Below are 56,010 nucleotides of genomic sequence, written 5' to 3'. Positions count from 1 at the left end.
AGAGCGGCTTGGGCTCGCCGTCGACGAGGTCGAAGCTGCCATCGGCGATCTCGTCGCCGACCAGCGAGAGCAGCGGCGTCGGGAAATGCCGGGCAAGCTCGGCCGGCGAGATCCGGCCGCCGCCGAGCTCGTCGCCGCCCTCGATCGCATAGGGATAGGGAATCTCCTGGCCGCTGATCCCGGTCTCGATCGTCGCGCCGTAATCGGTGACGAGCGGCTCGAGCTGGTCGAGCAGATAGGCGCGGAACTCGGCCGGCTGGGTCACCGTGGTCGAATAGATGCCGGGCGCCGCGAATTTCGCAAAGCTGCGACGGGTCGCCGCCGGCAGCTTGGCGGGCTCGTAGGTGACGCGCAGCATCGGGTAGCGGTAGCGGGCCCGCTCCTCCGCGGTCGGCGGCTGCGCGGTGTCGAAGAAGCGCTGGAGATCGGCCCGCAGCGCATCCTTCGCCTCGGCATAGAGCGCCTCCAGCCGGTCGACGGCATCCTGCGGGGTGGCGGCGATCTCGAAGCTCATGGTCGCTTCTAGCTGGCCCCGCACGGTCCTGACAACACGCGGCGTTGCGGCCTCCGATGCTCGCGCCGCTGAGGCGGCTCATGAGCGGCCGGTGAAGGGGGGCTTGACGGCAAGCGCAGCGCGCAGTAATAAACCAATCAGTTAATTAACCAACTGGTTCAGTTCATGCAGCCCGATCGCCTCAGCATCACGCTGTCAGCCCTCGCCGATCCGACAAGGCGCGCCATCCTGGCGCGGCTGGCGCTTGGCGAGAGCTCGGTGACCGAGCTGGCCGAGCCTTTCGCGATGAGCCTGCCGGCCGTCTCGAAACATCTGAAGGTGCTGGAGCGGGCCGGGCTGATCTCGCGTGGCCGCGAAGCGCAGTGGCGGCCCTGCCGGCTCGATCCGGGGCCGCTGCGCGAGGTGGCCGATTGGCTCGAGCACTATCGCGTCTTCTGGGACCAGAGCCTGGACAAGCTGGAGGACGTCCTCCGCGAGATCAGGGCCGCGGGCGACAAGCCGGCCTGACGCCGCGATCCGACACGAATTCATCACGACAGGAAATGCACCATGCTCAAGACCGTCCTTCTCTCGCTCGTCGCCGTGATCGTCATCGGCATCGCCATCGTGCTCGTCCTGGCCGCGATGAAGCCCGACATCTTCACCATCCAGCGCTCGCTTGCCGTCAACGCCCCGCCGGAGCGCATCTTCCCGCTCGTCAACGATTTGCGCCGCCATGGCGAATGGTCGCCCTGGGAGAAGAAGGACCCGGCAATGGCGCGCAGCTACAGCGGCGCGGAGAGCGGCGTCGGCGCCGCCTATGAATGGAAGAGCGACAAGGAGGTCGGTCACGGGCGGATGAAGATCACCGAGACCACGCCCCCGACCAAGGTCGTCCTCGATCTCGATTTCACCAAGCCGTTCGAGGCTCACAACGTCGTCACATTCACGCTGGAGCCTCGTGGCGCGGCCACCAATGTGACCTGGGCGATGACCGGGACGACGCCCTTCGTCGCCAAGATCTTCCACGTCTTCATGAACATGGACCGCATGGTCGGCGGCGAGTTCGAGACCGGCCTCGCCAATCTGAAGGCGGCCGCAGAGCGCTAGGCCCGCCCCGTTCGGCCAAATTCGAGCAACCCGGCTTCAAGCACCCCAAGCAACCAAGGAGGATATGCCCATGTTGGATGCCAAACCGCAGGACGAACACCGCTGGCTTCAGCAGCTCATCGGCGACTGGACCTACGAATCGAGCTGCTCGCCCGACAAGCCCGAGGAGGTCTCCACCGGCACCGAGAGCTTCCGCCCGATCGGCGACTTCTGGGTCGTCGGCGAGAGCACGGGCGAGATGCCCGGCGGCGACGAAGCGCTGATGCGGATCACGCTCGGCTTCGACCCCGCCAAGGGCCGCTTCGTCGGAACCTGGGTCGGCTCGATGATGCCGATGCTCTGGACCTATGAGGGGTCGCTCGACGCGGACCGCAAGATCCTGACGCTCGAATCCGAGGGGCCGAGCTTCTCCGGCGACGGCACGACCTCGAAATACCGCGACATCCTCGAGATCAAGAGCCCGACCGAGCGCCTGTTCTATTCGAAGGTGCTCGGCGCGGACGGGAACTGGAACCAGTTCATGATGGCCCGCTACACCAGGCGCTGAGCGCCGCTTTCCATCGGCTGGCGCGGTAGCGCGCCGGCCGTTTCCCAACCGGAGGAACGACCATGAAGCTCTCGACCTATCTCTTCTTCAACGGTAATTGCGAAGAGGCTTTCAAGCACTACGAGAAGGTTCTCGGCGGCAAGATCGTCGCCATGATGCCCCATGAGGGCACTCCGGCCGAGGCGCAGACCGCGCCGGAATGGCAGAAGAAGATCCTGCACGCTTGCCTCGAGATCGACGGCCAGATGCTGATGGCTTCCGACGCGCCGCCCGAGCACAGCGGCGGCCCGATGCAGTCGGTCGCCGTCAGCGTCAACGTCCCGACACCCGAGGAGGCCGAGCGCATCTTCAAGGACCTGTCGGACGGCGCGACGATCACCATGCCGATCGCGGAGACCTTCTTCTCGCCGCGCTTCGGCATGCTGACCGACCGTTTCGGCACGCATTGGATGGTCGGCGCCGAGATGCCGGCCGAGATGGCCGATTGCGGCGTCAAGACGTCGGAAATGGCGTGAGCGACCACCGATTCTCCGGAACCGGCCTCGCCGACATGGCCGCCGCGATGCGCGGCCATGTCGAGGCTGGGGCGGTGGCCGGCATCGTCACCCTGGTCGCCCGGGGTGACGATGTGCATGTCGACACGTCCGGCCTGGCCGATCTCGACAGCCGCGCGCCGATGCGCCGCGACACGATCATTCGCATCGCCTCGATGACCAAGCCGATCCTGGCCGTCGTCGCCCTCGCCATGGTCGAGGAAGGCCTGATCGGGCTCGACGATGCGGTCGATCGCTGGCTGCCCGAGCTGGCGGAGCCCGAAGTCCTGCGCAGCCTCGACGCTTCGCTCGACGACACCGTTCCCGCCCACCGCCCGATCAGCCTGCGCGATCTGCTGACGCTCCGGCTCGGCATCGGCGTGGTGATGGAGCCGCCGGGCCGCTACCCGATCCAGCAGGCGATGGACGATGCCGGTGTCGCCCCTGGCCCGGTCAACCCGGTCGTGACGCCCGACGAATGGATGAGACAGCTCGGCTCGCTGCCGCTGATCCACCAGCCCGGCGCGGTCTGGATGTATCATACCGGCTTCGACGTGCTCGCCGTGCTGCTCGCCCGGATCGCCGGCAAATCGCTGGACGAGGTCATGCAGGAGCGCCTGCTGGGGCCGCTCGGCATGGTCGATACCGGCTTTCACGTCCCGCCCGAGAAGATCGGGCGCCTTGCCTGCGCCTATACGCGCGATCCGCAGAGCGGCCGGTTGACGCTGGTCGACCCTGCCGCAGGCGGCGCCTTTGCCAGCAAGCAGGCCTTTCCCTGCGAGCTGGTCTCGACCGCCGATGATGTCCTCGCCTTCGCGCGCATGCTCTTGGCGCGAGGCCGGCACGGCGCACGGACGATCCTCTCGCCGGAGATGGTCGGAGAGATGACGCGCGACCAGATCACGCCGGAGCAGAAGGCTGTCTCGCCCTTCTTTCCCGGATTCTGGGAGACGACCGGCTGGGGCTTCGGCCTCGGCATCGTCACGAAACCCGACGAGCTTTCGGCCGTTCCCGGCCGCTATGGCTGGGAGGGCGGCTTCGGCACCGGGCTCAATATCGACCCGCAGAAGGACCTGGTGACGATCTTCCTGAGCCAGCGCCTGATGCAGAGCCCGGACGATGCTGCGATCAACCGGGAGTTCCAGAAGCTGGCCTATCGGGCGCTCGCCGACTGAGGCGACGAGCCGTTAAACGACCCGAGCCCTCATCCTTCGAGACGCCGCTGCGCGGCTCCTCAGGATGAGGGCTCGGAGTTCAAGAGCGCCCTTAGCTGAACACCGCATAGGCCAGCAGCGCCGCGATCGCCCACAGCGCCCAGTTGCCCCAGCGGTTGCGCCTCGCCTCGGCGCGGCCGATCGCCTGGACGCTGCGCTCGTCGAGCGCAAAGCCCTGGCGCGAGGCGTCCTCGAGCTGGCCGAGCACGCGCTCGGCCCGTGCGGCCGTCTCGGGCAGGCTCGCCAGGCTGAAGGCGAGCGTGCGCGCGCCGCGCCCCGCCTCCTCGATCCGCCCGAGCGGCCCGAGATTGCGCGTGATCCATTCGCGCACCACGGGCTCGGCCGTCGTCCACATGTCGAGATGCGGGTCGAGCGAGCGCGCCACGCCCTCGACCACCACCATGGTCTTCTGCAGCATGACGAGCTCGGTGCGCGTCGCCATGTCGAACAGCCCGGTGATCTCGAAGAGCAGGGTCAGGACCTTCGCCATCGAGATCTCGTCGGCGCGCTTGTCGTGGATCGGCTCGCCGACGGCCCGGATCGCCTGGGCGAAATCCTCGACCGCATGGTGGCCGGGCACATAGCCGGCCTCGAAATGCACCTCGGCCACGCGCCGGTAGTCGCGCGTGATGAAGCCGAGCAGGATCTCGGCGAGGAAGCGCCGCTCCTTGTGGCCGAGCCGGCCCATGATGCCGCCATCGACCGCGACGAGCCGTCCTTGCGCATCGACGAACAGGTTTCCGGGATGCATGTCGGCATGGAAGAAGCCGTCGCGGATCGCGTGCTTCAGGAAGGACTGGATGACATTGCGCCCGAGCCCGGCGAGATCGTGGCCGGCAGCGCGCAGCGCCTCGGTGTCGGAGAGGCGGATGCCGTCGATCCATTCGTCGACCAGCACCTCGCGCGCCGTCAGCTGCCAGTCCGGCGCCGGCACGCGGAAATCGGCGTCGTCCCTGGTGTTCTCGGCGAATTCGGAAAGGGCAGCAGCCTCCAGCCGCAGGTCCATCTCCATGGTCACCGAGCGCGCCAGCGTCTCGACCACGCCGGAGAAGCGCAGCCGGCGCGCCTCCGGCGAGCGGCTCTCGGCGAGTTCCGCACCGAAGCGCATCGAGGCGAGGTCGCGGTTGAAACGGTCGCGGATGCCCGGCCGCAGGATCTTGACCGCGACCTCGGAGCCGTCCTTCAGCCGCGCCCGATGGACCTGGGCGATCGAGGCGGCCGCGACCGGCTCGCCGAATTCGGCAAAAATCTCCTCGACCGTCTCGCCATGGGCGGCCTCGATCGCGGCGCGTGCCTGTTCCATCGGGAACGGCGCCATCCGGTCCTGCAGCGCCGAAAGGTCCTCGGCGATCTTCATGCCGACCACGTCGGGGCGGGTCGCCAGGAACTGGCCGAACTTGACATAGGACGGGCCGAGCCGGGTCATCGCCGCCGCGAGCCGCGTCGCCGACGAGCCGGCGCCGCGCCGCTCGATCAGTCGGCCGAGGCGGATCAGCGCGCGCGCCGCCGGCGGCAGCACCGACGGGTCGACCAGCGCCAGCGCGCCCTCGCGGGCCAGCACGAAACCGACCCGCGCCATGCGGGCGAAATGGGCAAAGGCGGAGATCATGCGGGGATGGCGCTCGTCATGGCCGGGCTTGACCCGGCCATCTCGGGCCGGACAGGACTCCCTTCAGGAGATGCTCGGGTCGAGCCCGAGCATGACGGCGCCTGCTCCATCACAGCTTCCAGCCGGAATGCAGAGCCACGACCCCTCCGGTCATCGGCGTGAAGCGGGCGCGGCGGAAGCCGGCCGCCTCGATCATGTCGGCGAAGACCTGCGGCTTGGGGAACTTGCGGATCGATTCGACCAGATAGCGATAGGGCTCGCCATCGCCGGTGACGAGTTTCCCCATCGGCGGGATCAGGTTGAAGGAATAGGCCTCGTAGATCCTGTCGAGCAGCGGCACGTCGACATGGCTGAATTCGAGGCAGAGGAAGCGCCCGCCGCGCTTCAGCACGCGATGGGCCTCGCCGAGTGCCTTGTCGATGCGCGGCACGTTGCGGATGCCGAAGGCGATCGTATAGGCGTCGAAATGGTTGTCGGGCAGGCCGAGTTCCTCGGCATTGCCCTGGACGAAGCGGATGCGCGCGTCGCCGGGATAGCGCTTCTCGGCGCGCTCGCGGCCCACGCTCAGCATCTCGCCATTGATGTCGAGCACCGTGACATCGGTGCGTGGCCCGCCGGCGTCGATGACCGCGAAGGCGACGTCGCCCGTGCCGCCGGCGACGTCGAGATGATGGAAGGGCCGGTCGCGCGGCGGCTTCAGCGTCGAGATCAGCGCATCCTTCCAGAGCCGGTGCAGCCCGGCCGACATCAGGTCGTTCATCAGGTCGTAGCGGCCGGCGACCTTGTGGAAGACATCGTCGACCTTGGCCTGCTTCTCGCCGAGTTTCACGGTCTCGAAGCCGAAATGGGTGGTGTCGGAGGCTGCTGTCACGAGGCGGACGACCCTTGTGTTCTGATCAGGCGATGAATAGCGAAACGAGCGGGCCTTGTCGCGGCCCGTCTCGACGCATGCTGAAGGGTTAGGATGCCGGAGCTTCCCGAGGTTGAAACCGTCCGCCGCGGACTTGAGCCCGCCATGCTCGGGCAGGTGCTGGCCAGCGTCGAGCAGCGCCGGCCCGACCTGCGCTTTCCGCTGCCGGAGCGCTTCGCCGAGCGCCTGACCGGGCGCAAGGTCGAGAGCCTGTCGCGCCGCGCCAAATACCTGATCGCCGATCTCGACGACGGCCAGGCGCTGGTCATGCATCTCGGTATGAGCGGGCGCTTCATCGTCGAGGCGCCCGGCACGCCGCCGACCGAGCCCGGCTCCTATTACAACGAGATCGGCCGGCATCTGCAGCACGACCATGTCGTCTTCCATCTCGGCTCAGGTGCGCGCGTCACCTATAACGACGTGCGCCGCTTCGGCTTCATGGACCTTCTGCCGCGCGCCGGGCTGGAGGCCTCGAAGCATTTCGCCGGGATGGGCATCGAGCCGCTCGGGAACGCGCTTTCCGGCGAGACGCTCGCAGAACTCTTCGCCGGCAAGCTCGCGCCGCTGAAGGCGGCGCTGCTCGACCAGCGGCTCGTGGCGGGCCTGGGCAACATCTATGTCTGCGAGGCTTTGTTCCGCGCCGGGCTTCACCCCGAGGCCGCCGCGGGCTCGATCGCGACCTCGACCGGCCGGCCGCGCGAGGCGGCGCATGCGCTTGCCCGCATCATTCGCGAGGTGCTGGAGGAGGCGGTCGCCGCCGGCGGCTCGACCTTGCGCGATTTTGCCCATGCCGACGGCTCGCTCGGTTATTTCCAGCACCGCTTCCGCGTCTATGACCGCGAGGGCGACCCCTGCGTCACCCCGGGCTGCGGGCATCTGGTCAAGCGGCTGGTGCAGTCGGGGCGCTCGACCTTCTATTGCGAGAGCTGCCAGAAGCGGCGCTAGCCTTCGGTGAAGGCCGCCAGATTCTCCAGCGTCGAGCGCAGCCCGGCATCGTGGTCCTCCTGCCGGATGCCGGACGGCACATTCTCGCACAGGATGGTGACCTCGGTTCCGGTCGCGACGGGCTTCAGGCTCCAGGTCATGGTCATCACGCCGGCGAAGGCCGGATCGTCCGAGACGAAGCCGACCTCCCAGACGATACGCTCGCCCGGCTCAAGCGCGACGAAGCGGCCCGCGACGATGTCGCTGTCGGCGCTGGCCTTACCAGGCGCGCCAGCCGGATCATCATAGGTCAGCACCATGCGGTAGCTGCCGCCGGGATGTGGCTCGAACCGCTCGATTTTCGCGCGCATCCCCTGCGGCGGCAGCCATCGGCCGAGCGTCGCGGGGTCCACGAAGGCGTTATAGATCGCGCCGGGCGACGCCTTGACGAGGCGTGAGGCCGTGTCGGTTCGGGTTTTGCCGGCCATGCCTGTCTCCCGTTCGGCGGTCATGCTTATCAACGCGCTAAGCGGCCCTAGGGGGCCAAGGGCGCGGCTAGAGCATTTCCGACGAACACAGGTTTGCCGGAAATGCTCTTTGCTCTTTGGTTCCACGCAATTCCGGACGTAAAACCGCTGCGCACTTTTGCTGGAATTGCTCTAGCTTCGCACCACGCTCCTAAACGCCGCCGAAAGCGCGGCGAGCGCGTCGCGCGGGCGCCCGTCCCTGACCCTTGTATGAAGCAGGATCGGCAGGCGCGGCAGATCGGGCAGGCCGAGCCTTTGCCCGACATCGACCGCGCCGAAGGGCAGCATGCGCCGCGCCAGCGCTGCTACCCCGAGCCCGGCCGTGACCGCAGCCACGACCGCCGTGACGCCGCCTCCCACGAAGATTTCCGTCCAGGGCACGCCGGCCTCGTCGAGAAGCTGCCCAGCCATCACGCGTACCCCGCAGGGTTCGGCCATGGTGGCGACCGGCAGTGGCTCGCCCGGGCGATGTTGCCAGACCGGCGCGGCGAACCAGCCGAACCTCTCGTCAGCGAGACATTCGCCATCGCTGCGCCCGGCATGCAGGCGCACGATCACCGTGTCGAGCTCGCGCCGGTCGAAGCTCTGGAGCAATTCGCCGGAGGTGCCGATCCGGATCTCGATCACCAGCTGCGGGTCCTGCGCGTTCATGCGTGCTATCAGTGCCGGAAGCTCAGGCCCCGCGACGTGATCGCTGATGCCAATGGTCAGGCGCTCCCGGGTTGGGACGAAGGCGGACAACGCGCGCTCGTGCACCGCCAGAAGCTCACGGGCATGATCGAGAAAGGCCGCGCCACGCGCCGAAAGCTCGACATGCCGCGGCGTGCGCTCGATGAGCCGGCATCCCAGCCGCTGCTCGAGGCGCTTCAGCTTCAGGCTGACCGCAGCCTGCGTCGTCCGCATCGCCTCTGCGGCGCGCGTAAAGCTGCCGAGATCGACGATGCGAACGAACGCCTGGACGGAATCGAGGTCGAGCGGAGCAAGTGCCATTTTCGTTCATTATGATAGAAATCGATATTGATAGGATACCGCAATAATCAGGCGCCTTCTATCGTCATGGCGCTCAAGCGCTCCTGCGACGGCGTCCTGATGGCCGCCGCCGATCGCGCGCTTCACCATCATGGATTCGAGGCCCGCCATGCCGCTCCTTCACATCTCGTTGCGCGCCGGAAAGCCGGAAGCCTATCGACAAGCGATCTTCGACAGCCTCTATCGTGCGTTGCGCGAGGTGCTCGACGTCCCCGAGGACGATCAGTTCATGACCATCGGCGAGCATGATGCCGCGAACTTCCGCCGGGGCTCCGCCTTCGGCGTCAGCCGCAGCGACGATCTCGTCTACATCCGGATCATCCTGTTCGCTTCACAGACCGCCGAGCAGAAGAAGGCGCTGTTCCGGCGTATCGCGGAACTGCTTGGGGAAAGCCCCGGCATCCGCCCCGAAGACGTCTTCGTGGTCGCGCTCGACGCGGCGAAGGAGAACTGGTCCGTCGGCCACGGCCTGGCGCAGTTCGCCTGAGACGAGCCGCCTGCGCCGGCGCTCGTATCGCGCCGTGCGCTCGCACGCATGGACCGCGGCCAGCGTCGCGGCTATTCGTGGCCGAGATACAGCGCATCCGGGAGGCCGCCATGGCTTATGAGACCATTCTCGTCGAGGTGAAGGGCAAGGTCGGCGTCGTCACGCTGAATCGGCCCCACGCGCTGAATGCGCTGAACGGCCAGCTCATCGACGAGGTCAACGCGGCGATCGACGGTTTCGAGAAGGATGCCGGCATCGGCTGCATCGTCATCACCGGCTCGGAAAAGGCCTTCGCCGCCGGCGCCGACATCAAGGAGATGCAGTCCCGCACGTTCCCTGAGACCTATCTCGACGACAAGTTCGAGACCTGGGACCGCATCGGCCAGCGCCGCAAGCCGATCATCGCCGCAGTCGCGGGCTTCGCGCTTGGCGGCGGCTGCGAGCTTGCCATGATGTGCGATTTCATCATCGCCGCCGACAACGCGAAATTCGGCCAGCCCGAGATCAATCTCGGCGTCATCCCCGGTGCCGGCGGCACGCAGCGCCTGACCAAGGCGATCGGCAAGGCCAAGGCGATGGACCTCTGCCTCACCGGCCGGATGATGGACGCGACCGAGGCCGAGCGCTCCGGCCTCGTCGCTCGCGTCGTCCCGCTCGCCGATCTCATGACGGAGGTGCTGAAGGCGGCGGACGCGATCGCCGCCAAGTCGCTGCCCTCGGTGTTGACCGCCAAGGAGGCGGTCAACCGGGCCTTCGAGGTGACTCTGGCCGAGGGCCTGCGTTTCGAGCGCCGCGTCTTCTCGGCGCTCTTCGCCACGCAGGACCAGAAGGAAGGCATGGCCGCCTTCGCCGAGAAGCGGAAGCCGGATTTCAAGAACCGCTGAGGCCGGGCCGGGATGCGCGCGCTGTGCCGGAGCATGACCAGGATGGGCCGCGGCCTCCTCGCGGCGCTTGCTCTCGTTTGCCTGGCGACCTCCGGGGCAGCCCTGGCGGATGGGAGGAAGACCGACGATCCTCTGGCGATCTTCCGGCCCGAGAACCAGGCCATGTTGCGCGAGATTCCTGATTCCGATCTTCTCGAGATCGCCTTCCCGGCCGAATTCCACCGGCTGATCGTCGACGCGCGCGACGGCTATCTGGCCTGGCTGAAGACCATGCCGCCCGAAATCGTCCGCCTGCGGCTGTTGCTCGGACTGGCCGAGTCGATTCATGACGGCAATGCCGAAGGGCTGCACGTCTTCTTCTCGAATCCGTCGGGGGCGGTCGCGCCGGAGGTCCTTGCCGCCCTGCGCGAGGCGGGCCTTGCCGAGCGTGCGGACATTTTCGCCGCCGCCATGGCGGTTTTCGGCCCGGGCTATCCGACCTCGGACAAGGTCAGATCGGAGGCTTTCGCCCACAGCTTCCTGCGCGTCGCGGAAGGCATCGTGCCCAACCTGTCGCGGCCGCCCACCGCCATCGACCTCAAGCTGCGTGAGCTGGGCGCCCACTTTCCCGGCAAGAGCGCGTTCCGGCAGGAGATCATCGCTCATGTCCGGCAGGAGAGCGTGCTTTCCGCCGCGCTCGCGCAGGCGCGCCGGGACCTTTCCGACGACGAGCGCCTGTCCTATCTCCAACGCCGGCTGCTGCCGGGCCTGTCGGGCTTCGGCGCGGCAGCGACGATCGAGGCCGGGATCGAGCGGATGCCGCTCGCCTATCGTCGCATCTTCGTCCTCACATTGCTCGAGGGCGAGCTCTTCAACGGCGGCATCCATCAATTCTTCTTCAATTCGAGCGGCGCCTTCGCGCTGCCGGCGCGGCAGGCGCTGCGCGATCTTGGGCTGCCGACGGCGGCGGGCGCGCTCGACGAGGCGCTGGCCATGTTCGCCACGCCCTATCCGGTCTCGACGGAGGAGCGCCGGCAGCGGCATTTCCGACAGGGCTGGAGCGCCTGGGACGACCGGCTCGCGGCGCTGACCGGCAAGCTCGACGGCCAGCCGATCAGGCAGGCCATGCTCGACTCCGCCAGGCGCGATAACATCCTGCCGCGCTGAGCTGGCGGCATTGGCGCATGGCAGCTCGCCCATCCCGGCCGTGGCGTTTCGCGCTCTCCGCTGGCAGCATGCACGCGCTTGAACAGAGGGTTGCCGATGACCGCCACGATCCGAGCCGCTGAAGGCCTCGTCCTGCCGACCTACGCCGATGTCGAGGCCGCTTCCGGCCGCCTCCAGGGCGTCGCGCATCGCACGCCGGCCCTGACCTCGCGCACGGCCAATGCCCGCACCGACGCCTCGCTGGTCTTCAAGGCCGAGAACCTGCAGCGCATGGGCGCCTTCAAGTTCCGCGGCGCCTTCAATGCGATTTCCGCCCTGAGCCCGGACCAGAAGCGCGCCGGCGTCGTCACCTTCTCCTCCGGCAACCATGCCCAGGCGATCGCACTCTCGGGCAAGCTGATCGGCGTGCCGACCGTGATCCTGATGCCGCAGGACGCGCCGGCCGCGAAGGTCGCGGCGACCCGCGGCTATGGCGCCGAGGTCGTGCTCTTCGATCGCTACAGCCAGGATCGCGACGCGCTCGGCCGCGAGCTCGCCGAGACGCGCGGCCTGACCCTGATCCCGCCCTATGACCATCCGGACGTGATCGCCGGCCAGGGCACCGCGACCAAGGAGCTGATCGAGGAGGCCGGGCCGCTCGACATGCTGCTGGTCCCGCTCGGTGGCGGCGGGCTGATCTCGGGCGCGGCGCTGGCGGCCAGGGCGCTCAATCCGGGCTGCCGCGTCATCGGCGTCGAGCCGGAGGCCGGCAATGACGGCCAGCAATCCCTGCGCAAGGGCGAGATCGTCAGGATCGACGTGCCCAAGACCATCGCCGACGGCGCGCAGACGGCGTTCCTCGGCCATTATACCTTCCCGCTGATCCAGAATCTGGTCGAGGATATCGTCACGGTGCCGGATTCGGCCCTGGTCGAGGCGATGGCCTTCTTCGCCGAGCGGATGAAGCTCGTGGTCGAGCCGACGGGCTGCCTCGCGGCGGCGGCCGCCTTCACCGGGGCTGTTCCGGTCGCGGGCCAGCGCGTCGGCGTCATCATCAGCGGCGGCAATGTCGATCTCGCCGCCTTCGCGCGGTTCATCGGGACGCCGTGACCGTCGCCTGACAGGCGGCCCGTCGAACCTCCCGCCTATCCTCCATTTGAAGGACGACCCCGGCACGGGAGCCGGGCGAAGCTCGCCGCAGCCGGCCCTGCCGGTCGGATGCGGGAGATGTGGCATGGTCCAAACGAATATCGCCTATGTTCGCATAGAGCGCCTGAAGGTCACCAGGACCCAGGAAGGCATCAATACCGGCCTGCCCAAGGAGATGGGCACGCATGAGTGGCACATGAAGATGACCGTGAACGGTCAGACCCAATGGTGGACCAGGCACGGCATCGAGACGGGCGGCGAATACAAGGTCGGCCTCGACTATCTCTATGTGCCCCTGATCGACGGCAAGCTCCATATCTCGATCAGCGGCTGGGAGCAGGACACCTTTGGCGATACCGAGCTGAGCAGCCGCAGCCTGACGCTGACCCCGGCCGAGGATTGCCCCTATGGCGTCAACCGGGCCTGGGTGACGAGCTATTCCTCGGGCTATTACGGACAGTTCATCGCCGAGGAGGGCATGGCCTCGGAAGGCGGCTTCGATTTCCGCATCACCATCCAGCCGATCGGCAAGCGGCTCGAGGACAACCGGCAATACGCCGTGCTGATCCGCGATCGCGAGGTCTATCAGGGCTATTGGGTCTCCGGCTGGGACGCCTTCACCAAGAACATCGACGACTGGCGCAAGGAAGGGTTGAGGCTCAGCCGCATCGCCTCCTGCGAGGCGGCGCCGGGTCAGCCATCCTTCTCGTCGCGGATCGAGCGCACCTATATCGGCGTGTTCGAGGCCGGCGACACCGGCATGCCGTTCTGGGAACTCGATCGCTACGCCTTCGCCGCGAAGATCCTGGAGCTCAGGCGCGACGGCATCCGGCCCACCGACATCTACGCCTTCCAGGGCAACGGCACCGTGATCGTCGGCGGCACATTCGACCGCGGCGGCGATACCGACCTCGTGGTCGAGCCGCGCGCCGCCTTCGAGAAGGAATGGCAATCGCGTTCGGAGGCCGGGCAGGGCCTGATCTCGCTCGACAGCTTCAGCGACGGGCGCCAGCGCTGGTTCGCCGGGCTGTTCGAGCACGGCATCGGCAACTCGGCCCTGTGGGTGGCGGATGACGAGCGCGGCTTCCGCGCGAAGGATGCCGAATGGAAGGCTGACGGCTGGCGGCTGATCGATATCTGCACCTATAACGAGGGCGGCAGCCAGAGGTTCAGCGGCGTCTGGCGGCGCGGCGCGCGTCGGACCTGGCTCGAGCTGGAACCCGACTGGGGCCATCTCGTCGGCCGGATCGACTTCAACTGGGGCCTGAACCGGGAGATCGTCGCGATCGACTCCTGGTCATCCGCTGCGAGCGATTGATCGCTCGCCCGGCGTTTCAGCGTTGACGCAGGGCCGTGGAGCGATTATAGGCCTGCGTCTCGCGACGGCTGGCGCAAGCATGGCTGTCGCTCACGCATTTCCATCATGGTAGCGGCCGATCCCGCCGGGCAAGAATGCCAGGCGCACGGTCGCGATGAAGACGAGGACGTTTCGATGGCCAATACGACGTCGGCCAAGAAGGCCACGCGCAAGATCGCGCGGCGCACCGAGGTCAACAAGGCGCGCCGTAGCCGGATGCGCACCTTCCTGCGCAAGGTCGAGGAGGCTATCGCCACCGGCGACAAGGGCGCCGCTGCCGAAGCTCTCAAGGCCGCTCAGCCTGAGATCATGCGCGCCGCTCAGAAGGGCGTCGTTCACAAGAACACGGCTTCCCGCAAGGTTTCGCGGTTGGCGCATCGGATCGGCGCTCTCGCCTCCTGATTGCAGTTCCGCATAGCGGTTTTTGACGGAATTAAGCCCGGCCGAAAGGCCGGGTTTTTTGTTGTGCCGGCGTAGCGCTTGTTGCGGCGCGGACACCGCTGCCGCAGTGCCGAAAAAATCCAATCCGCAAGCCGATTTCGCAATCTTTCCACGGCTTTACCGGGTTGACTTCGGTGGCGGTTTCAGGGCCGGAAATCCGCCGCTCCCGATCTTTTGACCGCGCAAATAAATCCCATATTTTTCATCATCTTAGCAGGCAAAGGATTCTGCCGTCGAGAATCGCCGGAGCGCATGCGGGCCCTGTCGACACTTTCGAAAAAAAAGATTCGCAGGCTTCGCGGAGGGGCGCCGGTAAAGAAAACGTTAAGTTCCCCAACCTATTGCGGGGCGGTTGCCGATAGGTCAGGTCGGCGCTGCCGGGCGGGGACTCTCGGAAGCCGGCTGAAGGGGATATTGCCCCCGTTCGAGAGCCACCTGTAAGGTCTTTTCATCGCCGGCCGGACAGCGATGTCCACCGGGGATTTTCCAGAGATTAGCGACGATTTGGCTCGCGCCCAAGGGGGGTGGAGGATGCGGCTCTTTGTCTTGTTGTGTTGAGATGAAGTGCGGCTCCGTCCTTCGGTGAGCCTTTCAAGCCTAACCAAGCAGACCGGGTAGGTCGCCCGCCGCCGCAAGGCGTCGCGCGGGAAGCCTTCCCTATTGACCGGACAGTAGCTCCGGCGAGGTGGCCCGTGAGGGCTGCCAATGCCGGCGCATCATGACATTTGAGATGGGGCGAAACATGTTTGAGCGACAGGGGCTGGACGAGATCACCGAGGCGGCGGCTGTGCCGATGCCTCTGATCCCGGCCAACACGAAGGAGACTTCAGACAAGAGCGCCATGCTTTCTTTGACCGAGGCCTGGGACCGGGTGCGCCGGCGTCTGCGCGCCGAGCTCGGCGAGGATGTGTTCTCGAGCTGGTTCGCGCGCGTCGAGATCGGCGGCCTCGTTGACGGGGTGGCCTATCTGACGGTGCCGACCCGCTTCCTGAAGAGCTGGCTCGAGGCTCATTACGCCGAGCGGCTGCGGGCGCATTGCATCGCCGAGCTGCCCGCGACCAGCGGCATCCTCCTCTCGGTGCGCCAGGTCGCGCGTGATCCGGCCCCTGCCACGATCCGCGAAACCGCTGCTCCCGGCACGCGGCCGGCCCAGCCGGAACCCGTCGCCGCTGCCCGCCCGGCCGAGACCGGCGCCTTGCCCTGCGAGCGCGACCTCGTCGACGCCTGCGGCACGATGCTCGACCGTCGCCTGAACTTCCAGAGCTTCATCGTCGGCAAGTCGAACCAGCTCGCCTTCGCCGCCGCCGAGCGGATCGCGGCCGCGCCGGCCGGAGCGACGCCCTATAACCCGCTTTATCTCCATGCCGGCGTCGGGCTCGGCAAAACCCATCTCCTGCAGGCGATCGCGCAGGATGCGCGCAACCATGGCAAGCGCGTCGCCTATTTCACCGCCGACCGCTTCATGTACGGCTTCGTCGCCGCCCTGAAGTCGCAGACCGCGCTCGCCTTCAAGGAAAAGCTGCGCGGCATCGACCTCCTGATCGTCGACGACGTGCAGTTCATCCAGGGCCGTTCGATCCAGCAGGAATTCGGCCACACGATCAACGCGCTGATCGATGCCGGCAAGCAGATCGTGGTCGCCGCCGACCGGCTGGCCAATGATCTCGAGGCGCTCGACGAGCGCATCCGCTCGCGGCTTGGCGGCGGCCTCGTGGTCGAGGTCGGCGAGCTCGACGAGGCGCTGCGCGCCAAGATCCTGGGGAGCCGCCTCGACACCCTGCAGGCCGCGCATCCGAATTTCCACGTCAATCCCGACGTGGTCGCCTATGTCGCTTGCGTCGTCGCCACCAATGGCCGCGATCTCGACGGCGCCGCCAACCGGCTCCTGGCGCACGCCACCCTCTCCGGCCATGCCGTGACCCTGGAGACCGCCGAGGCCGCGATCCGCGACCTGGTCCGGACGCGCGAACCGCGCCGCGTCAAGATCGAGGATATCCAGAAGCTGGTCGCGACCCGCTACAATGTCAGCCGGGCCGACATCCTCTCGGAGCGGCGCACGGCGGCGGTGGTCAAGCCGCGCCAGATCGCGATGTATCTCTCCAAGGCGCTGACGCCGCGCTCGCTGCCCGAGATCGGCCGCCGTTTCGGCGGGCGCGACCACACGACGGTGCTGCACGCCGTGCGCAAGATCGAGAAGGCGATCGCCGAGGACCGCCTGCTGCATGACGAGGTCGACCTCCTGAAGCGCATGCTGCAGGAGTGAGCCGATCGCGGGCCGCGCGCGGCCCGCTTGTGGGGTGGCGCGATCACGCTCTTGCGCCACCGTCGCGGCTCCGGCAATGTCGCGGGCCATTCCGCCGCCCGCGCATCCGCCGCCGGGCGCAAGCACGCCAGAAGACGAAGATGAAGGTCACGGTCGAACGTTCCACGCTGCTGAAGTCGCTGGGTCATGTCCACCGCGTGGTGGAACGCCGCAACACGATCCCGATCCTGTCGAATCTCCTGCTGAGCGCTGACGACGCCGGCCTGAAGCTGAAGGCGACCGACCTCGACATCGAGGTGGTCGAGACGCTCGCCGCCGACGTCGCCGAGCCCGGCGCCACCACGGTGCCGGCGCATACGCTCTACGATATCGTCCGCAAATTGCCCGACGGCGCCCAGGTCTCGCTCGAGACCACCGGCGAGACCGGGCTCACCCTGCGCTCCGGCCGCTCGCGCTTCATGCTGCAGACCCTGCCCGAGAGCGATTTCCCCGACATCACCGCTGGCGAGATGGCGCATCGCTTCACGCTGCCGGCCGGCGAGTTCAAGCGCCTGATCGACAAGACCCAGTTCGCGATCTCCACCGAGGAGACGCGCTATTATCTCAACGGCATCTATCTCCACACCATCGATGTCGAGGGCAACACGCTGCTGCGTGCCGTCGCGACCGACGGCCACCGGCTCGCCCGCGTCGATACGGCGGCTCCCGCCGGCGCCGCCGGCATGCCGGGCGTCATCGTGCCGCGCAAGGCGGTCTCCGAGATCCAGAAGCTCCTGGAGGATGGCGAGAGCGAGGTCTCGGTCGAGCTCTCGGCCACCAAGATCCGCGTCGCCACCGCCGATGTCGTGCTGACCTCGAAGCTGATCGACGGCACCTTCCCCGATTATCAGCGCGTCATCCCGAGCGGCAACGACAAGCGCCTGACCGTCGACAGGGGCGATTTCGCCGCTTCCGTCGACCGCGTCTCGACGATCTCGTCCGAGCGCGGCCGGGCGGTGAAGCTGTCCATGGCCGATGGCCGCATGACGCTCTCGGTGACCAATCCCGATTCCGGCTCCGCGACCGAGGAGATCGAGGTCGACTACGATTCGAGCCCGCTCGATATCGGTTTCAACGCGCGCTACCTGATGGACATCGCCGCCCAGCTCGACGGCGACACCGCCCTGCTCAAGCTCGCCGACCCGGGTTCGCCGACCGTGATCCAGGATCGCGAGGGCGCCTCGGCGCTCTATGTGCTGATGCCGATGCGGGTCTGAGCCGGCACGTCTTGACCGCCGTCGCGCGCCTGATCCTTCAGGATTTCCGTTCTTACGAGGCCCTCGATCTGGCGATCGAGGGCCAAATCGTTGCGCTTGTCGGCGAGAACGGCGCCGGCAAGACCAATCTGCTCGAGGCCTTGTCGCTTTTCGCTCCGGGGCGCGGCCTGCGCCGCGCCGATCTTTCCGAGATGGCGCGCCAGGACGGGCCGGGCTCCTTCGCCGTCTCGGTCGCGCTGGCTGAGGACGGGCCGCGCCTCGGCGTCGGGCTCGGGCCCGAGAGCGATGGCAGGCGGGCGCGGCTCGCGCGCATCGATGGCGCCTCGGTCGGCTCGGCGCTGGCCTTCAGCGACCATGTCCGGGTCGTCTGGCTGACGCCTGATCTCGACGGGCTGTTCCGCGGCGCGGCGGGCGACCGGCGCCGCTTCCTCGACCGGCTGGTGCTGGCCGTCGATCCCGGCCACGCCACCCGCTCGAACGCGCTCGAACGCGCCCTGCGCTCGCGCAACCGCATCCTTGAGGAGAGCCCGCGCGAGACCTCCTGGCTCGACGCGGTCGAGCGCGAGGTCGCCGAGCTCGGCGTCGCGGTCGCCGCGGCGCGGGCCGAGACGGTCGGGCGGCTCGCGACGATCATTGCGGCGGGTGGCGATGAGGCCTCACCCTTTCCGCGCGCCATGATCGGCCTCGATGGCGAGATCGACCGGCTCGTCCAGGCCTTGCCGGCGCTCGACGCCGAGGATCGCTATCGCGAGCTGCTGCGCCAGGGTCGCCAGCGCGACCGCGCGGCGGGGCGGACCCTGACGGGCCCGCAGACCTCCGATCTCCTGGTTCGCCATGCCGCCAAGGGCATTCCCGCCGAGCAGGGCTCGACCGGCGAGCAGAAGGCCTTGCTGATCGGGCTCGTCCTCGCCCATGCCAGGCTGGTCCGCAGCATGAGTGGATTGCCACCGCTCGTCCTGCTCGACGAGGTCGCCGCCCATCTCGATCCGCGCCGGCGTGCGGCGCTCTATGCCGATCTCGCGGCGCTCGGCTCGCAAGTCTGGATGACGGGGGCGGATCCCGCGCTCTTCGCCGACCTGCCGGCGGGCGCTCAGAGCTTCACGGTGTCGCCCGGATGCGTCGCGCCTGCCGATCGTCCCTGAGCCCGGCCGTGCCTTGAAGGACGGTTAACCATTCCTGCCGATGATGGCGCGATGCAGCCCTCGCAGCCCTCGTTCACGGCCGCCGAAGCAGCGATCGCGGGCCGCCTGCTCGCGGTCCTGGAGCCGCATTTCGACGCCTCCGTCCAGCAGCTCTACAGCAAGACCTTCGGCCGCGAGGCGCTCAATCGCGACCGTCAGATCCATGGCGACGAGACGATCAAGTACCGCCTGCTGTTTCGGCTGCAATTCGACGAGATCTATCTCGCGGCCAAGAAGCGCATCGTCGGGCGGGCCAATGCCCATGAGATCACGCTTGCCGACTACCCGCTGTTCTTCGTCGAGGATTTCTCGAATTTCCTCGCCGTCCTGACGTCGCGCTGGAAGCGGCGCTGGGGCCCGCTCGATGAGGCGCTGCGCCTGTTCTGCAAGCTGATGCTGACCGACGTGTCCTATTCGCTCGCCTGTTTCGACGAGGCGATCGAGGTCGAGATGGGCGAGCGGCTCGGCACCCTCGAGGGGGCCTTTCGCGGCGGCATCGCCGAGCGCATCTCGGCGATCGAGGCCAGCATGGCCGACGTCTCCGGCTTCTCGAGCGATCTCTCCGCCAAGGCCGGCGAAACGCTCGCCGCCGTCGCCGGCACCCAGCGCCGGCCCGAGCAGATTTCCGCCTCCGTCGCCGAGATCGTCGCGGCGACGCGCGCCTTCGGCGCCTCGACCGAGCGGATCATGCAGGAGACCGCGACATCGGCCCGGGCAACGGACGAAGCCAGCGCCGAATGCCGCGGCATCACCGAGAACGTCGCCATGCTGCAGCAGGCCAACGAGCGCATCGGCAGCGTCGTCGACCTGATCCGCAACCTCGCCTCCCAGACCAACCTGCTCGCCCTCAACGCCACGATCGAGGCGGCGCGCGCCGGAGAGGCCGGCCGCGGCTTCGCCGTGGTGGCGGCGGAGGTCAAGTCGCTCGCCACGGCGACGAACAGCGCCACCGGGACGATCCGCCATGGCGTCGAGGAGGTCGTCGCCGCCGGCCAGGCGATCGAGGCCGCGATTCGCGAGCTCAGCCAGACCATGCAGGCGATGCAGGAGAGCGCCCGCGTCGTCGCCGGCTCCGTCGCCGAGCAGGCGGCCAGGATCCATTCCATTGCCGAGCAGGCCGAGACCTCCTCGGTCGGGGTCGATGCGATCGCCCATAACGCCGCCCTGGTCGAAGGGCTCGCGGGCGAGGCCGCTTCGCTCGCCCGCCACGTCGACGAGCGCGTCAGGGCGACCTCCTCGCTGTCGCAGGAGCTCGAGCGCTCGATCGGCGAATTCCTCGGCCAGGTTGCGCATGCCCGCGCCGACAAGCACCGCGCGATCATTCGCGAGACGGCCTGATCGATCCGATCACGCGACGCGATGGGACGGCCGGGCGCCGTCATGCTATGGAGACCGCTCGTTTCGACGAGGCGGTCTTGCCATGGAACTCACCGGTCTTCTGGTTTTCGCGGGCGTCTATTTCCTCGCCGTCGCCTCGCCCGGCCCGGCCGTCGCGGCGCTGGTCGCACGCTCGCTCGCGACCGGCTTTCGCCGCTCGCTGCCCTTCGCTGCGGGCATCGTCGCCGGCGACCTGATCTGGTTTTCCTGCACGTCGCTCGGGCTCGCCGTGCTGATGCAGAGCTTCCACGGGCTCTTCGTCGCGATCAAATATGCCGGCTGCGCCTATCTGCTCTATCTTGCCTGGAAGCTCTGGACGGCGCCGGCCGAGGCGCCGCGCCAGCCGCCGCAGGCGCGCGGCGAAGGGTTCCGGCTGTTCATGGGCGGCATCGCGCTGACGCTCGGCAACCCCAAGGTGATGGTGTTCTTCCTGTCGATCCTGCCGCTCGTCGTCGATCTCGACCGCATGACGCCGCTCGCCTTCGCCGAGATCGCCGTGCTGCTGACGCTGATCATCGGCGCGACCATGCTGACCTATGCCTATGCGGCCGATCGGGCCCGGCTCCTGGTCGCGAGCCCGAAGGCGATGCGGCGGGTCAATCGCCTGACCGGCGGCGTCATGGCCGGTGCGGCCGCGGCGATCGCGGCGCGCGGCTGACGTCTTAGCTCTGGCCATCGCGGCCAGCCTCGGGCAAACCCGTGGCCATGCCGCATGCAAGCGAATCACAGGCGCGCGCGACGCTGAAATCCGTCTTCGGCTATGACGATTTCCGCCCGGGACAATGGGAGGTGATCGAAGCCGCGCTCACCGGCAGCGACGTCTTCGCCGTGATGCCGACCGGCTCGGGCAAGTCGATGTGCTATCAGCTCCCGGCGCTCGTCGCCGGCGGCCTGACTTTGGTCGTCTCGCCCTTGATCGCGCTGATGCGCGACCAGGTCGGCCAGCTCACCCGCGCCGGGGTCGCCGCCGCCTCGCTCAATTCGATGAACAGCGAGGCCGAGGCCGCGGAGGCCTGGGACCGGCTCAATGCCGGGACCTTGAGCCTGCTCTTCGTCTCGCCCGAGCGGTTGGCCGGGGACGGGCTCGTTGCCCGCCTTCGCCGGCTCGGCGTGGCGCGGCTCGCCATCGATGAGGCGCATTGCGTCTCGCAATGGGGCCATGATTTCAGGCCGGAATATCGCCTGCTCGCCAAGGCCCGCGAGGCGCTGGGCGGCGTCCCGGTCACCGCGTTGACGGCGACCGCCGACCGGCAGACGCGCGACGACATCGCCCAGCAGCTCTTCCCGCAGCCGCCGCATATGGTGGTCCATTCCTTCGACCGACCGAACCTGAAGCTCGCCTTCGCGCCGAAGGACCAGCCGCGCCGGCAGATCGCGGATTTCCTGAAACGCCATCGCGGTGGCAGCGGCATCGTCTACTGCTCCTCGCGCGGGCGCACCGAGCGCCTTGCCGAGGGGCTGCGCGGGCTGGGCTACAAGGCCTTTCCCTATCATGCCGGCATGGAGCAGGCCGAGCGCAACCGTAACCAGGACCTCTTCCTGCAGGAGGACGGCGTCGTGGTCTGCGCCACCATCGCCTTCGGCATGGGCATCAACAAGCCCGATGTCCGCTTCGTCGTCCATGCCGACATGCCCGGCTCGATCGAAGGCTATTACCAGGAGATCGGCCGCGCCGGCCGCGACGGGTTGCCCGCCGACACGCTCACCCTCTACGGCGTCGAGGACATGGCGCTGCGCCGCCGCCAGATCGACGAGAAGCAGATCGACGATGCGCGCCGGCGCATCGAGCACAAGCGGCTCAACGCCATGATCGACCTGTGCGAATCGGCACTCTGCCGGCGCTCGGCGCTGCTCGCCTATTTCGGCGAGGAGACACCGCCCTGCCGGCATGGTGAGGCGCCGTTCCGTTGCGACCTCTGCGGCGGCGAGGCGGCGCTGTCGGACGCCACGCTCGACGCGCGCAAGCTGCTTTCCGCCGTCGCGCGCTCGGGCCAGCGCTTCGGCGCCGGCCATCTCGCCGATATCCTCACCGGCACGACGAGCGAGACCATCCGCCGCCAGAACCATGATGGCCTGAAGACCTTCGGGGTCGGCAAGGACCGGCCGAAAAGCGCCTGGACCGCGCTGACGCGCAAGCTCTTCGCTGCCGGCGCGCTGGCGGAGGCCAGCGCCGAGCATGGCGGCTTCTGCCTGACGGAGAAGGGCGAGGACATCCTCTTCGGCCGCGAGCCGATCGCGCTGCGCGCCGACGCGCTGCCGGTGCGCCGCAGCCGCGGCGCCGAGCGCGATGCGCGCGCCGACGGGCTCGACGAAGGCACCGCCGCGCTGTTCGAGCATCTGCGCCAGCTTCGTCTCTCGATCGCCCGCGAGGAAGGCGTCGCCGCCTATATCATCTTCACCGACCGGACCCTGATCGCGATGGCGCGCGAACGGCCGCTCGGGCTCGACGAGATGCGCGCGATCGAGGGCGTGGGTGAACGCAAGCTCGCGCAATATGGCGAGGTTTTCGTCGATGCGATCGCGAGTTTCAGCGGCTAGCTCTCTAGGCTACGCCGCTTCCAGCACCTCGACGTCGAAGGTCTTTCCGATCGCTGCCATGGCCGCTTCGATTTGTTCGAGGCGCGAGGCATGGTCGAGCCGAAACAGGCGGTCGACTGATTCCCGCTTCCAGTTCAGTCGTCGGGCGAGTTCGGCGCGCGTCATCCCGGTCTCGCGCAGCGCGCGGTAGAGTTCGACCTTCAAGGTCGTCAGCAGCGGCATGCGGACCAGCGTGCCGGCGCGGTCGGCGGGCGGAATATCCTCCGCATCGGCGATCATGCTGGCGAGTGCGGTCTCGATCGCATCTCTGGCGTGGCTCAGCGCCTCCTCGCGCGTTTCGCCAAAACTTGCCACCATCGGCAGGGACGGGCACAAGACGAGCAACGTGTCGTTGTCGTCCGGCGTCAATTCGACATGATATGCCAGCATCACTTCAAACCCAGTTGCTTCTTGATGGCGTTGACGAGACTGTGCCCAGTTCCTTGCGCGCGCCATGCATCGGGATTTCGGATTTCAGCTTGCCGCGCCGGACGATGAGATGACCCGATCCGGCCTTTTTGGCTTCGAACGTGCAACCCCTCGCCGCGAGCCACTTCTTCAGCTCCTGCGCATTCATGCGAATCCTCACATGGCGAGATAAATTAGCATACTCCACACAAGTGTTGAAGTCAACATAAATGTTGACTGTAATGGAAGCGCCAGGCTGTTTCTCCCGCGTACGCACGCGTGCGCGTGAAAAAGCCATCGTGACACCCTATATTCGCGATACGAATCAAGAGCATCGCGGGCGCCGTCTCGCCCGTTGAAGGACCCCCGACATGAACGAAGCTGCCCGCGACCTTGAAAACGCCGCCTATGGCGCCGATTCCATCAAGGTTCTCAAAGGCCTGGATGCGGTGCGCAAGCGCCCCGGCATGTATATCGGCGATACCGATGACGGCTCGGGCCTGCATCACATGGTCTATGAGGTGGTCGACAACGCCATCGACGAGGCGCTTGCGGGCCATGCCGACCTCGTCACGGTGACGCTGAACGCCGAGGGTTCCGTGACCGTCACGGATAATGGCCGCGGCATCCCGGTCGATATCCACAGCGAGGAAGGCATTTCCGCCGCCGAGGTCATCATGACCCAGCTCCATGCCGGCGGAAAGTTCGACCAGAATTCCTACAAGGTCTCGGGCGGCCTGCACGGCGTCGGCGTCTCGGTCGTCAACGCGCTCTCGGTCTCGCTCAAGCTGCGCATCTGGCGCGGCGGCAACGAGCATTTCATGGAGTTCCACCACGGCGACGCGGTGGCGCCGCTCGCGGTGGTCGGCCCGGCCGGCGACAAGCGCGGCACGGAGGTGACCTTCACCCCGTCGCAGCAGACCTTCACCATGATCGAGTTCGACTACAAGACGCTGGAACACCGCCTGCGCGAGCTCGCCTTCCTGAATTCGGGCGTGCGCATCGTCCTGACCGATGCCCGCCATGCCGAAATCGTCCGCGAGGAGCTGATGTACGAGGGCGGCGTCGAAGCTTTCGTGCGCTATCTCGACCGCGCCAAGACGGCGATCGTCGAGAAGCCCGTGATGCTTTCTGCTGAGAAGGACGGCATCACCGTCGATGTCGCGCTCTGGTGGAACGACAGCTACCACGAGAACGTGCTCTGCTTCACCAACAACATCCCGCAGCGCGACGGCGGCACCCATCTCGCCGGCTTCCGCGCCGCCCTGACCCGCCAGATCACCGGCTATGCCGAAAGCTCCGGCATCCTGAAGAAGGAAAAGGTCTCGCTCACCGGCGACGATTGCCGCGAGGGCCTGACCGCGATCGTCTCGGTCAAGGTGCCCGATCCCAAGTTCTCGTCGCAGACCAAGGACAAGCTGGTCTCCTCCGAGGTCCGTCCGGTCGTCGAGAACATCGTCAACCAGGCGCTCTCGACCTGGCTCGAGGAGCATCCGAACGAGGCCAAGACCATCGTCGGCAAGGTCGCGGAAGCGGCCGCCGCGCGCGAGGCCGCCCGCAAGGCGCGCGACCTCACCCGCCGCAAGGGCGCGCTCGACATCGCCTCGCTCCCGGGCAAATTGGCGGACTGCCAGGAGCGCGATCCGGCCAAGTCCGAGCTCTTCATCGTCGAGGGCGACTCGGCCGGCGGCTCGGCCAAGCAGGGCCGCGCGCGCGAATACCAGGCCGTCCTGCCGCTGCGCGGCAAGATCCTCAACGTCGAGCGGGCGCGCTTCGACAAGATGCTCTCCTCCGAGCAGGTCGGTACGCTGATCACGGCGCTCGGCGCCGGTATCGGCCGCGAGGAGTTCAACATCGAGAAGCTGCGCTACCACAAGATCATCATCATGACCGACGCCGATGTCGACGGCGCCCATATCCGCACCCTGCTTTTGACCTTCTTCTACCGGCAGATGCCGGAGGTGATCGAGCGCGGCCATCTCTTCATCGCCCAGCCGCCGCTCTACAAGGCGGCGCGCGGCAAGTCGCAGACCTATCTCAAGGACGAGCGGGCGCTCGAGCAGTACCTGGTCGACTCGACGCTGGACGGGGCGGTCTTCCGCACCGGCGATGGCGCCGAGCGCGGCGGCGCCGACCTGCGCGGCCTGATCGAAGAGGCGCGCGGCATCCGCAACACGCTCCAGCAGCTGCATTCGCGCTATGACCGGCGCGTCGTCGAGCAGATGGCGATCGCCGGCGCGCTGCACCCGCTGACCGACGAGAGCGAGCAGCAGGCGAATGAGGCGGCCGCTTATGTGGCACGCCGGCTCGACGCGATCTCCGACGATCTCGAGCGCGGCTGGGAAGGCCATGTCAGCGAAGGCGGCTTCGTCTTCTCGCGCCTGGTGCGCGGCGTGAAGCAGGTCGCGGCGCTTGACTCAGGCCTGCTCGCCAGCGCCGAGGCGCGCAAGCTCGACGCTGCGGCCGTCTCGCTGCAGGAGGCCTATGCCAAGCCGGGCGTGCTCAGCCGCAAGGGCGACGACCATATCGTCAACGGCCCGACCGACCTGTTCGACGCGGTCAGCGCCATCGGCAAGAAGGGCGTCTCGCTGCAGCGCTACAAGGGCCTGGGCGAGATGAATCCCGAGCAGCTCTGGGAGACGACGCTCGATCGCGACGTGCGCTCGCTGCTCCGGGTCAAGAACGACCAGAACGACGAGGCCGACGATCTCTTCGTCAAGCTGATGGGCGACGTGGTCGAGCCGCGCCGCGAATTCATCCAGAGCAACGCGCTCACGGCGACCGTCGATACCTGAGCGGCCGTATCCTGTTCGGAGCGGGCAGGCAATGCATCACACCAGGGACAATTGGCCCTGGTTCCCGGGCAATCCGCCCTTCGAGAGCGTCCGGTCGAGCCAATCTGGGTCGATTTCTGGGACCGACGCGATGAGCAGTTCCGTGTAGGAATCGTAGGGCGGCGACAGGACCTCGTCCTTTTTGCCTTGCCTGACGACACTGCCCCGGCGCAGCACGACGACGTCGTCCGCGATAGCGCGAACTGTTGCGAGATCATGGGTGATGAAAACATAGGTTACGCCGAGTTGGCGCTGCAATCGGCCTAGCAGCTCCAGGATGTCGCGCTGGACGATCTGGTCGAGGGCCGACGTCACCTCGTCGCAGACGATGATATCGGGCTTGGCGGCGAGCGCGCGGGCGATCGCGACGCGTTGCTTCTCGCCGCCCGACAATTCGCCCGGCCGCCGGAACAGGCACGCATGCGGCAACCCGACCAGATCGAGCAGCTCGGTCACTTTCCGGCGCCGCAGCGAACGCGGGACGCTCTGGAAAATCGCGAGCGGCCTTGCCAGGCTTTGCTCGATCGTCCGGCGCGGGTTGAGCGCGCTGTCGGGATTCTGGTGAACGAGCTGAATTCGGCGCAATTGACCCGGCGACCTGTGGCGCAGATTGGGAGGCAGGACCGTTCCGTCGAACAGGACCTGACCCGACGTCGAAGGCATCACGCCGGTGACGACTTTTGCGATCGTGGATTTTCCGGACCCCGATTCCCCGACCAGCGCGACCGTGTGGCCGCGCTGAACGGCGATGTCGATGCCGTGCAGGACCGTGAGGTCGCCATAGGCTGCCTGGATGCCGGATAGCGTGAGCAGCGGCACTGACGGCGCCGCCGGGCTCTTCTGAAGCTGGCGCACCGCCCAGAGCGAGCGCGTATAGGGGTCCTTCGGCTCGGCCAGCATCGCGCGCGTCGGCGCGCATTCCACGACGCGGCCATAGCGCAGCACGAGGATGCGATGCGCGACCTGCGTCACCAGCGCGAGGTCATGGGTGACATAGATCGCCGACATGTCGCGGCTTTCGACCAGCGACTTGATCGACCGCAGCACCTCGATCTGGGTGGTGACGTCGAGCGCCGTCGTCGGTTCGTCGAAGACGACGAGATCGGGGTCCGACATCAGCGCCATCGCGATCATCGCACGCTGGAGCTGCCCGCCCGAGACCTGATGCGGGAACCTGTCGCCGAAATGTGCGGGGTCGGGCAGCTGGAGCTGGGCGTAGAGGTCCTTCGCCCTGGCGACGGCCGCGTCGCGCGACAGCAGGCCATGGACGAGACAACCTTCGATCGTCTGCGCGAGAAGCCTGTGAGCCGGGTTGAAGGAGGCGATCGCACTTTGCGCGACATAGGCGATCCGGCCGCCGCGCAGCCTGCGTGCGGCGGCCGGGGCGGCTCCGAATAGCGGGATGCCGTCGAAGCTCACGCCGCCGCCCGCGACGTGGCAGCCGGGACGGGTCAGCCCGAGCGCCGCAAGGCCGATGGTCGATTTGCCCGCGCCCGACTCGCCGATGACGCCGAGAACCTCGCCCCGCCTGACATCGAGATCGACGCCGTGCAGGATCGGCTGGCCGCCGGCCTCACCGGCGGTTTCGATCCGCAGGCCGCGCATCGCGAGAAGGATGTCGGAATGGCCGTTCTCAATGGCCATCTTTGAGTCCGCCGATGACGTGAAGATACCAGTCGATGACCACATTGATGCTGATCGTGAGGATGGCGATGGCGATGGCCGGCAGGAGCGGCGTGGGGTCGCCATAGGTGATCAGTGTCGCGGTCTCCCGCACCATCGAGCCCCAGTCGGCCGCCGGCGGCTGGATACCCACGCCGAGGAAGGACAGTGCCGCGATGGTGAGGAACACGAAGCAGAAACGCAGGCCGAACTCTGCGACGATGGTGGACGTCATGTTGGGCAGGATCTCGTGGAGCAGGATCCAGAGCTTCGATTCCCCCCGAAGCTGCGCGACCTGCACGAATTCCTGAGCGGCGATGTTCATCGCCACCGAGCGGCTAAGCCGGAAGACGCGCGTCGAGTCGATGACCGCCATGATCAGGATCAGGTTGAGCACCGATGTGCCGAAGATGGCGAGCAGGACCAGCGCGAAGACGAGCTGCGGAATCGCCATGAAGGCGTCGACGGTGCGCGACAGCGCATGGTCCAGCCAGCCGGGCGACAGCGCCGCAAAGGAGCCGAGCACGACGCCGATCAGGAAGGCGAGGCAGGTCGTCGCGAAGGCGATGCCGATCGTGTTCTGCGCGCCGTAGATCAGCCGGCTGAAGACATCGCGGCCGAGCTGGTCGGTGCCGAGCAGGAAGGGACCGCCCCAGGCCTCGAAGGGAACGCGCGAGACGATCTCGGCCTGACCATAGGGGGCGATCCAGCGCGCGAAGACGGCGGCGACCACATAGAGCCCGATCACCGCCAAGGCGATCGAGACGGCCGGGGTGAGCCGCCAGCGGCGCGCAGGGGGACCCTCTCCGGCAGGGCGGAGGGGCGCAGTTTCGGGAGAGAGGGAGGCGTCGCTCATCTTGCGTATAACAGCTTGGGATTGGTCGCGATCGCGATCGCGTCGGCGAGCAGGTTCACCACGATGTAGGTCGCGGCGAAGATCAGCGCACAGGCCTGGATGACGGGCACGTCGCGCGTGCGCACGGCGTCGATCATCGTCTGCCCGATGCCGGGATAGGCGAAGGCGACCTCCACGACGACGACGCCGACGACGAGATAGGACAGGTTGAAGGCGACGACGTTGACGATCGGAGCCCAGGCGTTGGGCAGGGCGTGCCGTAGCAGGATACGGCTCTGAGAGAGCCCCTTGCAGCGCGCCATCTCGATATAGGGGTTGGCGAGCACGTCGAGCACGGCGGTGCGGGTCATCCGCATCATATGCGCGGTGATGATCAGGGTCAGCGTCATGACCGGCAGCACGATCCGCTGGAGCTTGGCGAAAAGGTCCATGCCGGGCCCGACAGTCGCGAGCGAATAGAACACGTTGAAATGCACGGAGAGCATCAGCATCAGCAGATAGGCCATGAAGAACTCCGGGCAGGAGATCGCGGCCAGCGTCGTGCTGTTGAGGATGCGGTCGAGCCAGCTTCCGCGGAAGCGGGCGGCGAGGATGCCGAGGCCGACCGAAAGCGGCACCGCGACGAGCGCGGTGACGCCGGCCAGGAAGAACGAGTTCATCAGACGTATGCCGATGATGTCGGAGACCAGGCGGGCATTGCCGTCATGCGAGGCGTAGGAGCGGCCGAGATCGCCCCGGAACAGGCCCATGAGCCAGGTGAGGTAGCGCTGCAGCGCCGGCTCGTCGAGGCCGAGCTCGTGCCGGAAGCGGGCGACGATGTCGGGCGTCGCGCTCTGACCGAGGATCTCGGTCGCATAGTCGCCCGGCAGCAGGCCGACGCTGAAGAAGATGAGCATGGAGACGACGAGCAGCGTCGCCAGCCCCATAAGGAGGCGCATCGCCAGCAAACGCAGGACTTGGGCTCCCATGGCCGTCTCCTTCAGGCGGCGCGCGGCCGGGCGGTCCGCGCGCACAGCTCGCCTCACGCCATCCACCAGCGCTCCGTCAGCTTGAAATTGTCCATCGGATACACGCCGCCGATCTCTCCGCTGGCGATCTTGGTCGAACAGCCGTCGAGATAGTTGGCGAAGGCGAGGACGAGCATGCCGCCTTCGTCATGCACGATCTGCTGCATCTCGCGATAGATCGCGGCGCGCTTGCCCTCGTCCGTCTCGATCCGCCCTTGCTCAAGCAGCTCGTTGAAGCGCGCGTGATCGAATTTGGTGTCGTTCCAGGCCGCGCCCCTGGCCAGCGTGGTGGAGAACAGCCAGTCGACGGTCGGCCTGCCGTACCAGTCGACGCCCGCAAAGGGCTTCTGGCGCCAGATCTTGCTCCAGTAGCCGTCGTCGGGCTCGCGCACGACGTTGACCGTGATGCCGGCCCGCGCCGCCTGGTCCTTGAAGAGCAGCGCGGCCGCGACGGCGCCGGGGAAGGCGGCGTCCGACACCGACAGATCGACCGTGACGGAGGTCAGGCCGGCCTGCTTCAGATGCGCCTTCGCCTTCTCGACGTCGTATGTGTACTGGGGCGGCGTCTCGGCCCAGAACTTCAGGCTCCTGGCGACGTTGTTGTCATTGCCGACCGTGGCGTTGCCGAAGAAGACCTTGTCGAGGATCTCCTCGCGGTCGATCGCGTATTTCAGCGCCAGCCTGACATGCGGGTTGTCGAAGGGCGCCACCTGCGTGTTCATGTCGAAGGCGAAGTGGCGCATGCTCGGCGTGCTGTTGACGCGGATATTGCGGTTGCGCCGCAGCATCGCCAGCGTCTTGATGTCCAGATTATTGATGAACTGGACCTCGCCGGTGAGAAGCGCATTGGTGCGCGCGACCACGTCCGGGATCGGCACGAACTCCACCTCGTCGAAATAGGGCTTGCTGTTCTTGTGATAGTTCGGGTTCCGCTTGAACTTCGCCGGGCTGCCCGGCACCCAATGCTCGAGCACGAACGGCCCGGTGCCGATGGGCTTGGAGAAGTCGATCGCGCCGTCCTCCTTCGCCGGCATGATCGGCAGGTGGTAGTCCGACAGCATGTAGGGGAAGTCGGGGCTGCTGCCCTTGAGGGTGAAGACGACCGTCCGGTCGTCCTCGGCCTTGACCGTGTCGAGCTGCGCGAAGATGACCTTGGCCGGGGACTTCGTGTTCGCCCCGACGTGATGCATCATCGAGGCGACGACGTCCTTGGCGGTGAGGCTGCGGCCGTCATGGAAGGTCACGCCCTTCTGCAGCGTGAAGACCCAGCGCTTCGACTGCTCCGAACCCTCGAAGCTTTCGGCGAGATCGCCGGCGACGCTGCGGTCCGGCATGATCTCGGTCAGGTTGTTGCACATCGAACCGCCGAAGGCGCCGCCGGTGAACGAACCGGGCCAGGTGGCGGGGTCGAGCGAGTCGGTCTGTGAGCCGTCATTCGTGCCGACCCGCATGAAGCCGCCGCGCTTGGGGGCGGCGAAGGCCTCGCGGCTAAAGAGCGGCAGCGAGGCGGTTGCCGCGGCGGCTGCGAGCATCTCGCGGCGGGACAGGCCATTCCCTCGGTGATCGTCAGACATCGTCGTTCCCCTTCTTTTTGGTTGGTCGTTCGTGTCGGTCGCAGACTCTCTCCTCAGAGTCTCAGCAGGCGGGCGGCATTGCCGTAGAGCCAGAGGTCGCGCGTCTCGTCGTCGAGCGGCAGCTCGTCGATCTCCGCCAGCGCGGAATCGAGTGGCAAGGTGGGATAGCCGGAGCCGAAGATGATCCGGTCGCGCAGCATCTTCTTGCCGTATTGCAGCAACGGCCCGTAGCCCGACTCCGGCACGCTCAGATATTTCGGCCGTACGAAGACGAGGCCGATCATCAGGCTGGTGTGCTTCCAGGCCACCGCGATCAGTTCATGCACCCAGGGCCAGCCGGGCGGCGCCGCGCAGGCGCGCAGGCCCGGGAACGCGATCATCACCTCGTCGAGCAGATAGGGCCGGCCATAGGCCATCGAGGCCTGCGTCGAGAAATTCACCCCGCAATGGATGTTCACCGGGATGTCGAGTTCGACGCATTTGGCATAGAGCGGGTAGAGCAGCGGGTCGTTGATCGCGAGCTTGTGCTCGAAGCACTGGATGTTCAGCCCCTTGAGGCCGAGCTCCTTGATCGCATGCTCGAGCTCGCGCAGCGCCGCCGGTCCCTTGTGCGGGTCGACACCGGCGAAGCCGATGAAGCGCTCGCCATGGCGGGCGCAGAAGGCGGCGACCTCGGCGTTGGAGATCTTGACGCCGAAGGTGCTCTCGAGGTCGCGCGCCTTGACGACGACGTGGTCGGCACCGGCGGCGTCATAGGCGGCGAGATAGCGCTGGAGCGCTTCCTCTGTCGTTTCCTCCCGCGCCTCCGGAATCGTCGAGGCGTAGACGCGGTCGTAGTTCTTCAGATGCGCTGATTTGATCGAGGTCTCCGGCAAGGGCGGCTTCGTCGACCAGTCGATGAGCCGGCGGCGGGCCGGTGCGGGAGCGCTCGCAATGGAGGGGGCGGCGGTTGTCATCGGCGCAGATCCCTTGCGATTTCGCGGGCGGCGTTGTGGCCGGGCACGCCGGTCACGCCGCCGCCCGGATGGGTCGAGGAGCTCGACAGATAGAGGCCCGGGATCGGCGAGCGGTAGTCGGCGAAGCCGCCGACGGGTCGGTTGGTGAAGGCCTGGTCCAGCGTCTGGTCGCCGTGATGGACATGGCCGCCCGGCAGGTCGAAGCGCTCTTCCAGATCGTTCGGCGTCAGCACCTCGCTGTGCAGCACATGCGGACGGAAGCCCGGCGCATGGCGTTCGATCGTCGCGAGCACACGCTCGAGGATCGTCGCGCGGAGTTGGGCCAGGCCCGAGGGATCGTCCTGATAGGCGACATGGCCGCCCATGATCGAGAGAAGATGCTGTCCCGCGGGAGCGAGCGACGGATCGTGCACGCTCGGCGCCATGATCGTCAGGAAAGGCTCGTCCGAGGCCGGCTGGTGCTTCGCGTCGTCGAAGGCCTTTTCGAGATAGGCGACCGAGGAGCCGATGCGGATCGCGCTGGGATAGGGCAGCCCGGGCGACGCCGAGAAGGCGGTGTAATCCGGCAGTTTCGAGACGCCCAGATGCACCTTGAAGATGCCCGAGCGCGTCCGGATGTTGCGGATGCTCGCCCGGAAGGGCGCTGGCAGCGCGGCCGATGGCAAGAGCTTGAGGAAGGTCGTCTTGGCGTTGGCGTTCGAGACGACGCAGCGCGCCCTGACGATCTCGCCATCGACGAGCTCGACCCCGGCGGCCCGCCCCTTCTCGACGAGGATGCGCGTGACGGCGGCGTTCGTCCGCACGTCGAGGCCATGGGCGGCGCCGCTGCGCGCGATCGCTTCCGAGATCGCGCCCATCCCGCCGCGCACGAAGCCGCCGCCGCCCGCCGCGGTCGTGTTGTCGCGCACGAGCGGCCGGATGCAGGAAAAGGCCGTCGCCGGCATCGTCATCGAGGCGTTCGTGCCGCCGCCGGTGACATAGTAGCCCAGCAGGGCGATGACGGTGTCGTTCTCGAACCAGCGCGTCAGATAGTCGTACGCGCTCATCGTCATGATGTCGTAGATGTCGTTGAACAGGTGCCGATACTTGAAATATTTCAAGGCGAAACGGGCCGAGCCGAGCAGCTTGCCGATGCTCCTTGCGGCGATATCCGGCGGCGTCTCCCAGATGATCTCGCGGATGAACGGCGTCATCCGGGCGAGATGGGCCCGGTATTCGCGATAGACATCGGCATCGCGCGCTGAGAGCGTCGCGATCTCGCCGTGGAGACGCTCCGCATCCGCCCAGAAGGTGAAGCTGCGCCCGCCGTCGAGAAGCGCGGTGGTCGGCGCCGATTCGAGCACCTCGAGACCGTGTGTCTTCAGCTCCAGATCGAGGATGATCTTCGGCTGCAGCAGCGACATCAGATAGGAGGCCGACGACACCTTGTAGCCCGGCCAGGGGCTTTCGGTGACGCAGGCTCCGCCGATGAGGTCACGGCGCTCGAGAGCCAGAACCTTGTAGCCGGCCTTGGCGAGATAGGCGCCGCAGACCAGGCCGTTATGCCCCGCTCCGATGATGACGACGTCATGCATGCCGCGATCCCGCCTTCATGGTGATGTGGCGGCCGGGGCCGCGCGATCATAGACGGGGGCGAGCGGATCTGGGGCGCCGGCGGCAAGCTGATGCTTGGCGATCTTGCCCGACGAGGTCTTGGGCAGCTCGGCGACGAACTGGAAATAGCGCGGCACCTTGAACGGCGCGAGATTGCGCTGGCAATGGGCGATCAGCGCGCTCAGCTCCTGCTCGGCCGGCACGCCCCCGCTCCAGACGACGAGCGCCTTGATCTCCTCGCCGCGCGTCGCGTCCGGGACCGGAACCGCCGCCGCTTCGGCCACGCCGTCGAAGGAGTTGAGGACGGCCTCGACCTCGCGGGCGGCGATATTCTCGCCGCTGCGGCGGATCGCGTCCTTGATCCGCCCGACGATGTAGAGATAGCCGCGTTCGTCCATCCGGAAGAGATCGCCCGTCCGGAACCAGTCGCCGTGGAAGGCGTCGCGCGTGGCGTCGGGGCGGTTGTAGTAACCCTTGAGGATGCCGGGTCCGCGCACGAGCAACTCGCCGATCTCCCCGGGAGGCAGGCTGTTGCCGTGCTCGTCGGCGATGCGCACCTCGCGGAACGGGCAGGGGACGCCGCAGGAGCCGGAACCGACCATGTCGACGGCCTCGATCGGCATGAACAGCGTCGGGCCGATCTCGGTCATGCCGAAGGCCTCGCGGGCACAGAGGTCGAAGCGCTCCTCGAGCGCGGCATGGGTCAGCCTCGAGACCCCGTACACGTTCGAGCGGATGACGGCATTGCTGCGGTCGTCCGCATGCGGCCGCTGCTTGATGGTGAGCACCGGCAGCAGGCAGAACTCGATCTCGTAGCGTCGCACCCATTCCATGAACCGCGAGGCGCTCTGGCGCTTCGCCACATGGAGCGTCGCGCCCTGATAGAGGCTCATCAGCAGCAGCCAGAGCGGGTCCATGTAGTAGAATGGCGTCGAGGCCAGGACATTGCGGTAGCGCCGCCCGTCGCGGAAGGCATTCACCTTGCCGGCGCCGATCCAGTAGCGCTGCGACAGCATGCAGCCCTTCGGGAAGCCGGTCGTGCCCGAGGTGTACTGGATGTTGAGCAGGTCATCATGGCCGACCGCCTCGTCGACGAAGGCGGAGCCCGGCCGATGCAGCATCAGCGCTTCGAGGCTGCGATAGGGGCCGTGCGCATCGCCGGAGACGACGATCTTGGCCGGATCGAGCGTGAGTTCGCCACGCGCCAGGACGTTCTCGACAGCGGCAAGGCAGCTCTCGTCCACCACCGCATATTCCGCCTCGCTGTCACCGAGGACATAGACGATCTCGCGCTCGCTATAGCTGTTGTTGACCGGCACCATGACGGCCCCGATCGTGGCGATGGCCAGCCAGGTCAGCGGCATCGCCGCCTTGTTCGGCAACATCACCGCGACATGGCTGCCGCGGCGGACCCCGATCGATCGCAGCCCGTCGGCGAGCGCGTGGACGCGCGGCTCGAGATCGCCATAGGTCAGCGTCTCGCCGCTTTCGAAGAAATTCCAGACCAGCTTTTCGCCGCCGGCCCGGCTCGCCTCGGCGATCAGGGCGGCGATGTTGCGCGGCAATGGCTCGGCCTCGATCGTAAGGCGGCGCTCGGCGACGGACGGCACCGGCTCTGCTGCGACGCGCTCGCGCCTGGACAGGGTGTCGACCTCAGCAGGCATACCAGGTGGCCTTCCAGTCGGTGTATTTCTCGATGGCGTGGAGCGACTTGTCCCGGCCATGGCCGGACTGCTTGAAGCCGCCGAACGGCACCGACATGTTGCCGCGGTCGAAGCAGTTGACCCAGACGACGCCGGCGCGGATCGCCTTGGCGGCGCGCTGCGCCTTGCGGATATCGTTGGTCCAGACGCCTGCGGCGAGGCCGTAGATCGTGTCGTTGGCGACCGCCACGCCCTCCTCGAAGCTGTCGACCGTGATCGTGGACAGCACCGGCCCGAAGATCTCCTCCTGGGCGATCGTCATCCCGTTGCCGACATTGTCGAAGATAGTCGGTTCGACGAAGTAGCCCTCGGCCTGCGCCGCGGGGCGCCCGCCGCCGGTGACAACCGTGGCGCCCTGCGTGCGGCCGGACGCGATATAGCCCAGCACGCGCTCGTGCTGCTCCTTGCTGACCAGCGGGCCGAGCTTGGTGGCGGGATCGAAGGGATCGCCGATCTTGAGAGCGCCGGCATGCTTGACGATGCGTGCGAGCAGCTCGTCCTTGACCTTGCGCTCGACGACGAGGCGGGAACCGGCGTTGCAGACCTGGCCGGCATTGCCAAAAATCCCTGCCGCGACGCCCGCTGCCGCCGCGTCGAGGTCGCTGTCGGCCAGCACGAGCTGGGGCGACTTGCCACCGAGTTCCAGGCTGACGCGCTTGGCATTGCTCTCGCCGGCATAGCGCATGAACAGCTTGCCGACTTCGGTCGAGCCGGTGAAGGTCACGCAGTCGACATCCATGTGCCGGCCGAGCGCCTGACCGGCCGTGGCGCCGTAGCCGGATATCACGTTGAGGACGCCTTCCGGCAGCCCGGCCTCCACCGCCAGCGCCGCGATCCGCAACGCTGTATAGGGCGACTGCTCGGCAGGCTTCAGGATCACCGAATTGCCGGCGGCGAGGGCGGGCCCGAGCTTCCAGGCCGCCATCGAGAGCGGATAGTTCCAGGGCACCACTGCGGCGACCACGCCCAGCGGCTCGCGCGTCAGCACGGCCGTCAGGTCGTGCGGCGTCGGGCCGACCTCGCCATACATCTTGTCGATCGCCTCGCCGAACCAGGCAATGCAGGCGGCGGCGGAGGGGATGTCGCCGTTCTGGGCGTTCGCGAACGGCTTGCCGACGTTCAGCGTCTCGAGCGTCGCGAGCTCGTCGCGATGGGCGAGGATCAGCTCGGAGAAGCGCAGCAGCACCTTGCGGCGCTCCTGGGGAGCCATGCGCGACCAATGGCCGGCATCGAACGCTTTCCTAGCCGAGGCGACGGCGACATCGACATCCGCCGCGTCACAGGCGGCGACATGGCCGAGCAGCTTGCCGTCACCCGGGAAGATGCAGGGCAGCGTCTCGCCCGACAGCGCGGAGACATAGCGGCCGTCGATGAAGGCCTGGCTCGGCAGGGAGACGCGCATGGCGGCGCCGGGCGGATATGCGGGATGGGCGGTCATGGCTCTGCTCGTGATCTGCACGCCAGCATCGGCGCGATCGGTCTCTGAGCAGCGAGGTTATGAACAGAAAACCATCACCACAAATAGAAAGATCGCAGTTGAAAAATTCTCAAAAGTTATGGCTTCTGAGGGAAGCTGGCATGCGGAATCGGGAGGCGAGCCATGATCAACGTCCGCCATCTGGCCGTTTTCCGGGCCGTGATGAAGACGGGCAGCGTCTCGGCGGCGGCACGCCTGCTGGCGGTGTCGCAGCCGGCCGTCACCAAGACCCTGCAGCAGATCGAGTGGGAGGTCGGCGTTCCGCTCTTCCGGCGCATCAAGGGGCGGCTGCAACCCACGCCGGAGAGCATACTGCTCTTGCCGAAGGTCGATCAGGTGTTCGGCGCAGTCGAGGAGGTCGAGCGGCTGGCGACGGAGATCGGCGGCGGGCATGTCGGCCAGGTCTCGATCGCGACCGCGACGACGCTGGCTGCGTCGATCGTGGCATCCGCCGTTGCAGAGTACCGGGCCAGGCGACCGCAGGCTCTCGTCAGAGTTCGGGCACTCGCCACACGGCAAGTCGTGGAGGAGGTGGCCAACAATCAGGTCGATATCGGCCTGACCGACGCGGCCACCGTCGAAGGGACATTGCGGACCGAGGAACTCTGCCGCGCCCATATCGGCTGCGTGTTCGCGCGCGGGCATCGGCTCGCCAGGAAGCGCCTGATCCAGCTCGGCGATCTGAGGGGCGAGAACATCATCACCTTCTTCGAGGAAACCCTGGTCGGGCTGCAGATCAGGCAGCGTCTCAGCGCGCTCGACATGTCGTCGGTGATTCCGCTCTCGACGAACCAGTCGCTGATCGCCTGCGTCATGGCGAGCAAGGGGCTGGGGGTCGGGCTGATCGATCCCTTCACGCCGCTGTCCGGCTTGTTCCCCGAGGTGGTGATCAAGCCCTTGTCGCCAACGATGGAGATCCGGCCTCGCTTCGTCTTCCCGCCCAACCGGCCCTTGTCGATCGCCGCGACCGAATTCCTTCAGGTCATCCGCAGCGTCTTCGCGGCCCACACCTCCGACGAGAATCTCATTTTCAGGCTTTGACGCCCGGTTCTGATGAACGAAACAAGGCGGTCCCCGCCGCCACCGGCCTCAGCAGCCTGGCGTGTCGCCTTCCGCCTCGCAGCCCACGTTTTCGCGAGCTCATGGTTCCTCAGGCTCGCCCGGGCAATGGGCGAGCCTGCAAGGCAAAAAGCCGATCAGGCGCCGAGCTGATCGCGGATCGGCAATTGCCTGATCCGCTTGCCGGTCGCAGCGAACACCGCGTTGGCGATGGCTGGTGCGACGGGTGGCAAGCCGGGTTCGCCGACGCCGCCCAGTGGGCGCTCGTAATCGCCCGCGGGCAGGAGATGCACGCGAATATCCCGCGGCGCCGAATCCATTCGCGTCAGCTCGTAGGTATCGAAATTGTCCTGTTCGGCGCGGCCGTTCTTGAAGGAGATCTCGGCCGAGCTCGCGATGCCGGCCCCCATGATGACAGCGCCCTCCATTTGCGAGCGGACGCGGTCCGGATTGACCATCGGCCCGCAATCGATCGCGATGTCGACGCGCGGGATCGAAAGCCCCCCGCGCTCGCCGACGGCGACCTCCACTGCCACGGCGATATAGCTGACGAAGCTGTAGTGACCGGCGATGCCGAGCCCGCTGCCCTTGGGCAAGCTACGTCCCCAGCCTATCCCCTGCGCCGCGGTTTCGATCACGCGCCGCAGGCGTCCGGTGTCGATCGGATAGCGTTCCGGATCCTCGCCATGGTTCCAGAGATCGCCGATCCTGGTCGGATCGACGAGCCTCGCCGGACCGATCAGCTCCAGCAGGTAGTCCTTCGGGTCGCGGCCGGCCGCGTGGGCAAGCTCGGCGACGAAGGACTGCACCGCGAAGGCATGGGGAATGTTCGAGACGGCCCTGAACCAGCCGATGCGGACATGGGCGGGCGCCTCCGGGTTCTCGGCCCGGATGTTCGGGATGTCGAAGGGCAGGTTGACCAGCCCCATGCCGAGCTCGAATGGCAGCTCATGCTTGGCATCCGGGGCGAAAATCGAACCGATGGTCGGAGCTGCACTTCGATGCAGCCAGGCGGTGACCTTGCCGGACCCGTCGAGCCCGGCCTCCAGCCGCTCGACCGAGACCGTGTGGTAATAACCGTGATGGAGATCGTCCTCGCGCGTCCACATCAGCTTGACCGGCGCGCCGTCCATCGCCTGCGAGCAGATCCCGGCCTCGATGACGAAATCGGGCTTTGACTTGCGCCCGAACCCGCCGCCGAGCAGCGTGATGTTGACCTTGACCTTCTCGACCGGCAGGCCAAGCCGCTTGGCGAGGCGCGCGCGGGTCACCTGCGGGGCCTGGCTGCAGGCCCATGCCTCGGCCTCACCATTGACGATACGGACCAGCGCCGCCGGCGGCTCGAGCGGCGATTGGGCGAGATGCGGAATGTAATATTCGGCCGTGACGCGCTTGGCCGACGACGCCATGGCGCGCTCGACGTCGCCTTCATTGCGGACGACCGTGGCGGGCTTGCCTGCCGCCTCGCTGAGACGGGCGCGGTAGCTGTCGGAGGAATAGACCGCGTTCGGGCCATCCTCCCAGGTCACCTTCAGCACCTCGCGGCCCTTGATGGCGGCCCAGCTATTGCGGGCAATGACGGCTATCCCGCCGAGCGGCTCGAATTCGGACGGGATCGCCGGAGGATCGATGGTGATGACCTTCACCACGCCCGGCACCTTCAGGGTCTCCGACGCGTCATGGGACGCGACCTTGCCGCCATAGACCGGCGGCCGGGCGACGACGGCGAACAGCATGCCGTCGGCGCGGGCATCGATGCCGTAGACGGCCTTGCCCGTGGTGATGTCCTGGTTGTCGACGAGGCCGATCGTATCCTTGCCGATGTAACGGAAGGCGGTCGCCGGCTTGAGCCGCACGCTGCCGCGATCGGGCACCGGTAGAGCCGATGCGGCCTTGGCAAGCGCACCATAGCCGAGGCTGCGTCCACTGGCGGCATGAGCGACGGCGTGGTTGCTGGCGCGAACCTCGGCCAGCGCCACGCCCCATTGCGTCGCCGCCGCCTGCTCGAGCATCGTTCGCGCGGCAGCGCCGGCGCGGCGCATCGGCATGAACCAGTGGCGCAGGCTGCGCGATCCATCCGTGTCCTGGTTGCCGAAGCGCTCTTCGTCGCCCCAGGCCTGCATGACCCGCACCCGAGCCCAGTCGGCCTCGAGCTCGTCCGCGACCGCCATCGCGAGCGAGGTGCGCACTCCCTGTCCCATCTCCGAGCGATGGCAGGTAATGGTGACGGTGCCGTCCTCGGCCAGGGAGATGAAGACCGCCGGATCGTCGCGCCAGCCATTGGGCATGCCGTCGGCGCCGAATTTCTTGTCCTGCGCGGACGTTGCGACGGGCAGGCCCGCGGCGAGCACGAAAACGCCGGCGCCGATGCCCTGAAGCAAATTCCGGCGACTGACATTGGCGAGAGTGCCGCTCGGATTCGGAACATGCTCCGTCATGGCCGCGCTCCCTTGGCAGCCTGCTTGATGGCGGCGCGAATGCGCGGGTAGGTTCCGCAGCGGCAGAGATTGCCGCTCATCGCGCCGTCGATGTCCTCGTCGCTCGGGTTCGGCGTCTCTTTCAGCAGAAAGCTGGCCTGCATGATCTGGCCCGGCTGGCAATAACCACACTGCGAGACGTTGAGGTCGCGCCAGGCGGCCTGCACCGGGTGGTTGCCGTCGGGGGACAATCCCTCGATCGTCGTGACCGCGAGCCCCGCTGCGGCCGAGATCGGCGTCTGGCAGGCGCGTACGGCCATTCCGTCGAGGTGAATGGTGCATGCTCCGCAGGCGGCGATGCCGCAACCGAACTTGGTGCCGGTCAGACCGAGCTCGTCCCGCAGATACCAGAGCAGCGGCATCTCGGGATCGCCGTCGTAGCGGCGCTCCGTCCCGTTCACGACGAGGGTGGTCATCAGCATCTCCTTCTTCGCGACCCGGATATCCAGGCCCGTCTGTGACATGCGGCAGCGAGGCTCTGATCGGGGCCATGCAGCGCTTCCGGGCGGCAGAACGCAAGCTGCCCCTGCGCAAGTTATCGTGAGAGGAAAGTCGCAGTGCCGAGCGTGCTGGCCCATGGTCACCGAGCCGGTCGACTATCGACGTTAGCAGCATCGGGCCCTGCCGATTAGCGGCGCAATCCGATTGCATCTATCGATGAGGGGCATAAATCTTGCCGCTCGTACTCGCGAGGTTGCGTGGCGATATGGTCGTTCGCGGCAGCCGGTGACGCGCTAAGCCAGACCATCCGCGTCCTCGAAGCGCGGCTGGGCCTGCGCCTGCTCACCCGCACAACGCGGCGCGTCGCGCCGACCGAGGCCGGAGAGCGCCTCGTTCATGCGGTCGGCCCGCGGCTCGCCGAAATCCAGAGAGAACTGATGCCTTGAGCGTTCTCCGGCTATCATCTCTACTATCCAAGCCGCCGCCAGCCGACGCCGGCTTTCGCATTGCTGGTCGAGGCGCTGCGATACCGTCGCTGATCCCGTCGACAAGCAGGCCTTAGGCGAATGGGGTAGACGCACCCGGGCGGCATCAAGATCGGGATTGAGTTCGGGACCATGAGGCACCTGCCTCACTTACGGCATATCCAGATGCGGCCGGATGATCGTCAGCATGCGCTCAGCCGAGGTATTGGGCGGGAAGAAGCCGAGATACCGGCCGGAACGGTCCATCAGATAGACATAGGCCGTGTGATCGACGGTGTACTCGCCCTTGCCGGTCTCGACCTTCTCGTAGAACACCTTATAGGCGTCCGCCGCCTGGCGCACGGCCTGGGCGCTGCCGGTGAGCCCGATGAGCCGCGGATGGAAGAGAGGGACATAGCCCGCCAGGTGCTCGGCCGTGTCGCGCTCGGGATCGAGCGTGATGAAGATCGGCTGGATCTGCTCCCCGGCGGGGCCGAGCTTGTCGATGGCGCGGGCGATTTCCTGGAGATCGGTGGGGCAGATGTCCGGGCAGAAGGTGAAGCCGAAATAGACCAGCACCAGCTTGCCGCGGAAACCGGTGTCGGTGCGCTGTCGGCCAGTCTGGTCGGTCAGGATGAAGGGCCCGCCGACCGGCTCGCGGTTCCACATCAGGACGTCCATCAGCTCGGCCGCCGAGCGTCTCTTGCCGGTTTCCTGGGCCCGCGATGGTCCGGACCAGACGATGGCGAACAGGAAGACGAAGGCCAGCGCGGCCAGGACCAGCAGGGCGGCGCGCCGGACGGCATGTCTCGCCGGCGATATCCCGTGCGCCAGCACCTGATCAGGCTCCGAAGATCAGCCGGCTGCCGGTGGTCGGCACGATGACGTTCTCGGGCAGTTGCGCCTGAGCTTCGAGGGCAAAGTTGAGCCCGCTGCAATGCATCGGGATGACCACGTCGGGCTTGAGCTTGCCGATCTCGGCGACGACCTGCTGGAGGTAGTCCTTGGGCGCGGGGCCGAGATGGAAGCCGCCGACGATGGCGTGCACCTTGTCGACACCCGAGACCTCCTGCGCCTGCCGCACCGAATTGACGATCCCGACATGGCCGCAGGAACTGATCACCACCAGGCCCTTGCCCTTGATGTTGAAGCAGGTCGCGTGCTCGTGGACATGCTCGTCGGGAATGATCTTTCCCTGCAGTTCCGCCGGGCTGTAATGGCTGGCGTCGCAGCCCAGCCCGTCCTTGATGCCGCGCTCGACGAAGGTGTTGGGCAGGATGCGCTCGATCGAGCGGCGCTTGATCTGCCCGGTCGTGAAAGCGTGCCCCGCGACGACGGTCGGCGTCTCGCAGAGCACGGTGGTCACCTTCTGCGAGTTCAGCTCGCGCCGGTCGAGCTGGCCGAAATCGGTGAACTGGCCCTGCACCGCGGTCGGGCTGACCCGATGGCAGAAATTGTCCTCGCCGCCGGCATAGAGCTTCAGGTCAGGCGCGAGAGCCTCCCGATACTTTCCGAGAAAGCCCTGCAGGCCGCCATAATGGTCGTGATGGCCATGGCTGACGATCAGCGCGTCGATCTTCGTCGGATCGACCTTGAGGATGCCGATATTGTTGAGAAGCGCGTCGGGGCTATAGCCGAAATCGAGCAGGATCGTCCGCGCATCGGAGCCTTGCTGCGACTCCAGGAAGAGGGAAAGGCCCCATTGGTTGTGCAGCACCTGGCGATAATCCGCGCCGCGGCCGGAACCGGGCGGCTGATGCTGCACGCCCTGGACGGTGCTCGGCTTGAGGAACTGGTCATGCGCGGAATCGATCAGGACCCGCATGGCGAGCCGATCGACGGTCGGCACCTGGATCGGTGCGGCGCTCGCGATCTCGACACAGGAGAAGCCGGTCGCCGCACTCGCCGCGAGCGCGGCGGATGCTTTCAAGAAACTGCGTCGGGCGATCGACTCAACCATATCCTGGCACTCCGAGTGGCGACGGCGACCAGAGGGTCGCCCACCAGAATGTAGCGCCGTCGGCGAAGCGATATTTTCCTTTGTTTTGAATGCGATCAGCAGAATTCAGCGCCCAGGGCGCCGTTCTGGAGAACGCTGTTTCCGATGCGGCGCGGTCGCTGGCGACCCCAGAACGCGGGGTCGCTGCATCCTGATGACCTAGTGCCTCCGGAACAAAGCGAACCGACTAACTTGGGAGGGCCGCCCTTCGGTACCGGTTCTGCCGAGCCGAATGAGCGAGCGAAAGGGGAATGTTCTCCTTCTACTTAAGATCTACGACTGCGTTCTTCTTTGCGACGCCCCAACAAAAAAATCCTGTTCGGCTTCTCTTGCCTCGCGGCGGGCGAAACTATGGCGATCCCGCACTCATCGTCGGCGATCGCCTCTGTGCTGACCGCCGGCTTGCAAGGAGACCTCGATGTCCGCCCTGTCTTTGCTCCGCCATGGCCTGTCGGCGCTGGCCGCGACCCTGCTTCTCGGCGGCGCCGCGCTCGCCGATTCAGGCGCCCTGGTCACGACCGAATGGTTGGAGAAAAACCTGCACGATCCCAAGCTGCGCATCGTCGAGGTCAGCGTCGAGCCCGGCCTCTATGAGCGCGGTCATATCCCGGGCGCACAGAACGTCGTCTGGCACACGGACCTCGTCGACACGGTGGCGCGCGACATCGCCAGCCCCGAGAAGTTCCAGGCGCTGGCGCGCAAGCTCGGCATCGACAAGGACACGACGGTCGTCCTCTACGGCGACAGCAACAACTGGTTCGCCGCCTGGGGCGCTTGGGTGTTCGACATCTACGGCCTGCGCGACAACGTGAAGCTGGTCGATGGCGGCCGCAAGAAATGGGAGCTGGAGAAGCGTCCGGTGGCCACGAGCCCGGTGCCGGTCAAAGCCTCGAGCTTCACCGTGGCCGAGCCCAACCGCAAGCTGCGGGCCCGCCTCGCCGACGTGGTCAGCGTCGTCGAGAAGAAGTCCGATGCGCGCATCCTCGACATCCGCTCGCCCGACGAGTTCTCCGGCAAGATCATCGCGCCGGCGGGCTTCCAGGAACTGGCGCTGCGGGCCGGCCATATCCCAGGCTCGGTCAATGTCGCCTGGGCGCGCGCGGTCAACCAGGCCGACGGCACGATCAAGCCGGTCGAGGAGCTGAAGAAGGTCTATGCCGAGGTCGGGATCGACGGCTCGAAGCCGGTGATCACCACCTGCCGCATCGGCGAGCGTTCGAGCCATACCTGGTTCATCCTGTCGCGCCTGCTCGGCTACCAGGTCGCCAATTATGACGGCTCCTGGACCGAATACGGCAACGCCGTCGGCCTGCCGATCAGCAATCCCGCCGGCACGGTCTGGGGCGGCAAGTGAGCCGCGCAGCCAGACGCAGGCCATGAGTATCTCGGACGATAGCGGCGCGCTCGATTATCATCGGGCGCGCGAAGCCGCAGTCGCCGGCGGAGCCGTGGCTCCCCCGGCCCCGCCTCCGGCCCGCCTGGTGGTGGCGACGGCCGTCATTCTCGGTCTCGCCGGCGCGATCCATTATGTCGGCGCCTATGGCGATCCGGCGCCGCAATTGCAGCTCTCGCTCATCCTCGGCGCCGGCTTCGGCTTCGTGCTGCAGCGTTCGCGCTTCTGCTTCCTCTGCATCTGGCGCGATTGGCTCGACCGGCGCGATCCACGCGGCCTGCTCGGCATCCTGACCGCGCTCGCGGTCGGGCTCGTCGGCTATACCCTGATCTACGGCGCCTGGCTGCCCGACCCCTCCGGCACGCGCTTGCCGCCGACCGCCCATATCGGCCCCGTCGGGCCGGCGCTGATCCTCGCCGGCCTCGCCTTCGGCGCCGGCATGGCGATCTCGGGCTCCTGCATCAGCGCCCATCTCTACCGGCTGGGCGAAGGCTCGCCGACCTCGCCCTTTGCGCTGATCGGCACCGGGCTGGGCTTCTGGCTCGGCTTCCTGAGCTGGAACGAGCTCTATCTCTGGAGCATCGCGGATGCGCCCGTGCTCTGGCTGCCGCGCCATCTCGGCTATGCCGGGGCGCTGCTCGCGGGACTGGCCGTTCTCGCCGCCATTGCCTACGCGCTGCTGCGCTCCCATCCGCCCGCTGCCGCCGCTGCGCCAACGCAGTCATCGCCTCTCGCCGCGATCTTCCAGCAGCGCTGGCCGGCTTGGCTCGGCGGGCTCGCCGTCGGGCTGATCGGTGTCGCCGCCTATCTGAGGCTGAGCCCGCTCGGCGTCACGGCCGAGCTCGCCTCGCGCTCGCGCCAGCTCGCCGCCAATCTCGACGCCCTACCGACCCGGCTGGAGGGGCTCGACAGTTTCCGCGGCTGCGCCACCATCATCCGCGATGCGCTGCTCACGCCCAACGGCCTCTTCATCGCCGGGCTGGTCGCGGCGTCGTTGGCCGCAGCCCTGATCGCCGGCGAGTTCCGCCCGCGCTGGCCGAGCCCGGGCCAGATCCTGCGCGGCCTGGCCGGTGGCGTCCTGCTCGGCTGGGGCACGGTGATCGGGCTCGGCTGCACGGTCGGCACTCTGCTTTCCGGCATTTCGGCCGGGGCGGTTTCAGGCTGGGTCTTTGCGCTCGCCCTGCTCGTCGGCACGACGGCGACGCTCAAGCTCGGGCGGCGCCTCGGGCTGCCGGCCTGAGCTCCGCCGCGCGAAAACCTATCGTCTGAGGCGGCGAAGCGAGGCGGAAATACCGCCATCCGCGCAATCTTTGAAAAGACGTTTCATTGACGTTCGAGCTGTCATCAAGAAATATCAGAGCATCGGCCCAGCATTGGATTGGGCCAATCGCGGGATTTGCTGGAGCAGCTTGCACCGCGTGAACAAAGCTAAAAGCGCCACGATGCACTCGTGGTCCTGCCCTTGGAGTTGCATCGATGGCTGATCTTTCTGCTTTTGCAGTTGCCCTGCTGACAGCTTCACCGCGGAAGTGTTGACGCATCCACTCTTCGCGCCGCCGTCTTAACAGCCCGGCCTTTTCTCATTTTTGACTGCTGAGGCAGCGCCGCCAGGGCGGCGGCGAAGCCGTGCGCCTGAGCCAGGCGCTCCGCTGACCCGTGCGTGGTGGCGCGGACACAGCACAGCAACCATCCACCGTCTTGCCGCTGCACCAGCCAGCTACCCGGAGGTTCTCTTGTCCGCAATTCCATCAATTCCGAAATTCGCCGCCACAGGCCGCGGACTGCGACACGTGCTCGCCGCAACGGCGGCGCTCGCCGCCTTCGCGGGCCCCGCGACGGCGCAGGAACCTCCGCGCGGCGGCATCATCCAATATGGCCACGCGCAGGAGCCACCTTGCCTCTATGGCTCGTGGATCCAGCAATGGTACCTGCAGCGCCAGTTCAGCGACGGCCTGGTCACGCGGACGAACGACGGCACCATCCGGCCCTGGCTGGCGACGTCCTGGACGATCTCGGACGACAAGAAGACCTATGTCTTCGAGATCAAGCCGGAGGTGAAGTTCACCGACGGCACGCCACTCGACGCCAAGGCCATCGTCGACAATTTCAACCTCTGGCTCGATGTCGATCCCGACAAGCGCAACAATGCCGCGACGCTCTATTTCAAGGAGCATTTCCAGTCGGCCGAGGCGACCGGGCCTCTGACCGTGAAGGTTCAGCTCAAGCGGCCCTACCAGCCCTTCCTGACCGTCCTGTCGCATGCCACCCATGGCATCCTTTCGCCAACGGCGCTGGCGCGTGGCGCACAGGTCAATTGCGAGCAGCCGGTCGGCTCCGGCCCCTTCATTATCGAGAAATGGAATCGCGGCCAGGACGTCGTCTTCAGGCGCAACCCGAACTACAACTCGGCGCCCTCGACCGCGAAGCATCAGGGACCGGCCTATGTCGACGGGCTGGCCTGGAAGTTCCTGAAGGAGCCCACGGTCCGTTATGGCTCGCTCGTCACCGGCGAATCCGACGTGATCTACGACGTCCCGGCCGTGAACTGGGAAGAGGCGAACAAGCGCTTCACCGTCATCCGCCACATCACCGGCGGGACGCCGCAACGCCTGCAGCTCAATACCGAGTTCGCCCCGTTCGACGATATCCGGGTCAGGCGCGCCTTCGCCCACGCCTCCGATCGCAAGAAGGCCGTCGAGGTCACCTTCCATGGCGCAGTCCCCTTCGAGGGCAACGGCGCGCTCGCCCAGAGCGCGCCCGACTATGCGACGGACCTCGCCGGCAGCTATCCCTATGATCCGGCGAAGGCCGAGAAGCTTCTCGACGAAGCCGGCTGGACGACGCGCGACGACCGCGGCGTGCGCCTGAAGGACGGCAAGCCGCTCACGGTCCGCATCACCTATGGTGCCGGCTCGCACCTGACGGCGGACGCCGCCCAGGCGCTGCAGATCATCCAGGAACAGGCGCGCGAGGTCGGCTTCGACGTCGTGCTGCGGCCGACGACGCAGGCCGAATGGTATGCCGGCAAGAATCGCGGCCCGCGCGACTACGAGATCCAGCCGGCCTATTGGACCGCCTCCTCGGCCGAGGTCTTCCAGATCTCGTGGAAGCCCGATGTCGGCTCGGCCCGCAACGTCAACAACGCCTCGCGCTTCCAGGACCCCAAGCTCTGGGCGCTGATCCAGGAAGCGGACCAGACCTTCGACGACGCCAGGCGCAAGGCGCTCTATCAGGAAGCCCAAGGCATCCTCGTCGACAGCGCCGCCGTGATCGGCTTCATCCCGCTGCCGGTCTCGCTCGCCTCGAGCCCGAAGCTCAAGGATGTCTGGATCTCCGGCGCCGTCGGCGAGCCCGTCTTCCACGACGCCTATTTCGTCAAATGAGCGCGGCGACCCGAACCCTCGGGGCCGAGCCGCGCCTTGCCGGCGCGCGCCGTTCCTTCGCCTGGCTGGCGCGACGCCTCGTGGCCGGTGTCGCGGTCCTCTGGGCGGCGGCGACCTTCACCTTCCTGGTGCAATCGCTGCTGCCGGGCGACCGGGCCCAGCTGATCATCAACCTCGCCGCCGGCAACATCGTCACTGCGACGCCGGCCGAGCTCGACGCGGTCAACGCCAAATACGGCTTCGACCAGCCGTTGATCGCGCAATATGCCGGCTACATCGCCGGCCTGGCGCGCGGCGACCTCGGCATCTCCTACCAGCAGCACAAACCGGTCACTGAGATCATCGCGGCGCAGATCTGGCCGACGGTGGCGCTCGCCTTCTCGGCGCTCGCCGTCGCCTGGGTCATCGCCATCGCCGTCACGATCCTGGCCGCCGGCCGCGATAATCGCTGGTCGCGGCTGGCGACCGGAACCCAGGTCGTGCTGGCGACCCTGCCGCCCTACTGGATCGGCACGATCCTGCTGGTGGTCTTCGCGGTGCAGCTCCGGATCTTCCCGGTCGAGGGACGGAACAGCCTGATCGGTCTCGTGCTGCCGACCCTGTCGCTGGCGCTGCCGCTCTCCGGCTTTCTCGGCCAGGCGCTCCAGGACGAGTTCACGCGGGTGCTCGAGCAGCCCTTCGTCACCTCGGCCCGGATGCGCGGCATGAGCGATCTCGGGGTCAGGCTCAGGCATGCCCTGCGCCATGCCGTGCTGCCCGGCATCAGCCTCTCGGGCTGGGCGATCGGCAAGCTCTTCTCCGGTGCCGTGCTGATCGAGGCGGTGTTCGCGCGGCAGGGGCTCGGCGGCATCCTCGTCAGCGCGACCTCGGCCCGCGACATCCCGCTCGTCACCGGGATCATCATCCTGTCGGCCGCCATCTACGTCGTCGCGAGCATCCTCGTCGACCGCACCTATTCGATCATCGACCCGAGGATCAAACTGGCATGAGCAGCTCCGTCCTGACCTCCCGAGACCTCGCCCCGCCGCTGTTGCGCGGTGCCTTGACGCTCAGCGGCAGCGTCCCGCTGCGTGTCTATGCCGCCGGCGCCGTCGTCTTCGTCTTCCTGCTCGCGGCCGTGGCGCCTGAGCTGCTGCAAACGCATAGTGCCTTCAAGGTCGACCTGAACGCGACCTTGCAGCCGCCCTCGCTGGCGCATCTCTTCGGCACCGACCAGGCCGGGCGCGACCTGTATTCGCGGGTGGTCAAGGGCGCCGGCCAGTCGCTGACGATCGGCGTCGGCGCGACGGTGCTGAGCATGACGCTCGCGATCCTGCTCGGGGTCACGGCAGGTCTGTCCGGCCGCCTCGTCGACGGCGCGATCAGCCGCCTGCTCGATACGCTCTTCGCCTTTCCGACGCTGTTCCTGGCCCTGCTCTTCGTCACCGTCTTCGGCACGACGGTGACGACCCAGATCGTCGCCGTCGGCATCGGCACGGCGCCAGGCTATGCGCGGATGATCCGCGGGCAGGTGCTGGCCGTGCGCGGTGCTCCTTACGTCGAGGCGGCGAAGGCGCTGGGCCATCCGTTCGGCCGCATCGTCCGGCAGCACATCTTCCCGAATGCGATGCGCCCGCTCGTGGCCATGCTGACGCTCGGCGTCGGCCAGGCGATCATCTGGGCGTCGGGCCTCGCCTTCCTCGGCCTCGGCGTCGCGCCGCCCTCGCCGGAATGGGGCGCTCTGCTTGATGCCGGGCGCAACTACATCGCCCGCGCCTGGTGGCTCGAGGTGATGCCGGGCCTCGCCATCGTCACCTTCGCGCTCTCCGTCACGGTCATCGGCCGGCATTTGCAGGACCGTCTCGAAGGCAAGGTGCAGGCGTCATGAGTGCGCTCGCCGTCGCTCCCTCGGCGGATTTCGCAACCGGCAACAGCCTGCTCGATGTCGCTGGCTTACGCGTCGCCTTCGGTCCTGAGCCGGCTCCCGATGTGGTGCGCGGCGTCTCCTTCTCCCTGTCGGCAGGGCGTTGCCTGGCCATCGTCGGCGAATCCGGCTCGGGCAAGAGCGTCACGGCGCGGGCATTGGTCGGGCTCGCCGGCCGCCGCGCCCGGGTCAGCGCGCAGGGTCTCGCCTTCGCCGGTCGCGAGCTTCGCGGGCTCGATGACGGCGCGTGGCGCCGGCTGCGCGGCAAGGAGATCGGCTTCGTCCTGCAGGATGCGCTGGTCTCGCTCGACCCGTTGCGCCCTGTCGGCCGCGAGATCGCCGAAGGCCCGCAGCTTCATGGCGAAGCCGGCCCCCGCGCCGAGCTGACCGAGCGCGTCATCGAATTGCTGAAGCTCGTCGGCGTGCCCGATCCCGCGGTCAAGGCGCGCCAGCTTCCCCATGAATTGTCGGGCGGCCAGCGCCAGCGCGCCCTGATCGCGGCGGCGCTGGCGCTCGATCCGAGCCTGCTGATCGCCGATGAGCCGACGACCGCGCTCGACGTCACGGTGCAGGCCCAGATCCTGGCGCTGCTCGAAGAGACGCGCGCCCGCGGCAAGGCGCTGATCCTGATCAGCCACGATCTCGCGGTGGTCTCGCGCATGGCCGACGAGGTTCTGGTCATGCGCCATGGCGAGGTCGTCGAGCGCGGGCCGGCCGAGCAGATCTTCAGCGATCCGCGCCATGACTATACGCGCAAGCTGGTCGCGGCGATTCCCTCCGTCCACTCGCGCGGCGCCCGGCTCGCCCCCGCCTCCGCCGCCCGTTTCTCGCCGAGCGCGGCGGACCAGCGCATTCCGGAGACCGGCCCGGCCAGCCCGCTGCTGCGTGCGAACGGCCTGGTGAAGCGTTTCCTCGGGCCGGACAGGCGCCTGCGCACCGTGGTCGACGATGTGTCATTCGAGCTCCGGGCCGGCGAGACGCTTGGCGTGGTCGGCGAATCCGGCTCCGGCAAATCGACCGTGGCGCGCATGGCGCTGGCGTTGGAGACGCCGGATGCCGGAGACGTCACGCTTCTCGGGCAGCCCTGGAGCGCCATCCCGGAAGCGCTGAGGCGGTCGCGGCGGCGCGCCATTTCGGTGATCTACCAGGACCCGCTCAGCTCCTTCGATCCGCGCTGGACCGTCGAGCGCATTATCGGCGACGCGCTCGGCGCGGACGAGCTGCGGCGCGAAGCGCGGATCACCGAGCTGTTCGACCTCGTCGGCCTGCCGGCCAGCTTCCGCCATCGCCGGCCGCTCGAACTCTCCGGGGGGCAGCGCCAGCGCGTCGCCATCGCCCGCGCCATCGCGCCGCGGCCGCAGATCATCGTCTGCGACGAGCCGGTCTCGGCACTCGACGTCTCGATCCAGGCGCAGGTGCTCGACCTGCTCGGCGATCTCAAGGCCGAGCTCGGCGTCAGCTACCTGTTCATCTCCCACGATCTCGGCGTCGTCCATCATCTCAGCGACCGCGTGCTGGTGATGAGCCAGGGCAAGGTCGTCGAGAGCGGCGAGGCCGACGAGGTCTTCTTGCGTCCAAAGGCGCCCTACACGCAGCGGCTCGTCGCCGCCGTCCCGCGCCTGCGCACGACATCCGCAACCCATAAAGGAGACGCCGCATGACCGCGCTGCTGTTCAACGCCTTCGTGATGAATACCGGCTCGCATATCCAGCACGGGCTCTGGCGCCATCCCGAGGCGCGCCAGGCCGATTTCAACGATATCGATGTCTGGATCGAGCTGGCCAAGACGCTCGAAGCCGGGCTGTTCGACGCCGCCTTCTTCGCCGATGTCGTCGGGCTCTACGGGCCGGTCGGCGGCGACTACTCGGTCAATGTCCGCGAGGGCCTGCAGATCCCGAGCAACGACCCCTCCGTCCTGCTCTCGGCGCTTGCGGTCCATACCGAGCATCTCGGCCTCGCCTTCACCAGCTCGGTCCTGCAGGCCCATCCCTTCGAGTTCGCGCGGCGCGCCTCGACGCTCGACCATATCAGCAAGGGCCGGATCGCCTGGAACATCGTGACCTCGACGCAGGAGAATGCGGCGCGCAATTTCGGCTTCGACCGCCTGACCGAGCATGACGAGCGCTATGAATGGGCCGACGAATATCTCGAGGTCGTCTACAAGCTCTGGGAGGGCTCGTGGGATGACGGTGCCCTGCTGAAGGACCGGGAACGCGGAATCTTCTCGGACCATAGCCGCATCCACAAGATCCACCATGTCGGCAAGCGCTACCGCGTCGAGGGCCCGCATCTGCCCTCGCCCTCGCCGCAGCGCACGCCGCTTCTGTTCCAGGCGGGCTCCTCGCCGGCCGGACGCGCCTTCGCCGCGCGCAATGCCGAGGCGCAGTTCATCTCGACGCCCAACCCCGCCGCGGCCAAAGAGCTGATCTCGGAAACCCGCGACCTCGCCGAGCGGGCCGGCCGGCGCCGCGACGACATCAAGTTCTTCCAAGGGTTCGCCTTCGTCATCGGCAGCACCGAGGAGGAGGCGCGGCGCAAGGAGGCCGAACTCGACCAATATGTCAGCGTCGACGGCTTCCTGGCGCATTCGAATCTGGGCGTCTCGCAGGATGACGGCCGGCCGCTGCCGCCCGACACGTTGTTGAAGGACATCGAGACCAATGGCGGCCGCAGCCATATCGACTGGCTGCGCAAGCGCGAGCCCGGCCGCGAGCCCACGGTCGGCGATCTCGGCCGCCTCGTCGCCAAGCGCCATCCACGCTTCGTCGGCACACCTGAGCAGATCGCCGACGAGCTGCTGCGCTGGCAGGAAGCGGGTGTCGACGGCATCAACCTGATCAACTGGACGATCCCCGGCTCCTATTGGGAGTTCGCCGAGTACCTGCTGCCGGTCCTCCAGGAGCGCGGGCTGGCGAAACGGGAATACGCCAAGGGCACGCTGCGCCAGAAGCTGTTCGGCCGCGACACGCTGAACGAGCGCCATCCGGCCGCACGCTACCGCGGCGCCTTCAGCCGGCGCCTCGCAGCGGAATGAGGACGATCCTTGGGGCGTGCGTGTGGCAGCACCCGGTCCGCCCTCGGACTTCCTTGAACCAGGCAGTGAGGGCGGAGGCCAGTGAGCCGGATGACTTCAGTTGGAATCGCTTGCGGTTCCAACTGAAGTCTGAATCCGTCTCTCACCAATAAGTTAGAGCAGGATCGATGCGAAAAGCCGGTTTCCGCTTTTTCGCGTCCTGCCCTAGACCCTCGCCGAGCGAAAGCTGTCGCGGGCCTGCGTGACCAGTGCGAAATTTGCAGCGGTTCGGTGCATCACTCGCTGCTGGCGCCGGGTTGGGGAAAGGTCTGGTGCAGCCAGTTCCGCAACCCCGCGATCGCAGGATCGTTCCAGCGACGCGCCAGCGTGACAAAATAATAGCCGCCGAGCTGGACATCTGCCGGCACCATCTCGACCAGCTCCCCGCGCGCCAGGAGTTCGCCCGCCATCAGATCGCTGACCAGCGCGATGCCGTGCCCCATCAGCGCCGCTTCGACGGTCATATGGCCGTGCCACAGCTTCGGCCCGCGCAGACGCGGGATGTCCGTCAGCCCGGCATGCTCGAGCCAGTTCTCCCACTGGCGTGTGTTCCGCTCGTGGATGAGCGGCAGCTTGACCAGATCCTGCACAGCGGTTGCTTCCGGGTGCTCCTTCTTGAAGGATGGACTCGCCGCAGCCACGATCCTGGGGCGGTAGAAGATCTCGCCGCGCAGCTCGGCCGGGAAGCTCGGATTTTCCAGATAGTTGATCTCGGCGTCCACGTCGTCGCGATTGAAATCGGGACGCGACGAGGTCGGCTCCAGGATGATTTCGCGGCCACCGGGGAAGCGCTCGATCTCCGGCAGGCGGGCGAGCAGCCGCCTGGAGGCCAGCCCCGCCATGCAGCAGATATGCAGGGCGTCGCTGCTGCCGCTCCACAGCTCGCCGGTGGCATCGGCAATGAGATCGAGAGCATGGCGCATCTGCGCCGCATAACGCTTTCCCTCGCGCGTCAACGCCAGGCCGCGGCCGGATTTCTGAACGAGCTTGATCCCGATCGAGTACTCCAGATTTTGGATGTGCCGCGACACCACGGTGTGGGAGACGGCAAGCTCGTCCGCCGCGGCCCGGACGCTTCCCGCTCGGCCGAATGTCTCGAAGGCGCGCAGGGCGAGCAGCGGAGGAAGGCGGCGGCGCATGGCTGGTCCAACCAATAGGGCCGTCCGCTCCGCCGACATTCGCGATCTCGCGAGGGCAGCCGATAGGTCGCGCGACGGATCCGGCGTGAGCTTCAATCGGTGGGTCTGAAGCACCAATCCCGACGCTTCTAACTGCTTGTGACAGGAAAATGAAGGGACGTAGGCTTTCACGGTCTGCGGGGGAGAACCGGGTGGCAACGACCATTTCGAACAAGGCCTCGATCGTCGGAGCCTATGAGTCACCGCGTCGACAGGCGCCCCGCATGCATCCGTTCGCCCTGCAGATGGAGTGCGTGACGGGCGCCCTCGCCGATGCCGGTCTCAAGCTGTCGGATGTCGATGGACTATGCGTCGCCGCCGGCGACTGGGCCGAAGGCGGCGGGGTCAGCAGCCTGACCGAATTCGCCGAATATGCCGGGATCACGCCGACCTATTTCGACAGCACCGATGTCGGCGGGTGCTCCTATATCGTCCATGCCGGCCACGCCGCCGCCGCCATCGCCAGCGGGCTCGCCGAGGTGGTGGTGATCAGCTATGCCTCCTGCCCGCGCTGGTGGCCGCTGAACACGCCCTCCTTCGATCCTTTCGTCCTGCCGGCCGGTCCCGGCCAGTTCGAGCTGCCCTTCGGGCCGACGCTGATCTCCGCCTATGCGATGTTCGCCCAGCGGCACATGGCGCTCTACGGCACGACCCGCGAGCAAATGGCCAAGGTCGCTGTCACCTTCCGGCAGCATGCCGCGAACAATCCCGATGCCCGCTTCCGCACGCCGCTCGGTATCGAGGACGTGCTCGCTTCACCGGTGATCGCCTCGCCGTTGAACAAGCTCGATTGCTGCGTCGTGACCGATGGCGGCGGGGCGATCGTCATGACCAGCCGCGAGCGGGCGCGCGATTGCCGTTCCAGGCCGGTGCAGCTCGCCGGTTTCGGCAGCGCCGCCGCGCGGACGCAGCTCAGCCAGATCGACCTCGATCTCGCCACGCCCGCTGCGATCTCGGGGCCGCGTGCCTTCGCCATGGCCGGCCTCGGTCACGACGATATCGACGTCGCCCAGCTCTACGACGCCTTCACGATCACGCCCATGCTGGCGCTCGAGGATCTGGGGTTCTGCGCGAAGGGCGAGAGCGGCGGCTTCGTCGAGGACGGCCACCTGTCGATCGGCGGGCGCCTTCCCTGCAATACGGATGGCGGCGGCTTGTCGTCGAACCACCCCGGCAAGCGCGGCATCTTCACCCTGATCGAAGGCGTGCGGCAGCTGCGCGGCGAGGGGCCGGGCGTTCAGGTGCCGGACGCCGAAGTCGCGCTCGTGCACGGGTTGGGCGGGACGTTCTGCGCGGCCGCCACCGCAATCCTCACGATCTAGGTTTCGCCCCATGACCGCGCCGACCTTGCCCGTCACCGACACGACCTCGGATCCGTTCTGGGCCGGCGCCCGGGCCGGGAAGCTGATGATCCAGCGCTGCCCGGCGACCTTGCGCTACCAGTGGTATCCGCGCGCCCATTCGATCCATGCGCCGGGCGTCACGCCCGAATGGGTCGAGGCCAGCGGCCGGGGCAGCGTCTTTTCGTTCTCGACGATCCATCGCGGCAACGGGCCGGTCGCTGCGCCCTACACCTG

The 56,010-nt window shown here is 67.2% G+C and carries 51 protein-coding genes and 1 pseudogene (1 of these 52 running past the window's edge); 31 read left to right on the top strand and 21 right to left on the bottom strand.

Translation table 11 applies throughout. The features are described from left to right. Positions 1–514, bottom strand: partial view of an AMP nucleosidase gene (locus ACTIF2_RS03245; RefSeq protein WP_439495576.1) — the 5' end (the start) only. The gene continues 941 nt to the left of window position 1, outside the view; only the first 514 of its 1,455 coding nucleotides appear in the window; its start codon is at positions 512–514; its stop codon lies off the left edge, out of view. 165 nt (positions 515–679) lie between these two features. On the opposite strand from ACTIF2_RS03245, the gene ACTIF2_RS03240 reads away from it, so the two are divergent. From ACTIF2_RS03240 to ACTIF2_RS03220, 5 genes are all read left to right on the top strand, one after another. Then, complete coding sequence (locus tag ACTIF2_RS03240) at positions 680–1,021, top strand: ArsR/SmtB family transcription factor (protein ID WP_439495575.1); 342 nt, start codon at positions 680–682, stop codon at positions 1,019–1,021. A 42-nt stretch (positions 1,022–1,063) separates the two neighbouring features. Continuing rightward, positions 1,064–1,603, top strand: coding sequence for an SRPBCC family protein (locus ACTIF2_RS03235; protein ID WP_439495574.1), 540 nt, complete (start codon positions 1,064–1,066; stop codon positions 1,601–1,603). 70 nt (positions 1,604–1,673) lie between these two features. Then, complete coding sequence (locus tag ACTIF2_RS03230) at positions 1,674–2,150, top strand: DUF1579 domain-containing protein (protein ID WP_439495573.1); 477 nt, start codon at positions 1,674–1,676, stop codon at positions 2,148–2,150. A 62-nt stretch (positions 2,151–2,212) separates the two neighbouring features. Continuing rightward, the gene (locus ACTIF2_RS03225) at positions 2,213–2,665 is read left to right on the top strand and encodes a VOC family protein (protein WP_439495572.1); all 453 of its coding nucleotides are present in this window, start codon (positions 2,213–2,215) and stop codon (positions 2,663–2,665) included. Further along, positions 2,662–3,858 carry a serine hydrolase domain-containing protein gene (locus ACTIF2_RS03220; RefSeq protein WP_439495571.1) on the top strand — a complete coding sequence of 399 codons (1,197 nt, stop codon included), beginning with the start codon at positions 2,662–2,664 and terminating at the stop codon, positions 3,856–3,858. Before ACTIF2_RS03225 ends, ACTIF2_RS03220 begins: the two co-directional genes overlap by 4 nt. 91 nt (positions 3,859–3,949) lie before the next feature. Here ACTIF2_RS03220 and ubiB read toward each other — a convergent pair whose 3' ends face one another. Both ubiB and ubiE read right to left on the bottom strand, forming a co-directional pair. After that, positions 3,950–5,506, bottom strand: a complete 1,557-nt coding sequence (ubiB, locus tag ACTIF2_RS03215) for a 2-polyprenylphenol 6-hydroxylase (RefSeq protein ID WP_439495570.1) — start codon at positions 5,504–5,506, stop codon at positions 3,950–3,952. A gap of 109 nt (positions 5,507–5,615) precedes the next feature. After that, positions 5,616–6,377, bottom strand: a complete 762-nt coding sequence (ubiE, locus tag ACTIF2_RS03210) for a bifunctional demethylmenaquinone methyltransferase/2-methoxy-6-polyprenyl-1,4-benzoquinol methylase UbiE (protein WP_439495569.1) — start codon at positions 6,375–6,377, stop codon at positions 5,616–5,618. A gap of 93 nt (positions 6,378–6,470) precedes the next feature. Here ubiE and mutM point away from each other — a divergent pair, with 93 nt between their 5' ends. Then, on the top strand, positions 6,471–7,361 hold the full coding sequence (gene mutM / locus ACTIF2_RS03205; protein WP_439495568.1) for a bifunctional DNA-formamidopyrimidine glycosylase/DNA-(apurinic or apyrimidinic site) lyase: 891 nt from the start codon (positions 6,471–6,473) through the stop codon (positions 7,359–7,361). Here mutM and ACTIF2_RS03200 read toward each other — a convergent pair. The 3 genes from ACTIF2_RS03200 to ACTIF2_RS03190 form a co-directional block, all read right to left on the bottom strand. Then, positions 7,358–7,828 (bottom strand): SRPBCC family protein, encoded by a 471-nt coding sequence (locus ACTIF2_RS03200; protein WP_439495567.1) that lies wholly within the window; start codon positions 7,826–7,828, stop codon positions 7,358–7,360. The two genes, mutM and ACTIF2_RS03200, sit on opposite strands and share 4 nt — an antisense overlap. A 171-nt stretch (positions 7,829–7,999) precedes the next feature. Continuing rightward, positions 8,000–8,857 carry a LysR family transcriptional regulator gene (locus ACTIF2_RS03195; RefSeq protein ID WP_439495566.1) on the bottom strand — a complete coding sequence of 286 codons (858 nt, stop codon included), beginning with the start codon at positions 8,855–8,857 and terminating at the stop codon, positions 8,000–8,002. A 9-nt stretch (positions 8,858–8,866) separates the two neighbouring features. Continuing rightward, positions 8,867–9,007 carry a hypothetical protein gene (locus ACTIF2_RS03190; RefSeq protein WP_439495565.1) on the bottom strand — a complete coding sequence of 47 codons (141 nt, stop codon included), beginning with the start codon at positions 9,005–9,007 and terminating at the stop codon, positions 8,867–8,869. Here ACTIF2_RS03190 and ACTIF2_RS03185 point away from each other — a divergent pair. From ACTIF2_RS03185 to recQ, 12 genes are all read left to right on the top strand, one after another. Further along, the gene (locus ACTIF2_RS03185; protein WP_439495564.1) at positions 9,006–9,383 is read left to right on the top strand and encodes a tautomerase family protein; all 378 of its coding nucleotides are present in this window, start codon (positions 9,006–9,008) and stop codon (positions 9,381–9,383) included. The two genes, ACTIF2_RS03190 and ACTIF2_RS03185, sit on opposite strands and share 2 nt — an antisense overlap. Positions 9,384–9,493: 110 nt before the next feature. After that, the gene (locus ACTIF2_RS03180) at positions 9,494–10,267 is read left to right on the top strand and encodes an enoyl-CoA hydratase (RefSeq protein WP_439495563.1); all 774 of its coding nucleotides are present in this window, start codon (positions 9,494–9,496) and stop codon (positions 10,265–10,267) included. Positions 10,268–10,300: 33 nt separating this feature from the next. After that, positions 10,301–11,413: a DMP19 family protein gene (locus ACTIF2_RS03175; protein WP_439495562.1), complete on the top strand. Its 1,113-nt coding sequence runs from the start codon at positions 10,301–10,303 to the stop codon at positions 11,411–11,413. 96 nt (positions 11,414–11,509) lie between these two features. Beyond that, complete coding sequence (locus ACTIF2_RS03170; RefSeq protein WP_439495561.1) at positions 11,510–12,502, top strand: threo-3-hydroxy-L-aspartate ammonia-lyase; 993 nt, start codon at positions 11,510–11,512, stop codon at positions 12,500–12,502. A gap of 124 nt (positions 12,503–12,626) precedes the next feature. Then, positions 12,627–13,859 carry a hypothetical protein gene (locus ACTIF2_RS03165; protein WP_439495560.1) on the top strand — a complete coding sequence of 411 codons (1,233 nt, stop codon included), beginning with the start codon at positions 12,627–12,629 and terminating at the stop codon, positions 13,857–13,859. A 174-nt stretch (positions 13,860–14,033) separates the two neighbouring features. Further along, positions 14,034–14,300 (top strand): 30S ribosomal protein S20, encoded by a 267-nt coding sequence (rpsT, locus tag ACTIF2_RS03160; RefSeq protein WP_439495607.1) that lies wholly within the window; start codon positions 14,034–14,036, stop codon positions 14,298–14,300. 880 nt (positions 14,301–15,180) lie between these two features. Next, positions 15,181–16,602, top strand: coding sequence for a chromosomal replication initiator protein DnaA (gene dnaA, locus ACTIF2_RS03155; RefSeq protein WP_439495606.1), 1,422 nt, complete (start codon positions 15,181–15,183; stop codon positions 16,600–16,602). 140 nt (positions 16,603–16,742) lie between these two features. Then, positions 16,743–17,858 (top strand): DNA polymerase III subunit beta, encoded by a 1,116-nt coding sequence (gene dnaN / locus ACTIF2_RS03150; protein WP_439495559.1) that lies wholly within the window; start codon positions 16,743–16,745, stop codon positions 17,856–17,858. An 11-nt stretch (positions 17,859–17,869) separates the two neighbouring features. After that, positions 17,870–19,000, top strand: a complete 1,131-nt coding sequence (recF, locus tag ACTIF2_RS03145) for a DNA replication/repair protein RecF (protein ID WP_439495558.1) — start codon at positions 17,870–17,872, stop codon at positions 18,998–19,000. 51 nt (positions 19,001–19,051) lie between these two features. After that, a complete protein-coding gene (locus tag ACTIF2_RS03140) occupies positions 19,052–20,377 on the top strand; it encodes a methyl-accepting chemotaxis protein (RefSeq protein ID WP_439495557.1) in 1,326 nt (441 codons plus the stop codon). Between the two features lie 82 nt (positions 20,378–20,459). Continuing rightward, positions 20,460–21,074 (top strand): LysE family translocator, encoded by a 615-nt coding sequence (locus ACTIF2_RS03135; RefSeq protein WP_439495556.1) that lies wholly within the window; start codon positions 20,460–20,462, stop codon positions 21,072–21,074. Positions 21,075–21,121: 47 nt separating this feature from the next. Then, positions 21,122–22,954 carry a DNA helicase RecQ gene (gene recQ / locus ACTIF2_RS03130; protein WP_439495555.1) on the top strand — a complete coding sequence of 611 codons (1,833 nt, stop codon included), beginning with the start codon at positions 21,122–21,124 and terminating at the stop codon, positions 22,952–22,954. A 9-nt stretch (positions 22,955–22,963) separates the two neighbouring features. Here the strand turns inward: recQ and ACTIF2_RS03125 are convergent, their stop codons facing one another. Next, a complete protein-coding gene (locus ACTIF2_RS03125; RefSeq protein WP_439495554.1) occupies positions 22,964–23,362 on the bottom strand; it encodes a type II toxin-antitoxin system HicB family antitoxin in 399 nt (132 codons plus the stop codon). A gap of 25 nt (positions 23,363–23,387) precedes the next feature. Continuing rightward, positions 23,388–23,570: a type II toxin-antitoxin system HicA family toxin gene (locus ACTIF2_RS03120; protein ID WP_439495553.1), complete on the bottom strand. Its 183-nt coding sequence runs from the start codon at positions 23,568–23,570 to the stop codon at positions 23,388–23,390. Between the two features lie 202 nt (positions 23,571–23,772). Here ACTIF2_RS03120 and gyrB point away from each other — a divergent pair, with 202 nt between their 5' ends. Beyond that, positions 23,773–26,196, top strand: coding sequence for a DNA topoisomerase (ATP-hydrolyzing) subunit B (gyrB, locus tag ACTIF2_RS03115; RefSeq protein ID WP_439495552.1), 2,424 nt, complete (start codon positions 23,773–23,775; stop codon positions 26,194–26,196). 36 nt (positions 26,197–26,232) lie between these two features. Here the strand turns inward: gyrB and ACTIF2_RS03110 are convergent, their stop codons facing one another. From ACTIF2_RS03110 to ACTIF2_RS03075, 8 genes are read right to left on the bottom strand one after another with little or no spacing between them, the layout of a single operon-like run. Next, positions 26,233–27,879 carry an ABC transporter ATP-binding protein gene (locus tag ACTIF2_RS03110; RefSeq protein ID WP_439495551.1) on the bottom strand — a complete coding sequence of 549 codons (1,647 nt, stop codon included), beginning with the start codon at positions 27,877–27,879 and terminating at the stop codon, positions 26,233–26,235. Then, the gene (locus ACTIF2_RS03105; protein ID WP_439495550.1) at positions 27,869–28,753 is read right to left on the bottom strand and encodes an ABC transporter permease; all 885 of its coding nucleotides are present in this window, start codon (positions 28,751–28,753) and stop codon (positions 27,869–27,871) included. The genes ACTIF2_RS03110 and ACTIF2_RS03105 overlap by 11 nt, the downstream gene beginning before the upstream one ends. After that, a complete protein-coding gene (locus tag ACTIF2_RS03100; RefSeq protein WP_439495549.1) occupies positions 28,750–29,721 on the bottom strand; it encodes an ABC transporter permease in 972 nt (323 codons plus the stop codon). The genes ACTIF2_RS03105 and ACTIF2_RS03100 overlap by 4 nt, the downstream gene beginning before the upstream one ends. Positions 29,722–29,774: 53 nt before the next feature. Then, the gene (locus ACTIF2_RS03095) at positions 29,775–31,334 is read right to left on the bottom strand and encodes an ABC transporter substrate-binding protein (protein WP_439495548.1); all 1,560 of its coding nucleotides are present in this window, start codon (positions 31,332–31,334) and stop codon (positions 29,775–29,777) included. A 53-nt stretch (positions 31,335–31,387) separates the two neighbouring features. Continuing rightward, entirely contained in the window at positions 31,388–32,290 is a 903-nt protein-coding gene (locus ACTIF2_RS03090) for an amidohydrolase family protein (RefSeq protein WP_439495547.1), read from the bottom strand. Further along, positions 32,287–33,864 (bottom strand): phytoene desaturase family protein, encoded by a 1,578-nt coding sequence (locus tag ACTIF2_RS03085; protein WP_439495546.1) that lies wholly within the window; start codon positions 33,862–33,864, stop codon positions 32,287–32,289. Before ACTIF2_RS03085 ends, ACTIF2_RS03090 begins: the two co-directional genes overlap by 4 nt. Positions 33,865–33,879: 15 nt before the next feature. After that, positions 33,880–35,547 (bottom strand): class I adenylate-forming enzyme family protein, encoded by a 1,668-nt coding sequence (locus ACTIF2_RS03080; protein ID WP_439495545.1) that lies wholly within the window; start codon positions 35,545–35,547, stop codon positions 33,880–33,882. Then, on the bottom strand, positions 35,537–37,024 hold the full coding sequence (locus ACTIF2_RS03075; protein ID WP_439495544.1) for an aldehyde dehydrogenase: 1,488 nt from the start codon (positions 37,022–37,024) through the stop codon (positions 35,537–35,539). The genes ACTIF2_RS03080 and ACTIF2_RS03075 overlap by 11 nt, the downstream gene beginning before the upstream one ends. Between ACTIF2_RS03075 and ACTIF2_RS03070 the strand changes: the two genes are divergently transcribed. Beyond that, entirely contained in the window at positions 37,023–37,190 is a 168-nt protein-coding gene (locus ACTIF2_RS03070) for a hypothetical protein (protein ID WP_439495543.1), read from the top strand. The two genes, ACTIF2_RS03075 and ACTIF2_RS03070, sit on opposite strands and share 2 nt — an antisense overlap. Next, positions 37,187–38,104 carry a LysR family transcriptional regulator gene (locus ACTIF2_RS03065; RefSeq protein ID WP_439495542.1) on the top strand — a complete coding sequence of 306 codons (918 nt, stop codon included), beginning with the start codon at positions 37,187–37,189 and terminating at the stop codon, positions 38,102–38,104. Before ACTIF2_RS03070 ends, ACTIF2_RS03065 begins: the two co-directional genes overlap by 4 nt. Before the next feature lie 155 nt (positions 38,105–38,259). On the opposite strand, the gene ACTIF2_RS03060 is transcribed toward ACTIF2_RS03065, so the two are convergent. Both ACTIF2_RS03060 and ACTIF2_RS03055 read right to left on the bottom strand, forming a co-directional pair. Continuing rightward, positions 38,260–40,560, bottom strand: a complete 2,301-nt coding sequence (locus ACTIF2_RS03060; protein WP_439495541.1) for a xanthine dehydrogenase family protein molybdopterin-binding subunit — start codon at positions 40,558–40,560, stop codon at positions 38,260–38,262. Further along, complete coding sequence (locus ACTIF2_RS03055) at positions 40,557–41,015, bottom strand: (2Fe-2S)-binding protein (protein WP_439495540.1); 459 nt, start codon at positions 41,013–41,015, stop codon at positions 40,557–40,559. The genes ACTIF2_RS03060 and ACTIF2_RS03055 overlap by 4 nt, the downstream gene beginning before the upstream one ends. Positions 41,016–41,327: 312 nt before the next feature. Between ACTIF2_RS03055 and ACTIF2_RS03050 the strand changes: the two are divergent. Further along, a pseudogene (locus tag ACTIF2_RS03050) lies at positions 41,328–41,477 on the top strand (LysR family transcriptional regulator); the annotation flags it as partial. A gap of 198 nt (positions 41,478–41,675) precedes the next feature. Here the strand turns inward: ACTIF2_RS03050 and ACTIF2_RS03045 are convergent. Further along, complete coding sequence (locus tag ACTIF2_RS03045; protein WP_439495605.1) at positions 41,676–42,257, bottom strand: SCO family protein; 582 nt, start codon at positions 42,255–42,257, stop codon at positions 41,676–41,678. Positions 42,258–42,345: 88 nt separating this feature from the next. Then, entirely contained in the window at positions 42,346–43,464 is a 1,119-nt protein-coding gene (locus ACTIF2_RS03040) for an MBL fold metallo-hydrolase (protein ID WP_439495539.1), read from the bottom strand. 457 nt (positions 43,465–43,921) lie between these two features. On the opposite strand from ACTIF2_RS03040, the gene ACTIF2_RS03035 reads away from it, so the two are divergent. The 7 genes from ACTIF2_RS03035 (at position 43,922) to ACTIF2_RS03005 (ending at position 53,216) form a co-directional block, all read left to right on the top strand. Further along, positions 43,922–44,857, top strand: coding sequence for a sulfurtransferase (locus ACTIF2_RS03035; protein WP_439495538.1), 936 nt, complete (start codon positions 43,922–43,924; stop codon positions 44,855–44,857). Between the two features lie 22 nt (positions 44,858–44,879). Continuing rightward, positions 44,880–46,136 (top strand): YeeE/YedE family protein, encoded by a 1,257-nt coding sequence (locus ACTIF2_RS03030; RefSeq protein ID WP_439495537.1) that lies wholly within the window; start codon positions 44,880–44,882, stop codon positions 46,134–46,136. Between the two features lie 550 nt (positions 46,137–46,686). After that, positions 46,687–48,279, top strand: a complete 1,593-nt coding sequence (locus ACTIF2_RS03025; RefSeq protein WP_439495536.1) for an ABC transporter substrate-binding protein — start codon at positions 46,687–46,689, stop codon at positions 48,277–48,279. Beyond that, on the top strand, positions 48,276–49,268 hold the full coding sequence (locus tag ACTIF2_RS03020) for an ABC transporter permease (RefSeq protein WP_439495535.1): 993 nt from the start codon (positions 48,276–48,278) through the stop codon (positions 49,266–49,268). Before ACTIF2_RS03025 ends, ACTIF2_RS03020 begins: the two co-directional genes overlap by 4 nt. Then, a complete protein-coding gene (locus ACTIF2_RS03015; RefSeq protein ID WP_439495534.1) occupies positions 49,265–50,146 on the top strand; it encodes an ABC transporter permease in 882 nt (293 codons plus the stop codon). The genes ACTIF2_RS03020 and ACTIF2_RS03015 overlap by 4 nt, the downstream gene beginning before the upstream one ends. Next, entirely contained in the window at positions 50,143–51,843 is a 1,701-nt protein-coding gene (locus ACTIF2_RS03010) for a dipeptide ABC transporter ATP-binding protein (protein ID WP_439495533.1), read from the top strand. Before ACTIF2_RS03015 ends, ACTIF2_RS03010 begins: the two co-directional genes overlap by 4 nt. Next, a complete protein-coding gene (locus ACTIF2_RS03005; protein WP_439495532.1) occupies positions 51,840–53,216 on the top strand; it encodes an LLM class flavin-dependent oxidoreductase in 1,377 nt (458 codons plus the stop codon). Before ACTIF2_RS03010 ends, ACTIF2_RS03005 begins: the two co-directional genes overlap by 4 nt. Before the next feature lie 275 nt (positions 53,217–53,491). On the opposite strand, the gene ACTIF2_RS03000 is transcribed toward ACTIF2_RS03005, so the two are convergent. Then, positions 53,492–54,394, bottom strand: a complete 903-nt coding sequence (locus tag ACTIF2_RS03000) for a LysR substrate-binding domain-containing protein (protein ID WP_439495531.1) — start codon at positions 54,392–54,394, stop codon at positions 53,492–53,494. Positions 54,395–54,657: 263 nt separating this feature from the next. Between ACTIF2_RS03000 and ACTIF2_RS02995 the strand changes: the two genes are divergently transcribed. Continuing rightward, positions 54,658–55,755, top strand: a complete 1,098-nt coding sequence (locus ACTIF2_RS02995; protein WP_439495530.1) for a thiolase C-terminal domain-containing protein — start codon at positions 54,658–54,660, stop codon at positions 55,753–55,755. Positions 55,756–55,765: 10 nt separating this feature from the next. Continuing rightward, positions 55,766–56,010 (top strand): Zn-ribbon domain-containing OB-fold protein (locus tag ACTIF2_RS02990; protein ID WP_439495529.1); only part of this gene is annotated, 245 nt, incomplete at its 3' end.

This window comes from Allobosea sp. (genome assembly GCF_051860145.1).
Lineage (GTDB): Bacteria > Pseudomonadota > Alphaproteobacteria > Rhizobiales > Beijerinckiaceae > Allobosea.
Note: the sequence above shows the minus strand (reverse complement) of the source record. Positions and strands in the feature narration are given on the sequence as shown.

Bases quoted from the DNA above. Each gene is read 5' to 3' on its own strand.
- ACTIF2_RS03240 (WP_439495575.1), top strand. From the start codon at position 680: ATGCAGCCCGATCGCCTCAGCATCACGCTGTCAGCCCTCGCCGATCCG.
- ACTIF2_RS03235 (WP_439495574.1), top strand. From the start codon at position 1,064: ATGCTCAAGACCGTCCTTCTCTCGCTCGTCGCCGTGATCGTCATCGGC.
- ACTIF2_RS03230 (WP_439495573.1), top strand. From the start codon at position 1,674: ATGTTGGATGCCAAACCGCAGGACGAACACCGCTGGCTTCAGCAGCTC.
- ACTIF2_RS03225 (WP_439495572.1), top strand. From the start codon at position 2,213: ATGAAGCTCTCGACCTATCTCTTCTTCAACGGTAATTGCGAAGAGGCT.
- ubiB (WP_439495570.1), bottom strand. From the start codon at position 5,506: ATGATCTCCGCCTTTGCCCATTTCGCCCGCATGGCGCGGGTCGGTTTC.
- mutM (WP_439495568.1), top strand. From the start codon at position 6,471: ATGCCGGAGCTTCCCGAGGTTGAAACCGTCCGCCGCGGACTTGAGCCC.
- ACTIF2_RS03200 (WP_439495567.1), bottom strand. From the start codon at position 7,828: ATGGCCGGCAAAACCCGAACCGACACGGCCTCACGCCTCGTCAAGGCG.
- ACTIF2_RS03195 (WP_439495566.1), bottom strand. From the start codon at position 8,857: ATGGCACTTGCTCCGCTCGACCTCGATTCCGTCCAGGCGTTCGTTCGC.
- ACTIF2_RS03185 (WP_439495564.1), top strand. From the start codon at position 9,006: ATGCCGCTCCTTCACATCTCGTTGCGCGCCGGAAAGCCGGAAGCCTAT.
- ACTIF2_RS03190 (WP_439495565.1), bottom strand. From the start codon at position 9,007: ATGGCGGGCCTCGAATCCATGATGGTGAAGCGCGCGATCGGCGGCGGC.
- ACTIF2_RS03180 (WP_439495563.1), top strand. From the start codon at position 9,494: ATGGCTTATGAGACCATTCTCGTCGAGGTGAAGGGCAAGGTCGGCGTC.
- ACTIF2_RS03175 (WP_439495562.1), top strand. From the start codon at position 10,301: ATGACCAGGATGGGCCGCGGCCTCCTCGCGGCGCTTGCTCTCGTTTGC.
- ACTIF2_RS03170 (WP_439495561.1), top strand. From the start codon at position 11,510: ATGACCGCCACGATCCGAGCCGCTGAAGGCCTCGTCCTGCCGACCTAC.
- ACTIF2_RS03165 (WP_439495560.1), top strand. From the start codon at position 12,627: ATGGTCCAAACGAATATCGCCTATGTTCGCATAGAGCGCCTGAAGGTC.
- rpsT (WP_439495607.1), top strand. From the start codon at position 14,034: ATGGCCAATACGACGTCGGCCAAGAAGGCCACGCGCAAGATCGCGCGG.
- dnaA (WP_439495606.1), top strand. From the start codon at position 15,181: ATGCTTTCTTTGACCGAGGCCTGGGACCGGGTGCGCCGGCGTCTGCGC.
- dnaN (WP_439495559.1), top strand. From the start codon at position 16,743: ATGAAGGTCACGGTCGAACGTTCCACGCTGCTGAAGTCGCTGGGTCAT.
- ACTIF2_RS03140 (WP_439495557.1), top strand. From the start codon at position 19,052: ATGCAGCCCTCGCAGCCCTCGTTCACGGCCGCCGAAGCAGCGATCGCG.
- ACTIF2_RS03135 (WP_439495556.1), top strand. From the start codon at position 20,460: ATGGAACTCACCGGTCTTCTGGTTTTCGCGGGCGTCTATTTCCTCGCC.
- recQ (WP_439495555.1), top strand. From the start codon at position 21,122: ATGCCGCATGCAAGCGAATCACAGGCGCGCGCGACGCTGAAATCCGTC.
- ACTIF2_RS03120 (WP_439495553.1), bottom strand. From the start codon at position 23,570: ATGAATGCGCAGGAGCTGAAGAAGTGGCTCGCGGCGAGGGGTTGCACG.
- gyrB (WP_439495552.1), top strand. From the start codon at position 23,773: ATGAACGAAGCTGCCCGCGACCTTGAAAACGCCGCCTATGGCGCCGAT.
- ACTIF2_RS03110 (WP_439495551.1), bottom strand. From the start codon at position 27,879: ATGGCCATTGAGAACGGCCATTCCGACATCCTTCTCGCGATGCGCGGC.
- ACTIF2_RS03105 (WP_439495550.1), bottom strand. From the start codon at position 28,753: ATGAGCGACGCCTCCCTCTCTCCCGAAACTGCGCCCCTCCGCCCTGCC.
- ACTIF2_RS03100 (WP_439495549.1), bottom strand. From the start codon at position 29,721: ATGGGAGCCCAAGTCCTGCGTTTGCTGGCGATGCGCCTCCTTATGGGG.
- ACTIF2_RS03095 (WP_439495548.1), bottom strand. From the start codon at position 31,334: ATGTCTGACGATCACCGAGGGAATGGCCTGTCCCGCCGCGAGATGCTC.
- ACTIF2_RS03090 (WP_439495547.1), bottom strand. From the start codon at position 32,290: ATGACAACCGCCGCCCCCTCCATTGCGAGCGCTCCCGCACCGGCCCGC.
- ACTIF2_RS03085 (WP_439495546.1), bottom strand. From the start codon at position 33,864: ATGCATGACGTCGTCATCATCGGAGCGGGGCATAACGGCCTGGTCTGC.
- ACTIF2_RS03080 (WP_439495545.1), bottom strand. From the start codon at position 35,547: ATGCCTGCTGAGGTCGACACCCTGTCCAGGCGCGAGCGCGTCGCAGCA.
- ACTIF2_RS03070 (WP_439495543.1), top strand. From the start codon at position 37,023: ATGGCTCTGCTCGTGATCTGCACGCCAGCATCGGCGCGATCGGTCTCT.
- ACTIF2_RS03075 (WP_439495544.1), bottom strand. From the start codon at position 37,024: ATGACCGCCCATCCCGCATATCCGCCCGGCGCCGCCATGCGCGTCTCC.
- ACTIF2_RS03065 (WP_439495542.1), top strand. From the start codon at position 37,187: ATGATCAACGTCCGCCATCTGGCCGTTTTCCGGGCCGTGATGAAGACG.
- ACTIF2_RS03060 (WP_439495541.1), bottom strand. From the start codon at position 40,560: ATGACGGAGCATGTTCCGAATCCGAGCGGCACTCTCGCCAATGTCAGT.
- ACTIF2_RS03055 (WP_439495540.1), bottom strand. From the start codon at position 41,015: ATGACCACCCTCGTCGTGAACGGGACGGAGCGCCGCTACGACGGCGAT.
- ACTIF2_RS03040 (WP_439495539.1), bottom strand. From the start codon at position 43,464: ATGGTTGAGTCGATCGCCCGACGCAGTTTCTTGAAAGCATCCGCCGCG.
- ACTIF2_RS03035 (WP_439495538.1), top strand. From the start codon at position 43,922: ATGTCCGCCCTGTCTTTGCTCCGCCATGGCCTGTCGGCGCTGGCCGCG.
- ACTIF2_RS03030 (WP_439495537.1), top strand. From the start codon at position 44,880: ATGAGTATCTCGGACGATAGCGGCGCGCTCGATTATCATCGGGCGCGC.
- ACTIF2_RS03020 (WP_439495535.1), top strand. From the start codon at position 48,276: ATGAGCGCGGCGACCCGAACCCTCGGGGCCGAGCCGCGCCTTGCCGGC.
- ACTIF2_RS03015 (WP_439495534.1), top strand. From the start codon at position 49,265: ATGAGCAGCTCCGTCCTGACCTCCCGAGACCTCGCCCCGCCGCTGTTG.
- ACTIF2_RS03010 (WP_439495533.1), top strand. From the start codon at position 50,143: ATGAGTGCGCTCGCCGTCGCTCCCTCGGCGGATTTCGCAACCGGCAAC.
- ACTIF2_RS03005 (WP_439495532.1), top strand. From the start codon at position 51,840: ATGACCGCGCTGCTGTTCAACGCCTTCGTGATGAATACCGGCTCGCAT.
- ACTIF2_RS03000 (WP_439495531.1), bottom strand. From the start codon at position 54,394: ATGCGCCGCCGCCTTCCTCCGCTGCTCGCCCTGCGCGCCTTCGAGACA.
- ACTIF2_RS02995 (WP_439495530.1), top strand. From the start codon at position 54,658: ATGCATCCGTTCGCCCTGCAGATGGAGTGCGTGACGGGCGCCCTCGCC.